General features: G+C 68.0%; 35 protein-coding genes and 4 pseudogenes. 22 read left to right on the forward strand and 17 right to left on the reverse strand.

Features of this window, described 5'->3' with window-relative positions; genetic code table 11:
- Positions 1-317: 317 nt before the first annotated feature.
- From G9Q41_RS20480 to G9Q41_RS20505, 6 genes and pseudogenes are all read right to left on the reverse strand, one after another.
- On the reverse strand, positions 318-1835 hold the full coding sequence (locus tag G9Q41_RS20480) for a long-chain fatty acid--CoA ligase (RefSeq protein WP_092520940.1): 1518 nt from the start codon (positions 1833-1835) through the stop codon (positions 318-320).
- Positions 1836-1922: 87 nt separating this feature from the next.
- Entirely contained in the window at positions 1923-2774 is an 852-nt protein-coding gene (locus tag G9Q41_RS20485; RefSeq protein WP_092520939.1) for a p-hydroxycinnamoyl CoA hydratase/lyase, read from the reverse strand.
- A gap of 190 nt (positions 2775-2964) precedes the next feature.
- Complete coding sequence (locus G9Q41_RS20490) at positions 2965-3483, reverse strand: MarR family transcriptional regulator (RefSeq protein WP_092520938.1); 519 nt, start codon at positions 3481-3483, stop codon at positions 2965-2967.
- Positions 3484-3606: 123 nt separating this feature from the next.
- Positions 3607-4071 carry a PPOX class F420-dependent oxidoreductase gene (locus tag G9Q41_RS20495; RefSeq protein ID WP_165633862.1) on the reverse strand — a complete coding sequence of 155 codons (465 nt, stop codon included), beginning with the start codon at positions 4069-4071 and terminating at the stop codon, positions 3607-3609.
- A 345-nt stretch (positions 4072-4416) separates the two neighbouring features.
- A pseudogene (locus G9Q41_RS22800) lies at positions 4417-4506 on the reverse strand (Imm1 family immunity protein); the annotation flags it as partial.
- A 175-nt stretch (positions 4507-4681) separates the two neighbouring features.
- Positions 4682-4837: a hypothetical protein gene (locus G9Q41_RS20505; protein ID WP_165633861.1), complete on the reverse strand. Its 156-nt coding sequence runs from the start codon at positions 4835-4837 to the stop codon at positions 4682-4684.
- A 255-nt stretch (positions 4838-5092) separates the two neighbouring features.
- Between G9Q41_RS20505 and G9Q41_RS20510 the strand changes: the two genes are divergently transcribed.
- From G9Q41_RS20510 to G9Q41_RS20520, 3 genes are read left to right on the forward strand one after another with little or no spacing between them, the layout of a single operon-like run.
- Entirely contained in the window at positions 5093-5704 is a 612-nt protein-coding gene (locus G9Q41_RS20510) for a M15 family metallopeptidase (RefSeq protein ID WP_092520936.1), read from the forward strand.
- Positions 5701-6849, forward strand: coding sequence for an alanine racemase (alr, locus tag G9Q41_RS20515; protein ID WP_165633860.1), 1149 nt, complete (start codon positions 5701-5703; stop codon positions 6847-6849). The genes G9Q41_RS20510 and alr overlap by 4 nt, the downstream gene beginning before the upstream one ends.
- The gene (locus G9Q41_RS20520; RefSeq protein ID WP_165633859.1) at positions 6846-7841 is read left to right on the forward strand and encodes a D-alanine--D-alanine ligase family protein; all 996 of its coding nucleotides are present in this window, start codon (positions 6846-6848) and stop codon (positions 7839-7841) included. Before alr ends, G9Q41_RS20520 begins: the two co-directional genes overlap by 4 nt.
- A gap of 200 nt (positions 7842-8041) precedes the next feature.
- Here the strand turns inward: G9Q41_RS20520 and G9Q41_RS22135 are convergent, their stop codons facing one another.
- Positions 8042-8242, reverse strand: a complete 201-nt coding sequence (locus G9Q41_RS22135) for a hypothetical protein (protein ID WP_242687715.1) — start codon at positions 8240-8242, stop codon at positions 8042-8044.
- Between the two features lie 74 nt (positions 8243-8316).
- On the opposite strand from G9Q41_RS22135, the gene G9Q41_RS22140 reads away from it, so the two are divergent.
- Positions 8317-8604, forward strand: coding sequence for a hypothetical protein (locus G9Q41_RS22140; protein WP_242687716.1), 288 nt, complete (start codon positions 8317-8319; stop codon positions 8602-8604).
- A gap of 78 nt (positions 8605-8682) precedes the next feature.
- Here G9Q41_RS22140 and G9Q41_RS20530 read toward each other — a convergent pair whose 3' ends face one another.
- The gene (locus G9Q41_RS20530; protein ID WP_165633857.1) at positions 8683-11472 is read right to left on the reverse strand and encodes a hypothetical protein; all 2790 of its coding nucleotides are present in this window, start codon (positions 11470-11472) and stop codon (positions 8683-8685) included.
- 248 nt (positions 11473-11720) lie between these two features.
- On the opposite strand from G9Q41_RS20530, the gene G9Q41_RS20535 reads away from it, so the two are divergent.
- Entirely contained in the window at positions 11721-11939 is a 219-nt protein-coding gene (locus G9Q41_RS20535) for a hypothetical protein (protein WP_165633856.1), read from the forward strand.
- Between the two features lie 729 nt (positions 11940-12668).
- Here the strand turns inward: G9Q41_RS20535 and G9Q41_RS20540 are convergent.
- Positions 12669-13908, reverse strand: a pseudogene (locus G9Q41_RS20540) (IS701 family transposase).
- A gap of 84 nt (positions 13909-13992) precedes the next feature.
- Between G9Q41_RS20540 and G9Q41_RS20545 the strand changes: the two are divergent.
- The 6 genes from G9Q41_RS20545 to G9Q41_RS20570 all read left to right on the forward strand — a co-directional run bounded on the left by G9Q41_RS20545 (position 13993) and on the right by G9Q41_RS20570 (position 20434).
- Entirely contained in the window at positions 13993-15345 is a 1353-nt protein-coding gene (locus tag G9Q41_RS20545) for a hypothetical protein (protein WP_207631616.1), read from the forward strand.
- Positions 15342-17108 carry a prenyltransferase/squalene oxidase repeat-containing protein gene (locus G9Q41_RS20550; RefSeq protein ID WP_165633855.1) on the forward strand — a complete coding sequence of 589 codons (1767 nt, stop codon included), beginning with the start codon at positions 15342-15344 and terminating at the stop codon, positions 17106-17108. The genes G9Q41_RS20545 and G9Q41_RS20550 overlap by 4 nt, the downstream gene beginning before the upstream one ends.
- A gap of 12 nt (positions 17109-17120) precedes the next feature.
- Positions 17121-17522, forward strand: a complete 402-nt coding sequence (locus tag G9Q41_RS20555; protein ID WP_165633854.1) for a hypothetical protein — start codon at positions 17121-17123, stop codon at positions 17520-17522.
- A gap of 71 nt (positions 17523-17593) precedes the next feature.
- Entirely contained in the window at positions 17594-17893 is a 300-nt protein-coding gene (locus G9Q41_RS20560; protein WP_165633853.1) for an acyl carrier protein, read from the forward strand.
- Positions 17890-18984, forward strand: a complete 1095-nt coding sequence (locus G9Q41_RS20565; protein WP_165633852.1) for an acyl-CoA synthetase — start codon at positions 17890-17892, stop codon at positions 18982-18984. The genes G9Q41_RS20560 and G9Q41_RS20565 overlap by 4 nt, the downstream gene beginning before the upstream one ends.
- Before the next feature lie 16 nt (positions 18985-19000).
- Positions 19001-20434, forward strand: a complete 1434-nt coding sequence (locus G9Q41_RS20570) for an amidase (RefSeq protein ID WP_165633851.1) — start codon at positions 19001-19003, stop codon at positions 20432-20434.
- A 24-nt stretch (positions 20435-20458) separates the two neighbouring features.
- Here the strand turns inward: G9Q41_RS20570 and G9Q41_RS20575 are convergent.
- Positions 20459-21264, reverse strand: a protein-coding gene (locus G9Q41_RS20575) for an IS5 family transposase (protein ID WP_092525283.1) whose coding sequence is annotated in 2 segments (ribosomal slippage) — positions 20459-20919 and positions 20919-21264 — 807 coding nt in all. Because the reading frame shifts where the segments join, the coding sequence is not laid out codon by codon here.
- Between the two features lie 128 nt (positions 21265-21392).
- Between G9Q41_RS20575 and G9Q41_RS20580 the strand changes: the two genes are divergently transcribed.
- The 5 genes from G9Q41_RS20580 (at position 21393) to asnB (ending at position 29558) form a co-directional block, all read left to right on the forward strand.
- Positions 21393-22799, forward strand: a complete 1407-nt coding sequence (locus G9Q41_RS20580; protein ID WP_165633850.1) for an FAD-binding oxidoreductase — start codon at positions 21393-21395, stop codon at positions 22797-22799.
- A gap of 540 nt (positions 22800-23339) precedes the next feature.
- The gene (locus G9Q41_RS20585) at positions 23340-24590 is read left to right on the forward strand and encodes a 3-deoxy-7-phosphoheptulonate synthase (RefSeq protein WP_165633849.1); all 1251 of its coding nucleotides are present in this window, start codon (positions 23340-23342) and stop codon (positions 24588-24590) included.
- A 16-nt stretch (positions 24591-24606) separates the two neighbouring features.
- A complete protein-coding gene (locus G9Q41_RS20590; protein WP_207631614.1) occupies positions 24607-26091 on the forward strand; it encodes an MFS transporter in 1485 nt (494 codons plus the stop codon).
- Positions 26091-27689: a tyrosine 2,3-aminomutase gene (gene cmdF, locus G9Q41_RS20595; protein WP_165633848.1), complete on the forward strand. Its 1599-nt coding sequence runs from the start codon at positions 26091-26093 to the stop codon at positions 27687-27689. Before G9Q41_RS20590 ends, cmdF begins: the two co-directional genes overlap by 1 nt.
- 54 nt (positions 27690-27743) lie before the next feature.
- Positions 27744-29558 carry an asparagine synthase (glutamine-hydrolyzing) gene (gene asnB / locus G9Q41_RS20600; protein WP_165633847.1) on the forward strand — a complete coding sequence of 605 codons (1815 nt, stop codon included), beginning with the start codon at positions 27744-27746 and terminating at the stop codon, positions 29556-29558.
- Between the two features lie 489 nt (positions 29559-30047).
- On the opposite strand, the pseudogene G9Q41_RS21630 reads toward asnB, so the two are convergent.
- A pseudogene (locus G9Q41_RS21630) lies at positions 30048-30967 on the reverse strand (MFS transporter); the annotation flags it as partial.
- Positions 30968-31277: 310 nt separating this feature from the next.
- Positions 31278-32003: an SDR family oxidoreductase gene (locus G9Q41_RS20610; RefSeq protein ID WP_165633846.1), complete on the reverse strand. Its 726-nt coding sequence runs from the start codon at positions 32001-32003 to the stop codon at positions 31278-31280.
- 330 nt (positions 32004-32333) lie between these two features.
- On the opposite strand from G9Q41_RS20610, the gene G9Q41_RS20615 reads away from it, so the two are divergent.
- On the forward strand, positions 32334-33536 hold the full coding sequence (locus G9Q41_RS20615; protein ID WP_165633845.1) for an IS110 family transposase: 1203 nt from the start codon (positions 32334-32336) through the stop codon (positions 33534-33536).
- 89 nt (positions 33537-33625) lie between these two features.
- Here G9Q41_RS20615 and G9Q41_RS20620 read toward each other — a convergent pair whose 3' ends face one another.
- Positions 33626-34426 (reverse strand): SDR family oxidoreductase, encoded by an 801-nt coding sequence (locus tag G9Q41_RS20620; protein ID WP_165633844.1) that lies wholly within the window; start codon positions 34424-34426, stop codon positions 33626-33628.
- Between the two features lie 92 nt (positions 34427-34518).
- Here G9Q41_RS20620 and G9Q41_RS20625 point away from each other — a divergent pair, with 92 nt between their 5' ends.
- Positions 34519-35106, forward strand: a complete 588-nt coding sequence (locus G9Q41_RS20625; protein WP_165633843.1) for a MarR family winged helix-turn-helix transcriptional regulator — start codon at positions 34519-34521, stop codon at positions 35104-35106.
- Between the two features lie 162 nt (positions 35107-35268).
- Here G9Q41_RS20625 and G9Q41_RS22805 read toward each other — a convergent pair.
- The 3 genes and pseudogenes from G9Q41_RS22805 to G9Q41_RS20640 all read right to left on the reverse strand — a co-directional run bounded on the left by G9Q41_RS22805 (position 35269) and on the right by G9Q41_RS20640 (position 38711).
- Positions 35269-37236: pseudogene (locus G9Q41_RS22805) on the reverse strand (FAD-dependent monooxygenase).
- A gap of 281 nt (positions 37237-37517) precedes the next feature.
- A complete protein-coding gene (locus G9Q41_RS20635) occupies positions 37518-37835 on the reverse strand; it encodes a hypothetical protein (RefSeq protein WP_165633842.1) in 318 nt (105 codons plus the stop codon).
- Positions 37836-38015: 180 nt separating this feature from the next.
- Positions 38016-38711: a YukJ family protein gene (locus G9Q41_RS20640; RefSeq protein ID WP_165633841.1), complete on the reverse strand. Its 696-nt coding sequence runs from the start codon at positions 38709-38711 to the stop codon at positions 38016-38018.
- Positions 38712-39395: 684 nt separating this feature from the next.
- Between G9Q41_RS20640 and G9Q41_RS20645 the strand changes: the two genes are divergently transcribed.
- From G9Q41_RS20645 to G9Q41_RS20660, 4 genes are all read left to right on the forward strand, one after another.
- Entirely contained in the window at positions 39396-40613 is a 1218-nt protein-coding gene (locus G9Q41_RS20645; protein WP_165633840.1) for a histidine kinase, read from the forward strand.
- Positions 40610-41293, forward strand: coding sequence for a response regulator transcription factor (locus tag G9Q41_RS22810; protein ID WP_165633839.1), 684 nt, complete (start codon positions 40610-40612; stop codon positions 41291-41293). The genes G9Q41_RS20645 and G9Q41_RS22810 overlap by 4 nt, the downstream gene beginning before the upstream one ends.
- 78 nt (positions 41294-41371) lie before the next feature.
- Positions 41372-42586, forward strand: a complete 1215-nt coding sequence (locus G9Q41_RS20655) for a DUF418 domain-containing protein (RefSeq protein WP_347567623.1) — start codon at positions 41372-41374, stop codon at positions 42584-42586.
- A 322-nt stretch (positions 42587-42908) separates the two neighbouring features.
- The gene (locus G9Q41_RS20660) at positions 42909-43280 is read left to right on the forward strand and encodes a hypothetical protein (RefSeq protein ID WP_092520927.1); all 372 of its coding nucleotides are present in this window, start codon (positions 42909-42911) and stop codon (positions 43278-43280) included.
- A 193-nt stretch (positions 43281-43473) separates the two neighbouring features.
- On the opposite strand, the gene G9Q41_RS20665 is transcribed toward G9Q41_RS20660, so the two are convergent.
- A partial coding sequence (locus tag G9Q41_RS20665; RefSeq protein WP_165633838.1) for an RNA-guided endonuclease TnpB family protein occupies positions 43474-44225 on the reverse strand: 752 nt, incomplete at its 5' end.

Genomic DNA, 44225 nt, shown 5'->3' on the forward strand with positions numbered 1-44225 from the left:
GCAGATCGTCCTGGCAGCATACCCGCACCCCGCGGACTCGCCCGCGGCGGGAGCCAACCACCAAGCCGCGATACCCCGGGACACGCACCGGTCCGCGGCGCACTCCCGGAACATCGCACGCGATGCGCTTCCCAGCCGCCGTCCAGATTTCACCCGACCGAGGGATCACCCCCCTGTGCCGTCGGGAACACGAGCGGAACCGACGCGAGCTGCCCGGGGCCGTGCGCTCCCCTGACCCCGGGACGAAACCATCGCCCCGGCCTGGGCCTCCAGCCTGCCCCCGACGTCGCGCTGACCGCCCCGCTCAGCGCCCGAGCTCAGCCGTGCTCGCGCCGAAGCGCGGCCTTGTCCACCTTGCCCGTGGCACCGCACGGCAGCTCGTCGACCAGGGCGATGCTCTTGGGCACCTTGTACTTGCCGAGCCGCTCGGCCGCGAACGCGGTGAGCTCGGCGGTCTCGACCCGCCCGCCCGGCTGGACGACGACCACCGCCTTGCCCACCTCGCCCCACGTGGGATCGGGCACGCCGACCACGGCCACGTCCGCGACCGCGGGGTGCTCGTGCAGCACCGCCTCCACCTCGGCCGGGTAAACGTTCTCCCCACCGGAGACGAACATGTCCTTGATCCGATCCACGATGCGGTGAAACCCGTCCCCGTCGACAGTGGCCACATCGCCGGAGCGGAACCAGCCGTCCGCGGTGAACGCCTCGGCCGTCTCCCCCGGCCGCCGCCAGTAGCCGTCCACGACGTTGGGGCCCGCGACCAGGACCTCACCGGGCTCGCCGACCGCGGGCACCGACCCGTCCGCCCGCTCCAGCCGGACGTCGCTGAAGAAGGCGGGCTTGCCCGCGCAACCGACCCGCTCCGTGCTGTCGGCCGCGCTCAGCAGCAGCACCCCGGGCGAGGCCTCGGTCATGCCGTAGCCCTGCATGAAGGTCAGCCCCCGTTCGCTGTAGCGCCGGATGAGCTCCTCGGGAACCGGCGCCCCGCCGCACAGCAGGAAGCGCAGGCTCGACAGATCGGCCGTCGACCAACGTGGACAACGGCTCAACGCGTCGAACATGGTCGGAACCCCGAAAACCAGCGTGATCCGCCGCTGCTCGATGAGGTCGAAGGTGGCCTCGACGTCGAAGGCCTCCTCCAGCACGACCGTGCCGCCCTTGAGCAGCGTGGGCAGGCAGGTCATCCCCAACGTGGCGCTGTGGAACAGCGGAGCGTTGAGCAGGGTGACCTCAGTGCTGGTGAGGTCGACGTCCACCACCACGTTGAGCGCGTTCCACACGGCGTTGCCGTGGCTGATCCGAGCCCCCTTCGGCCGCCCGGTGGTGCCGGAGGTGTACAGCACCAGCGCCGTGTCCTCGGCGGCGACGGGTTCGTCGCGCGGCTCGTCCGAAGCACCCGCGATCAGCGCCTCGAAACCGTCGGCCACCGCCGCGTCGTCGGCCACCACGACCAGCTCCAGCCCGGGGAAGCGCTCCCGCAGCGCGCGGGCGGTGCCTGCGTGCCGGCGGTCGTGGACGAGCACCCCGGCGCCGGAGTCGTCCAGCATGAACGCGAGCTCGTCCGTGGCCAGCCTGGTGTTCAGCGGGACGAAGACGGCCCCGAGCACCCCGGCGGCGAACAGCGTCTCCAGCAGCGCCGGGTGGTTCGGCCCGAGGTAGGCGATCCGGTCGCCGCGCCCGAGGCCGCGGCCGTGCAGCCCGTTGGCCAGCGCGTGGACGCGCCCGCACAGCTCACCGTAGGTCCGGGTGCGTCCCCGGTGGACCGTGGCGATGCCGTCCGGAGTGCTGCGAGCGCGCCGGGCAGGCCAGGAGCCCAGTCCCTGGTTGCGCATGCCTGTCTCACCTCTCCCGCCGCGGCGGGCGCCGTGCGCGCTCCCGCTGCGACGCGATCACGGGGGGCAGTTCCGCGGCACTCGCGGCTACGCCTCGTTCTCGTAGGCGCCGAGCCCCGGCCGATAGCTCTTCTCGTCCAGGAACTGGGTGAGCCCCTGCTGCTTGCCCTGCTCCGGGTCGTGGCCGGTGGCGGCGTCGAGCTTGGCGTAGAGGTAGTCCTCGGCCTGGTCCCAGGACAGCTGCTGCACCTTCTTGAAACCGACCTTCGCGGCGCGCAGCACGTGGGTGTTCATCCCCGCGAGCCGGGTGGCCACCTCCACGGTGCGCGCGCGCAACCGCTCGGTGGGCACGGCCTCGTTGACCAGGCGCATCCGCTCCGCGCGGCACCCGTCGAAGGTCTCGCCGGTCATGATGAACCACAGCGCGTCCCGCGAGGGCACGGTCTCGGCCAGTGCGCGGGAGACGAGCCCACCGGGTGGAATGCCCCAGTTGACCTCGGACAAGCCGAACGTCGCGTCCTCGTCGGCGATGGCCAGGTCACAGCACACCAGCGGTGTGAACGCGCCGCCGAAGCACCACCCGTTGACCATGGCGATGGTGGGCTTGGCGAAGTGGATCAGACGTCGCCACTGCCACTCGGCGCTCTCCCGGCGGGCCCGGTTCTCCACGTGCGGCGGGGCCTGCTCGACCTCGCGGAAGTACTCCTTGAGGTCCATACCGGCCGACCAGGCCTGGCCGTTGCCGGTCAGCACCACCACGCGGACCCGCTCGTCGGCTTCGAGCCGTTCCAGCGCCAGGATCATCTCGCGGTTCAACGTCGGGTTCATCGCGTTGCGCTTGGCCGGCCGGTCGAACGAGAGCCAGCCGATCCCGGAGTCGTCGACCTCGATCGCGACGGTCTCGTACCGGTCCGGGGCGGATTCGCGGGTGGTGGTCACCGAGTGGCTCCTTGCGCGGGGAACGGGGGCGGGACGGGATCGCGGAAGCGAGACCCGTCCCCACTGCGGCAGCAGCAAATTGATCAGGTTTCCTGATAATGCACACAGGACGAACTCGGCCGCAATACTCCGTTCGGGCGGCATCGCGAGGCAGCGGACGCGGGAACCGACCGCCCGGTCCGCGGCGACCTCAGGACTCCGCGGCCGCGGACTCGCCCGAGCCGGCCCCGCGGTCCACGAGCGGAGCCAGCGCGGCGTGACCACGCTCGAGGCACTCCCGGAACACCAGGCGCTCACCCGGGTTCATCGCGTCCAGCACGCGCCGCTCGAGAGCATCGATCAGGGGAGCGCAGGTGGCCACGACCTCGCGGCCACGCCGGGTCAGACCGATCAGCAGCACGCGGCGGTTGGTCTCGTCGCGCCTGCGGTGCACCAGTTCGTGCCGCTCCAGCCACCGCACCATCTCGTGCATGGTCTGCGGGGTCACGAACGAGCGCCGCGCGAGCTGGGCCGAGGACAGCTCCCCGCGCCGTTCCAGCACGGTCAGCGCGGTGTACTGCAGCGTGGTCAGGCCGTGCGGGCGCAGCGCGTCGTCCATGAGCGCCCGCATGACCATCTCGAGCCGCTTGACCAGGTACAGCGTCAACGGCGCGTCGACATCGGACGCGTCGGGGCCATCGTCCTCGGCGTGGTCGGTCACGCGGGTCATCGTGTCACCCGTCCCGGCCGCACCTCGCTGCGGCCGGGACGGGTGGCCCCGCTCATCATTAATCAGAAACCCTGATGGTCTACTGCGGGCAGTCGCACCCGAAGGCGGCCTCCGCTGCCCGAATCAGGAGTCCACGAGGTGCGGCGGGAACCCGCCGGTGGCGATCGGTCCCCAGTCCTCGATCTCGACGCGGATCAGGGACTTGCCCTGCCGGGCCATCGCCTCCCGGTACTCGGCCCAGTCCGGGTGCTCGCCGGAGATGCAGCGGAAGTAGTCGACGAGCCCGTCCAGCGCCTCCGGCATGTCCAGCACCCGGGCACGGCCGTCGACCTGCACGTACGGCCCGTCCCACTCCTCGGAGAGCACGCAGAGCGACACCCCCGGCTCGCGGCGGGCGTTGCGGGTCTTGGCCCGCTCCGGATAGGTGGAGACCACGATCCGCCCCTCGGGGTCGACCCCGCAGGTCACCGGCGACATCTGGGGACGTCCCCCGGAGCGGGTGGTCATCAGGATCCCGCGATGACGCGGGCGCAGGAACTCGAGCAGCGCGTCCCGATCGACGCGCTCGGCAGTGGCGACACGTGGCATGAACTCACTGATGCTTTCTGTGCGAATCGTCGTGCACGGTCTCCGGGACGCGGGCACCGCCCCGCCCCGGCCGGTGAGCACTACACCACGGAGATTCCGCAGCGGCACGTCACGACACCGAACATGCCACCGACCACCCGAACGCGGGAGGGACTGCTGATACCCGGGTCGGGCGGGACTCCCGCAGCCCCGCCCGCGAGCGCTGACCGGAACCACGTGGTCGACCAGCGCCTCGGTGGAGCTGCCGGGGTCTACCCCCGTGTGCGCGGGGCCTACACACTCGGTGACCTGCGATCTTAGCAGTGCTTTCCCGCTGCGGGAACCACTTCCGTTCCGCGGCGGAGGTCAGTACCACTGGCCGGGCTGCCACTGCACGCAGGTGGGGCGCTGTCCGGTGCGGCAGTACTCGGCGATGGCTGCGCGTGCCCGGTCCAGTTCACCACCAACCGGCAACAGCGGCAGGCCTTCCTCGACGCGGCGAAAACCGACCGCTTCGACTGAAGCGACCACGCGCAGGACGCCTCCGAGAAGACTCCGCGGAAGTGCCCTCCTTCCTCACCCCGAAAAACGGCCCCGCTGCGTTCGCGTAGCCGACAAGCACCGGGCACCATCACCATCCGGCTCCCTCGACGAGCAGACAGCACCCGGTGCACGACGCGATCGCCCCGTCGCCACGGGGCACGGCCACCACCTCCTCGGCCAGGAACACCCAGCTCGGCGCGCACACCGGCAGCACCGCCCGCAGCCTCCCGCGAGGTCGGCTCACCCACGCGGAGCCGACCACCACCTCATCCGTTCGGCCGAGAACGGCAACCGCACCGACCACAGCACAATTCCGCCCGGGCACCCCACATGCGTGCCACGCCGTGGATTCCGCGCGGAACCCGCTGCTCCGGCCGGGAACACCCCGACGAATGACCGATCGGACTATTCACACCAACGAAAACCCGGCCGTTCAGACGTAAGCACAGTACTTCTGACCGATGTGGCAGCATTCGAAACGCACATAGCGTCCTGCTATATGACAATTCTGTTAGCCGACCCGCGCGTCCGCGCGGTCCGGGTCCACGACAACGGTGACCCGCTGGTGCCTCTGGACTTCGCACCGGGTGTGCTGGTGCGCGCAGGCCTCGCCGCCCGGTTGGACGAAGCACGCGGCGCGCTTCCGTCCGGTGTGGAACTGCGGGTCGTGGAGGGGCACCGCAGCGCGAGCGACCAGCAAGCCATCATCACCGAGTACACCAACGAGCTGCGCCTGCTGCACCCCGAGGCCGATCAGACCAAGCTGGACCGGCTGTCCAGCCGGTTCGTCTCCCCGATCGCGGTCGCTCCGCACGTGGCCGGAGCGGCGGTCGACCTGACGCTGGTCGACGAGGCGGGAGAGGAACTGTGGATGGGAACGCCGATCGACGCCACCCCCGAGAGCAGCGACGGCGCGTGCTGGTTCGGCGCCGAGGTGGACCGGACGGCGCGGCGCAACCGGACAACGCTGGCGCGAGCCCTCGGTGACGCCGGTCTGGTCAACTACCCCACCGAGTGGTGGCACTGGTCCTACGGCGACCGGTACTGGGCGCTGCTGACCGGAACCGACCACGCCATCTACGGGCCGATCGACGCGGAGACGGCCGCATGAGCGCACCGGCGGCCCGCCCCCGGCACCCGCCGCGAACCACCACCGGGCCCCGCTCTCCCCTGCTGGAGATCGACCTGTCCGCCGTGGCCGCCAACACCCGCCACTTCACCCACACCACCGGCGGAGAAGTGATGGCCGTGGTCAAGGCCGACGGATTCGGGCACGGGCTGGACAGGATGGCCAGAACCGCCCTCGCGAACGGCGCGACCTGGCTCGGGGCCACGTCGATCGCCGAGGCCGTCCAGGCACGCGCGGCCGATGCGGACGCGCCGGTGCTGAGCTGGCTGAACCCGGTGGACGCCGACGTGACGACCGCCTGCGAGCACCGGATCGACCTGGCCGTGCCCAGCGGCCGACACCTCGCGGCCGTGGTCGAGTCCTGCGCCCGCTCCGGGCACCGGGCGCGGGTGCACCTCCAGCTCGACACGGGGATGGCCCGCGACGGCGCCGCCCCGCACGAGTGGCCCGAGCTGATGTCCGCAGCCCGGCACGCCGAACGCGCCGGGCACATCACGGTCGAGGGAGTGATGGGACACCTGCCCCGGGCAGGCGAACCGGGGCCTTCACCGAACACGACCGGGCGGCAGGAATTCCTCCGCGGGGTCGCGCTGGCCGAGCAGGCCGGGCTGCGCCCCTCGGTGCGCCACTTGGCCGCCACCGCCGCCACGTTGACCGACCCCGATACCCACCTGGACCTGATCCGGATCGGCGCCGGGCTGGCCGGCATCGACCCCTCCGGCAGCACGCGCCTGCACCCCGCGCTGCGCCTCACCGCGCCCGTCGTCCAAGTGCGCCGCGTGCCCGCGGGCACCGGGATCGGCTACGGGCACACCCACGTGACCGACCGCGCGACCAACCTGGCGCTGCTGCCGATCGGCTACGCCGACGGCGTGCCCCGCGCCGCCTCGAACCGGGCCCGGATCACGGTGGCGGGCCGAAGATGCCCGGTCGTGGGCATGATCTCGATGGACCAGCTCGTGGCCGACCTGGGGGACCAGCCGGTCGAGCCGGACACCGCGGCGGTGGTGTTCGGCCCCGGCGAGGAGGGCGAACCGACCGTCGACGACTGGGCGCGCTGGGCCGACACCATCCCCCACGAAATCGTGACCGGCATCGGTCACCGAGTCAGAAGGAGCATGCGATGAACGAACGACTGCGGGTGGCCGTGGTCGGCGGCGGGCAGAACAGCGAGCACGAGGTCTCTCTGGCCTCCGCGGCCTCGGCGCGTGCCGCGCTCGACCCGGGCACCTACGAGACGGTGGCGTTGACCATCCTCCGCGACGGCAGCTGGTTGGGCCCCGACGACCAGCCGCTCGGCTCCGCGGCGGGCGAGAGCCTGGCCGCCGCGCTGACGGTGCTGGCAAGCTGCGACGTGGTGCTGCCGCTGCTGCACGGGCCGCGCGGTGAGGACGGGACGCTTGCCGCGCTGTGCGAACTGGCCGGAGTGCCCTACGTCGGCGCACCGGTGCGGGCAGGCGCGCTCGCGATGGACAAGTGGGCGACCAAGCAGGTGGCCGAGGCCGTCGGCGTGCCCACCGTGGCGGGCGAGCTGGTCACCGCAGCCGACCTGCCCACCGTGGTCTTCGAGCGGCCCGTGGTGGTCAAACCCATCGCCGCGGGATCGAGCTTCGGGGTGCGCCTGGTCGAGACCGCCGAGCAACTTCAACCGGCCCTGCGGGCCGCGCTGGAACTGGACGAGCGGGTGCTGGTCGAGCACACCGCAGCCGGCCGGGAGATCGACCTCGCGGTGCTCGACGACCCGGAGCACGGGCGCCGGGTGGGGCCACCGCTGGAGATCCTGCTCGACGACGGCTTGTTCGACAACACCACCAAGTACGACGGCACCGCCGCCTTCACCGTCCCGGCCCAGCTGACCGACGCCGAGAGCACGGCGCTGACCGAGTCGGCCCTGCGGATGTACGAGGCGCTCGGCTGCCGCGGAATCGCCCGGGTCGACTTCTTCCTCACCCCCGAGGGGCCCGTGCTCAACGAGGTGAACACGATGCCCGGCATGACCGCCGAGTCCCAAGTGCCCAAGATGTTCGCCGCCGAGGGGATGACCTATCCGGACCTGCTGGACCGCCTCGTCCGCTCGTCCCTTCCCGCCGGGAACGCACAGGCGCAGGTCGTCCGGTGAGCCGCGGAGGGCAGATCGCCAGCCTCAACGTGCTGCGCGGGATCGCGGTCCTGCTCGTCATGCTGCGTCACGCGTTCCCCGACGTTCCCCGGCGCCGGTGTGGTCGGCATCGTCATGCTCTTCACGCTCAGCGGATACCTGATCACCGGGGTGCTGACCAAGGAACTGGCCACCAGGGGACGCATCGACTACCGGCGCTTCTACCTGCGCCGGGCCCGCAGACTGCTGCCCGCGCTGCTGGTGATGATCGTCGTGTTCGTCGTGGTGACAACGACCCTCGCCCCGCTGGACGACGGCGACAGCCAGCTGCCGGTCACCGTGGTGACGCTGCTGACGTTCACCGGCAACCTGCCGATCATCCACCTGAGCGGAGCCGTGTTCCACTGCTGGACACAGGCCACCGAGGAACAGTTCTACCTAATCTGGCCCGCGCTGCTGGCGCTGGCCTGGCCCCGCCAAGGTCACGGCCGCGCTCGTGGCCACCGCGGTGGTCGTGCTGGCCTGGTCCCGCTGGGAGGAGGTGCCCGACAAGGCGCCGCTGTCCCGAGAGCTGGCAGCGCTCGGGCTCGTGTCCTACGGCGCCTACCTGTGGAACTACCCGCTGACCATGTGGCTGCGGCCCGGTCTCAGGGACGTGGCCGGACCGCTCGGCCTGGTGCTGACCATCGTGGTGGCGGCGCTGAGCTGGCGATTCATCGAACAACCCGTCATGCGGCGCGGTCGGAGACCACACCGACAGCCCACCGGCACCACGACCGGATGAACACCGCGCGCGGCAACCACCACGCCGGGGAGAGGCCGCACCACCGTCCACACCGGAAAACACCGCCGCGTGGCGGTCTCACCCTCCCCGCGGGCACCCCGTCGCCGTGTCGGGGTGCCGCCCGCCGTAGACCGTCCCGATAAGATGGACGCAGGACGGCGTTCCCTCCGGGCCGGCGAGCTCGTTGATGTTGCGGATCCGCAGCACGGCGAGGCTGCGCTCGTCGGCGATCCGGGACCGGCCGAAATCGATCGTGCCCGTGGCCCCCTCGAACGTGAGCGCCCGGAGCTGCTGAGCCACCTCGGCCCGGTGCGGCGTGGCACCGTCCCCCGTCGGTCCCCGCTGGAGGCGGATGGCAAAGACCGCGTCGACGAACAACCCCGCGGCGTCGTACAGACCACCGACCCGCTCGCCCGGCCAGGGCATGTCCGGAACCTCCGAGTCCGGCAACTCGCTGCGGAGCTCCGCGCGCAGTCCGTGGTAGCCGGCGCAGAACGCGCTGAGCTGCGGTCCCGCTCCCGGCAGCGAATCGGCACGGCCGGCCACGCAGTCCCGCCCGGCCAGCACCACCGGGCTGCCCAGGCCGACGTAGGACACCGTCACCCCGTTGAAATCGGCGTGCTCGCGACTGCGGCTGTCCGCGACGAACCGGGACACCGCATCCGAGGCCACGATCCTGGGAAGTTCGGCGGAATCGGTGCAGTTGCGCCGGACGGCCCGCAGGAAGTCCCCGAAGGCGTTCTCCCGGCCCGCGTAGAACGCGATTTCCCGGCGACGGTCGGTGCGCTCGGCGCACAGTGGCTCCAACTCGCTGACCGAGCGCTTCCAACCACGCTTGTCCAGCGCGATGCCCGTGTCCCGGAGCCGTTGGGTGAGCGCTCGCAGGAGGGTCGCCGCATAGGTGTTCCGCCCGGTCGTCGGCGGATGGTAGACCGTGATCCTCGAGGCGTCGACGTGCGCCGCGTAGGAGCCGAGAAGCTCGGCCTGCCGCTCGTTGCCCGGGACGAGCTGGAAGTACAGCGGAGTCAACTCGGCCAGCCCAGTACTGGTCAGAGTCGACCCCAGCACGGGAACGCCGTGCTCGCCGAGAATGCGGATGGCCTGTTCGGTCTCGACCACGCTGCGGTCCATCCCGACGACACCGAGGATCGTGGGGTCGGACTCGACCAGCGGCACGAGCAGCTCCCGGGCCACCTCGGGCGCGCCCCGCATCCCCGTGCCGCCGTTCGCGACGACGATGCGCAGCAGCGGCTCCGAATCGGACCGCGTGTTCTGCTCCCGCTGACGCAGCAGCAGCCCCTCCAGCTCCTCCGCCACGGCGTGATCGGTCCTGGGACCGGAACTGCTGTTCGTCAGCCCCGCGAAGTAGACCAGGGTGACGTAGGGCCGGTCCGGATTCCCCTCGTGCAACCTCTTCGCCCGCTCGTTCTGCGCGTGCACCGCCGACTGCGCGTAACGCAGCCGCTCGTTGCTCCCGAACACCTGCGCGGCGCTGTCGCTGTAGCCGAGACACTGGGTACCGGCGGGACCGAGGTCGCTCACCCGAGTGGAGACGGTTCCCGACGACCACGGACCGACCACCGCGCAGTTCGCGCCCAAGGACTCGCTGACCGTGAGGGTGGGCTGAATCAGCCCCGCGGTCAGCAGGACCAGCACGAGCGCCTCGCAGAGGTAGCGCCGCGCCAGCAGCGGAGCACGCCTGGGATGCCAGCCCACCCGGTCCTGCCAGGCCTTGTGGTCCTCCTGGGAGAGCTCCGCAGCGGAGACATCGGGCGGCAGTTCGATGTGCAGGTAGCGCGCGTCGGGAGCGAGTTTCTGCCGCCGAGTGGGCAACCGTCGCCGCCACTCGGACAGCGCCTCGTTCGCGTGCACCGCCGAGTTGAACGAGGGGGCGGGTTCCTCCGGATGCCGAGGTGGATCGTCCGTGGCCGCCACGACCAGGAGCGGATCGAGCCTGCCCGTCTCGTTGCGCACCTCGTTGATCAACCGCAGCAGTTCCCAGCCGCCGTTGGCCTCGCCGATGTTGTCCAGCAGCACGGTGACGTAGGTGGTGCGGCGCCACCCCGGTCTGCGCGGGAAGATCCGCCACCGCCTGCGCCGGTAGGCGATGCGGAGGTCCTCCAGGAACGCGTGCAGCAGCAGCTTCTTGATCTGCTCCTCGCTCTCGGAGGCCCGCCTGTCGAGGGTCAGGCGCTCGGCGAACCCCTGGAAGCTGGTGGAGTGGCGCGGCACCATGAACCGCTGCCCCATGATCCAGCGGGCCTCGGCCCCCAACCCCGGAACCCGCCCCGCCAGCCACCGCATACCCAGCAGCTGCCCGATCCAGAGCACCACGCTCAGCACGAACCTGGTCAACGCGTGCGGCACCTCGGCCACGACCGAGCGCAACCCTCCACCCCCGGGGCGGCCACCGGTCCACTCCCGGAGCAGGTTGACCACCGGCCTGTCCCGTTTGCCCTGCTCCGGTGGCAGGTGCTGCCGAGTGAGCCACTCGACGAGCTTGTAGTTGTCGAACTCACCGAGGCCGCCCGAGGTGAGTTCGTCCTTGCCGAACTCCCGCTGGAGCGCGTGCAGCAGCGGCAGGAGGGGCTCCGCGGCATCATCCTCGGCCGTGTCGGCGACCTCGTCCACGTCGAGGAGGGTGTGCGGAACCTGCGGCAGCGTACTGTCCAGGGATTCCTTCAAAGCGGGCAGGAAGTTCGCCGTCGAGCGGTCGCGGTGCAGGCACACGAGCGGAAGCGGCTGGTCCCCGCGACGATCGTGCGACGACGGTGCGGTGAAGAACCGCGGCCGGTGGTACAGGCTCTGGATCAGCGTCAGCAGGGCGTGCAACCCCGCGAAGTGCGGGCGGGATCGATCCGACTCCACCGGGCCTCCTCGGATCCGGCTGCGCGAACGTGTCGGAGGATGCTACTCGCGGGCACCGACGAGTGCGCCCACTTCGCGAAAACGGACGTCCCGGAAGTTCGTCCCCAGTGGACAGTAAGGCCGTGCGATCCCCCGGTTCCGCACGTCAGCCGTCCAGGAGACAGCGCACTCTCCCGCGGGGATCACCCGCCTCCCGACCAGAGCGTGTTGCTGGGGGCTGCGCAGGGCGCGTGGGCGAGTCTTGGCCTGTGGCACGCGCTGAGATCTCCGGTGAAACGTGGGCAGTGATCGGCCCGTTGCTCCCGCCCCTGGGCGAGTTGGATCGGCCGGTCTCGATCGACTCGATGACCGTGCGCGTCCATCAGCACGGCGCACCCCTGGTCCGGGACGCAGAGGCCCGGTCGAACTGCAAGAAGCTCGGGCTGGAACAGTCTGATCATGCGATCGGGCGTTTCCCGACGGCTTGACGACCAAGAGTCACCTGGTCTGCGACGGCAGGCCGCGCCCCCGCGTTCGTGCTCATACAGGGGCAAACGGCAGACACGAGCATGCCCGCCGGACGGGGAACGGTGGTGGACCGGCCCCGATCAGCACTTCGCTGAGAAAACCGGTCAACTCACCGGGGACGTCGCCCCCGAGAGCGCCTGCGACCCGACGGCCTCCCCGCTGGAGCACTGCCGCGGACTGACAGTCGAAGCGGTGTTCCCGGCACGACGGGACGCGCTCGGCAACAGCGCACTCACGACGGTGAACGGCGGGGCACTCATCAGGCGGCGCAAAGCGACACGCCCCGCAGCTCTCCGCCCAAAATCTCCTTTTTCTCCCGCGAGAGACACCAGCACGCCGGACCCCCTGGTTCCCGAACACAACAACATCTATTGAAAAAATTTCTTCCCCGGCAAAAACGCAAACACGGAGGATTCTTGTTGGTCCATTTGGACGAAACTGACACCCCAATTGCTTCGCAATAACACAATTCGACAAAAAAGTCAACTCCGCAAGTAAATGCCACATTTTCCATAAGCATTATCAACCCCCTTGCGAAGGCTCTGTTTTAGACCTAAACTACAGCCGCCTGGGGTTGATCATCGCCACCAGCGCGGAAACAGGGACCGACCAAGGAGAGGTACTGCACGTGCTGATCAGCAATCCAGATCGCATGTCACTTCTAATACTGCAGCCGTAGTTTGTGTGGATCATGGTTCGCGGGTGGATTGTCGCTGGTAGTGGGCCTTGCGGGGCGCGGTGTTGGTGGCGTCGTCGCCAGGTTGACCAGGTCAGGATGTGGGTGAGCTGCTCGGGTGGGGCGTGCAGCAGGGCGTGGAACAGGTGGGCGATTTCGGGCAGGGTCAGCGGGATCAGTCCGGCTGGGGCGGGCCGTGTGCGGGCGGTGGCGGCGGTGATGGTCAGGAACGCGTGCGCCAGCAGCACCAGCGTGGTCCAGCGGTACCAGGAGTGCCAGCGGCGCACTTGATGCTGGTCGAGCCCGGTTTGTCCGTTCGCTGTCTGGAAGGACTCTTCGACAGTCCACCGCCGTCCGGCCACTCTGACTAGTGTGGACAGAGGAACGGACTCAGGGGCGTGGCAGCGGTAGTAGGCCAGCTCCCCGGTGCGACGGTTGCGCCGTGCCAGCAGCCACTGCCGGCCGACTGTGTCGGGCTCGGCCAGCTCGGTCAGGGCCCAGTCATAGAAGCGCTGCCCGTGCGCCCCGGATCCGGCCGAGACGCGCTGCCAGGCTCGCCTCGGCAGGCTCGCAACCACGGTGTCCGCGCGGGCGGCGCCCGCACCGGTGCGTACCCGGTGATCGCACGATATGGCCAGCACATAGCTCAGATTAAGCTGTTCCAGCTGGCTGCGCAGAGTCGTGTTGCCGCCATAGACCTCGTCGGCGGCCACCCAGCTGACAGGCACGCCGCCGTGCACGGCTCGGGTGATCATGCGGGCGGCCAGCTGCGGTTTGGTCGCGAACTCGACCTCGGCGGGCACCCCGGCCGTTTGACGCCGCTCGGGGTCGTCGGCCCAGCAGCGGGGCAGGTACAGCTCCCGATCGATCAACGTGTGCCCAACCTCGGTGGCGTAGGTGGCGAACACCGCAACCCGGGCATTCTCGATCCTGCCCGCGGTTCCCGTGTACTGCCGCTGCACCCCGACCGTGTGGATGCCCTTCTTGAGATCGCCGGTCTCATCCAGCACCAGCACCGCTTGGCGATCGCCCAAGTGCTCGACGGCGAGATCGCGCACGTCATCGCGGACCGCATCGGCATCCCACCGTGCCTTGCGCAGCAGGTGCTGCATCCCGTCCGGGCACGTATCACCGGCATGCTCGGCCAATGACCAACAGTTCTTTCGAGGAAGGTCCGCCACCAGGCCCTGCACCAGCGCCCGCGCCCGCCGCCGGGTCTCGACACGGGCGAACCGATCGGCCACCCGACTCATCAGCATGTCCAGTTCCGCCTACCAACCAGCAGGGTCTACGCTGTGGCCCGCGGCCACCACCGGGTTATGCGTCTTCACACACTCATGATCACGGGGTGGCCGCTCCCATGTGCACAGCCCCTCACCAGCACCGATACCCAAAGTCCGGCTGCAGTACTAAACAGGGCCAACGAGGAAATACGAAACAACCAGGACGGAGTTCCCGAAAAGCGATTCTATCAGGATAAGCTCCATGCCGCGTGGGATCACGCCAAGGCGTGTGTAGCCTACACCACACTGGGTGATTTTTCGTGGGAGGAGTTCGGCGATCTACCGATAACTCCCAAACAGCACCTCAAGGAAGCACCGCACGACTTCATGGCGGCCGCTGTCGGTCACTCCGCCAAGTATTACGAGACCACGGGAACCACCGGGCGACCAACTCCAACCCCACGAGCGGCGGAGGACGTCATCTGGAACACGGTCTCCGTCGCGGAGTCTTGGCGCGACCTCCTGGACGAGGACGAGCGTGTCCTGATCATGATGCCCTCGGACATCGTTCCCGTCGGCGACCTGATCGCCGGGGTCTGCGAGTACCTGGATCTGCCCCATGTTCGCTGCTACCCGTTCGCGACCGGCATATCGGACTGGGACAGAATCGTTTCCCTGTGGGAAACGCTGCGCCCGACCACGGTGTTTATCGCTCCTGGTGTGGCACTGCAATTCAGTCGACTCCTCAAACAACGAGGCCAGCTCGATCGTTATCACGAAACCGTGACGAAAATTATGCTTCTCGGCGAAGTGAGCACTCCACCGTTCCGAGCGCGGCTCGGACGGTGGTGGGACGCGAAGGTCTTCGACGCCAGTTACGGCAGCACCGAGACCGGGACCCTCGCCGTCAGTTGCCATGACGATCGTCTTCACCTGCTGACCGCCGCCAACTATTTCGAGTTGGCCACTGACGGCGAGACCACCCCTCTGTCGAACTCCGGAGCAGGGCGGCTGGTCGTGACTCCGCTCAACATGTACTCCCGGGCCTTGCTCCGATTGGACACCGGCGACGAGGTCACGGTGACCTCGGGATGTGACTGCGGCAATCGGGCCCCGGTGGTCCAAGTTGCCGGACGCAGCTCGGATGCCCTGCGCGTGCACGGTGCCACGCTCACTGTTCGCGGGGTCGAGGAGATCGTCTTCGGGGCCACCGAAGCCACCGGCTACTTGATGGAAGCCGACCGAACGGGTGAGTTCGCTCGGCTCATCCTCGAGCGTGACGTGCGCTGGGACCGCAGCGACGAGGGCGACATGACCACGCGGGTACAGCGCGTCTCGCGCGACACGCTCGGTCTGCAATGGGACGAGGTGGTTTTCGTGAACCAACTGCCCGCGACGACGAAGAGCGGTGCCTCGCAGAAAAACTGGAAACGTTCGAACTTCCGCACCCTGGAGACGGCGCGATGAGTATCTTGCCCGTTGCCACTGCGCCCAGCGGTACCGGCGTTTCCACCGGCACCCCGGATCTGTGGTGCACCTACGCGGCGATCCGAACATCGGCGTGGCTCGACCGCGTCGGTGACGTACCTCGACGGGAAGAGACGATCACCCAGCTCGCCAGCAGGCAGAACGGTGATGGAGGTTACGCGTGGTCCAGGGGGATGGCCTCGGACGCGTGGGCCACGTTCTACTGCACCCACGGACTGGCGGATGTCGGCGGCGAAATCCCTCGGCTGGACCGAACCGCGGACTGGCTGCGGAGCACCTGGTCCGGTGATGCCTACGCGATGATGCCGGGACAGAACCCGGATGTGTGGGCGACGCACTTCTCCACCCGCACCGTGATCGAGCTTTGCGGCGAGGACGTTCCGGACAGTCGGGCGCTCACCGAGTGGTTGCGCGGACTCCAATCCTGGGACGGCGGGTTGACATGGTCCCCGGAGCACGCCGAGGAGGCTCGCGAGGCGGAGCGTCGCGTCTCGGACGTCCGTGCCTGCTTTTACGGGGTGATGGCGTGGCGCGCCCTGGCCTCGATCCACAGTGACCTGTCACCACCGTGGGATGTCGCCGCGCTCGTGGCATGGCTGCGCGAACAGCAACCCTCGCGGCGCGGTTTCCGGTTCGCGGAAAGCGCGGACGTTCCCTGCATGTGGGCGACCTACCGAGCCGTTGCCACGTTGCGCGCTTTGGGCGCGCAACCCGCTGACCCGTCGGCGTGCATCGAATGGATCGACGCGTTGCGCGCGCCTTCGGGCGCGTTCGTGCGCTGGGAAGGTTACGACGTCGCTGACGTGTGGGCATCGTTCTGCGCCATCGGTTCGCTCAAGGTCCTGGGCACCGATCTTGCGCCATATGCCGATGCGGTCGTGTCCCGGATCCGGGAGTTGGCGTGTTCGACTGGTGGATTCACCTACCGCGAACCACTGCGTGCAGGTGACGCGCTGAGCACCGCCGCTGCGGCCCTGAGTGCTGCCCCCTCGGAGCAGCGACTTCCCCACTGGCGTCAGTGGCTGGCGGGGTGCCGGCTGCCGAACGAGGGCGGCGTGATGTACATGCCAGCCCGGGGGAGCGAGGTTCGCTGCACGCTGTGGGCCCTCACCGCGGGAGCGTGCCAGGACGACGCATCGGCTCACGCCGAGATCGCGCGCTGGCTGCGCGACCTCCAGAACCCGGACGGCGGGTTCGGCTACTGGGAAGGGCGCGGATCGGACCTCGTCTCCACGTCATCCGCAGTAGAGATTCTCCGGATCGTCGGCATCCCCGTGTCCGAGGTATTGGACAGCAACGCCCTGGCACGGTTTGTCACTGCGTGCGGCCACGACCGCGGGGGCACGGCGAGGTACGGCAACGTACCGGGGGCAGATCCGACGTTGCGTGCCGGACTCCAATCCCTCCGGGTTCTGCGGAGCCTGGGGCAGGGCTCGGTGGAGGCCGTGACCGGGCTGCTGGATCAGCACAGGGTGCGCGGCGGCGGTTTCGCCAACGAGGGGAACCGGATCCCGGATCTGTTGAGCAGCTACGAAGCGGTGGCCACGAGCGATCGCTACGGAACTACCGTCGATTTCGCGCACCTCCACAATTTCGTGGCGCGTGTCAGCACAGGCGATGGAACCGCCTGGACACCACTCGCCCCTGCAGGCGGAGATCCCCTGGCGGATTGCCTCGGAACGCTTCTGCTCCGACGCTGCACCAACCAGGTGACCCCACTTCCGGCGCTCACCCTTTCCTGAAGGAGCAGAACAGTGCCCACCGTCATCATCAACACTCCCCCCATGAGCACGACTCGACGACGGGAAATATCCGTACGGTTGACTCGCTGGCTGACTGTCCGGGGCAGTGAACGCCACCACGTGATCGTTCGGTTCGAGGACACGGTTCCGGACAGCGTATTCGTCGGAGGGATGCCCCTGGAAGCACTTCCTGGGGCGGCGGACTCCTTGCACTACGCGTCCGTCCTGTGCTGCGTCGCCGAGGAGCACGGCGAGGATTTCCGCGATGACCTGGCGAACGAAATCGCCGACTGCCTCGGAATGACGGAGCAAACCCCGTTGTTATACATCGAATTCCGTCCGACACCGCGCGAAAACGTGCGTTTCGCCACCCGGGGGCACATGAGCAGCGCCGCAGCCTCCGCGGAACAGTGAACGCGGACTCCGCCGCGAACACTTTCTCGCGCAGGAGTCCAACCAACCACCAAAATCTCGCGAGGTGAGCCATGACCGAAAATATCGATGACGACAAGAACACAGAAAACCGAATCAGGGAGGTTCTTCGCTCCCTGTTCGGTGCTGAAGCGACCGAGATCCTCGCGGACGCGCAACTGCGAGACAGCTTGAGCGGTGGTTACGACAGCCTGGGAGCGCTCGAGTGCATCACCGCAGTGGAGAAGGAATTCGGAATCGAGGTGGACTTCGTCGCCGACGACGTTCGACACGCTTTCTCGAGCATCGCCAACATGACGCGTTTCGTCCGCGACCGCATGGAGGACATGGCAGTGTTCAAGGGGCGGCTATGACGGAAGCGATCAGGGAAACCACGTTCGAGCACGTCCCCGCGGAACGAGGCGACCGGGAGATACGGTTCCACACCTCTGGAAGCACTTCTGATCCCGTCGTGTGGTGGCGCACCGAAAGCCAGCTGCGCGCGGAGGCCGATGTTCTCGCCCGAGAACTGCCCCACGGGATCGACCAGGTCGTGAACTTCGCACCCACCGAACACCTGTTCGGCCGCATAACCGGCGAGTTCCTCCCGGAGAAGCTGTCTGCCGAGGTGGTTCACCTCGACCACGAGCCCGCACGTCTACCGGATTCGGTGCGGGGGAAGCGCGTCCTGCTCGCTTGCCTTCCCTCCAGCTGGCTGATACTGCGCAGACTGCTCTCCCAGCTCCGCGACCTGCCCGCTGTGACGGCGTTGCACGGGACAGGTCCGACGGTCGGCGCCACCGACGAGGTCGTCTCCGCCCTGCAGGACACGGGATTCCGGGCGACAGAGGTGTTCGGCTCCACCGAAACCGGAGGTATCGCCTGCCGGCGAATATGTCCCGACCACTCGGACCGACAGGCCTGGACCTTGCTCCCGGACGTGGAGTTCCACGAGAGCACACCGGAAAGCGACGACGCCGCGGAGCGCGAATGGCTCGCGGTCCGAAGTCCTCGATTGGGCTACTGCTCGGGAATGTCCGCCCCACCGGACCACTGGGAACTATCCGATCTGGTCTATCGAAAAGGCCCACGATCCTTCGAGTTTGAGGGACGCGGGTCCGACCTCGTAAAAGTCAACGGACGTCGACTCGACCTGACCCTGGTCGCGGAAGCACTGCGCACAGCTCTCACAGGAATCGACGTCGTCTGCCTTCCCGTGCATGACTCGGTTCGTGGCGAGCACTACGAACTGTTTTACCAATTTCATCGGCACCTGGGCCGGGAGTGGATTCTCGACGAGTTGCGGGCCACGATCGACGACCCGGCCCTACCACGCGCCGTGCACAAGGTCCGACGAATCCCGAGAACGCCGACCGGCAAGGTCTCCACCGTCCAGCTGTACGCGCAGATCGAACCCGACACGGACACGAGGCCTCAGGGGCATGACATCCCCGTCCTCCCATGAAGGTGGGCACGAACCGATGGCGACACCACGACAAGAGCAGGACGAAAAGCACGCGTTCCCACCACCGGAACACGCCGTGACCGCGTACGCCGAGCGGGCGGGGCTCGGAAAGCGGGACGAGGAGCCCCAACCGCCACCGCTGCTGGGCCTGCCGCTGCTGGACCGCCTTCGGCGGATCGACACGGAGGAGCGGTACCGAGCCGACTGGTCCCGCCAATGCGAAGAGTGGACCGCCACCGCCGACTCCCGGTACCGGGCGATCGTGGCGAACCAACCTGCTCACACCCGAACACCGGCAGTGCGCATCGGGGTGAAGGACACCATCGACGTCGCTGGTTTCCCGACCGGGCTCGGTCTGCGCCACCATCGACACTACCCTGCCATCTCCGCCTCCGCGGTCGCGACGATCGAGCGCACCGGAGACCAGGCGGCGGTGACCAGCAAAGTGGTCAGCACAGAGCTCAACATCGGCGTCGGTTCCGGGTGCATCAACCCGTGCTTTCCGCACATCGACCCCGCCGGTTCCAGCACGGGGGCGGGCGTGGCCGTCGCGGCGAACCTGTGCGACCTGGGTGTGGGAACCGATGTCCTTGGTTCCGTGCGCTGGCCGGCGGGCCACTGCGGGACCGTCGGGCTGCGGCTGACGCACACCCCGGCCGCTCTCAACGGAGTGTTCCCCCTGTCCCCTCCCATGGACGCGATCGGGTTGGTGACCAGGACGGCGGCTGATCTGTCACTGCTGTGGGAGAGACTCGGTCTGCACCGGCTGGTCGCGAACCGCGAATCCGGTGACGTGGCACCGGCGCGGCATTACCGGGTGGGGGTCGTCGACAACGTTCGCGGTGATCATTGCGACCCCGAGGTGCTGGACACCCTGGAAGCGGTCTGCGGATGGTTGGCGGACGACGGCCACGCCGTGGACGAGGTGCGACTGGAGCAACTCTGGCGTTCTCGCGGTGATGCTTGGCAGCTCTGTGCCCGGCAAGCCTGGGACGGGTTCCAGCACTGGCGCCAGTGGATCACGGTCCCGTTGCTCGAGAGCACCTCCCGTGCGTTGGAGACCGGTGCGCGCGTGGGGGACCAGCAGTACGCGCGGATCCTGCAGGAGCTGGAGGCCTGCCGAGACGCCGCACCCACGATGTTCACCCGCCAGGATGTCTGGCTGCTGCCACTGGATCCGTCCCCACCACCCGAGACCCGCTCGCACGAACCGGCGAAGAGCACGATTCCCGCCCCCGGCGAACCGGACTACGAACGCAGGGTCGGCTACACACCGATCGCCAGTTTCGCCGGCTTCCCCGCCATCACCGTCCCCGTGCGATCCAGCCGGGTCAACGGAGCACCACTGAGTGTGCAGATCGTGGGCCCCCCGGGCGGAGAAGAACAGATCATCGATCTCGCGCATCGAATCCAGAATCACGCGGACGACTTCGAACAACAGCCCGCGTAGCCCCCGAAAGGCTAAGAGGTCGTCTCATTTGGCGAGGTGTTTGTAGCAGGTGATCGCGGCGGCCAGGGTCAGCATTCCTGCGAGGTTGCTGGCTGTGCGTTCCCACCGCACGGCCAGACGGCGGTAGGTGAACAACCAAGCAAAGGTGCGTTCAACGCGCCACCGATACCGGCCCAGGCAGGCGTGGGACTCGACGCCGACACGGGCGATCCGCGGGACGATGTTGCGGTCGCGCAGCCATGTGCGCAGGTGTTCGTAGTCGTAGCCTTTGTCGGCATGCAGCTTGGCCGGCCTGCGCCGTCGGGGGCCGCGGCGTGAGCGCACGGCCGGGATGGCGTGCACCAGGGGTTTCAACGCGTTCATGTCGTGGGTGTTGGCCCCGGATACCGCCACGGCCAGCGGGAGCCCGCCCGCCTCGGTCAGGATGTGCAGTTTCGAGCCGCTCTTGCCGCGGTCGACGGGGTTGGGTCCGGTTGCGGTTCCCCTTTTTTCGCGCGAACGCTGGCGCCGTCCACGATCGCTCGTTCCCAGTCGAGGTCCCCGGCCGAGCCGAGTTCGTCGAGCACGGCCCGGTGCAGCCGCCGCCATACCCCGGCCTGGGTCCACTCCTGAAAACGCCGGTGCGCGGTGGGCACACTGACCCCGAACGAGGGTGGCAGTTGCCGCCAGGAACACCCGCTGGTCAGCACGAACACGATGGCCGTGAATACGGAACGATCGCTGGCCCTGCGGCGCCCACCGCCCTGGTGACGCACCCCGTGCTCGGGAAGCAGTGGTGCTGCGATGTCCCACAACTCATCCGGCACCAACCGACGCGACAGATCATCCATCGATGATCACCATGCCAGCACCCTTGACCCGCCTATCAAGACACCCTGTTAGAACACTATGTTTGCTTTGCGGGTGTGCCTGCGCCCCCTCGATCAGTCGAACCTATGCTGTCGCTAGGCTCTCCGGTATGACCGCGACGACAGGCATCTTGCCGGAGGGGCTGACTCGATCGCGTGAACTGCGCGGATGGGGGCGAGCAAGCGGCACGGTCGCCGAGGTGCTCGCCACGCGGGACATCGACACCATCTCCCGCGCCGTCCGCCGAGCGGGCCCGCGCGGAGTGATCGCCCGAGGTCTGGGCCGTTCCTACGGCGATCCCGCGCAGAACGGCGGCGGGCTGGTCGTGGACATGACCGTGCTCGACCGGATCCACCACCTCGATCCCGATCAGGCACTGGTCGACGTCGACGCGGGAGTGAGTCTGGACCAGCTGATGCGGGCCGCCCTGCCCCACGGGCTGTGGGTGCCGGTGCTGCCCGGTACGCGCCAGGTCACGATCGGCGGCGCCATCGGCATGGACATCCACGGCAAGAACCACCACTCGGCCGGCAGTTTCGGCAACCACGTGCTGGCGCTGGAGCTGCTCACCGCCGATGGCGAGGTGCGCACGCTGACTCCCGACGGCGAGCGGGCGGAGCTGTTCTGGGCCACCGTGGGCGGTGCCGGGTTGACCGGGATCGTGCTGCGCGCACGTCTGCGGATGAAGCGCACCGAGACGGCCTACTTCCTCGCCGACTACGACCGCACCAGCAGCCTCGACGAAACCATGGAGCTGCTCACCGACGGATCCGACGAGCGCTACGACTACTCCGCGGCAGTGCCCGACACGATCTCCGGCGGGGCCGGTCTCGGCCGCGCGACGTTCTCCCGCGGCTGGCTGGCCCGGCGCGAGGACCTGCCGCCGAAACTGCGCCGGGACCCCCTCCGGTTGGACGCACCGCGGCTGGCCACACTGCCCGACCTCTTCCCGAACGGGATGGTCAACCAGCTGACCTCGCGGCTGGCCGGCACGGTCACCCACCACATGTTCCCCAAACACGCCCGCGGCAAAATCGCCAACATCGCCCAGTTCCTGCACCCGCTGGACGTGCTCGGCGAATGGAACCGCGTCTACGGCAGGGACGGTTTCCTGCAGTACCAGTTCTCGATCCCCACCGGCCGCGAGCAGCACATGGCCGAGCTGGTCCGCACGATCGCCCACTCCGGACACCTGTCGTTCCTCAACGTCTTCAAGCGGATGGGCGAATCCAACCCGGCACCGTTGTCCTGGCCGCACCCGGGCTACATGCTCAGCCTCGACTTCCCCATGAAACCCGGGCTGCACCGGCTCTGCGAACGACTCGACGAGCAGGTGCTCGCCGCAGGTGGGCGCCTGTACTTCGCGAAGGACTCCCGCACCACCCCCGAGAAGATCCAGCGGATGTATCCCCGGTTGAACGAGTGGCGCCGCGTCCGCGACACCGTCGACCCCGACGGCACCTTCGTCTCCGACCTGGCCCGCCGGCTCGGCATCACCACCCCCAGCGGCGCGTGAGCCCGCACGGGAGGTCTCTAAGACCGTGTCCTTGTGGTGGTATTCTGTTGCTTTTTGTGTGTTGATGGTCGGTGGAGTTGGATCCTCTCGGTGGCGTTGTTGTCGGGGGCTCGGATGGTGGCACCGTGAATATCGATGACGAGTCCGTCTTCGCAGCGATCGTCTATGTTCTGGCCAGCGACTGTTCGTAGCAGCATGTGCCCCTGTGCTTTGGTGCCTCGACGTCGTCGGTGCACCGCCGGTATCGGATCTGGACTTAGACGGGCGTGTGGGGCCGATTACACCGAGTCGTGTTATAGGACGCCTGGATGCCGAGGAGCTGGTAAAGGTCACCCGCCTGTTGCTTGGCTCGACGCAAGGACGAACGTACCGGCTCGATCTCTGTGGACCAGGACAAACCTGGCTCCAAGTTGCACGTGTTGTCCGATCCAGCCGGGTTGTCCCTCGTAGCTGGCTTTTCAGGCGCCAGCCAACACCCTACGACGGTGAGGGACTGAACTCCATGGTCTCCGGGCTTCTATCGAGACACGATCTAAGTGCATGTCTTCCACGGAAACCAACCACGTCGCGGCCCACTCCACCGGATCGGTGGCCGTCAAGGCCGCTCATCAGCCTGACTGGGCGGATCCGGAGTTGCTCGCCGAAGTGCTGGCTCAACTCGGCGAACGTCCGCCACTGGTCTCAGCGGAGTCCGTGCGGGCGCTATCGGGCGAATTGGAGTTCGTCGCGCGCGGAGAGGCCTTCGTGATCCAGGCCGGGGAGTGCGCCGAGCTGTTCGCTGATTCCGGGCATGCACGGATCCAGCACAAGTCCGCGCAGCTGCACCAGCTCGCCGATCGCATGGAGGAGGTCGGACTGCCCACGGTGCGCCTCGGCCGTTTCGCGGGCCAGTACGCCAAACCGAGGTCGTCCCGGACGGAGACCTCGCCGGACGGGACGGTCGTCCCGTCCTACTTCGGAGATGCGGTGAACGAGGTATCCCCCACCACCGCAGCCCGCCGGCTCGACCCCGCACGGTTACTGTCGGCTTACGACCACGCAGCCGGCGCGCTGGACGCACTTTTCATGCGCCAGCTGCTGCTCTCCGAAGGCGCCAGCGGAGTTTCCTCCATGCTCGCGCCGACCTACATCAGTCACGAGGCCCTGTTGCTCGACTTCGAGCACTCGCTGATCCGCACCGATCACGTCAAGGGCAGCAGCTACGCCTCCTCGGCACACCAGCTGTGGATCGGAGAGCGCACACGTCAGCTCGATCACGCACACATCAAATTCGCCGAGGCGATCAATAACCCGGTCGGAGTCAAACTCGGTCCAACCGCGGAACCACGCGAAGTAGCTGAGCTCGGGGAACGACTGGCCGCTGGACGGACCATCGGCAGACTCAGCTTGGTCGTGCGGATGGGCGCTCGGCAGCTCGCGGGGCGATTACCCGCGATCATCGACGCGCTGGGGCCCCGTGCTCGGGAAGTGGTGTGGCTGTGCGATCCGATGCACGGCAACACGGTTCACGCTGAGGACGGGACCAAGACGCGGGTGCTCTCCCACGTCCTCGCGGAGGTCGACCAGTTCTACGAGGTGCTGAGGGCACAGGGATGCTGGCCGGGTGGTTTGCACCTGGAGGCCACGCCTGACGACGTGACCGAGTGCGTCGACAGTCCCGACGAGTTGACCTCGACTCCCGCATGTCGTCGCTTCGAGTCCGCTTGTGATCCTCGCCTGAATCCCACCCAAGCTGAGCAGGTGGTCCGGCGTGCTACCGTCAACACGGTGTTTAGACCTAAACAAGATTAGGCGGTAATGAATGCCCGTGACCACTGACATGCCTGCCCGAGGAGCCAGCAAGCGGGATTGGGTGGGTATCGGAATAACGTTGCTGGCCACGTTCATGGGGCAGATCGACATGTTCATCGTGAACGTCGCCAGTCCACCGATCCAGGCGGACCTGGGCGCTTCGTTCGCACAGATGCAATTCGTGATCGATGGTTACATCATTCTCTACGCGGCCGGCATGGTGACCTGCGGAAAACTCGGCGACAGGTTTGGCCGCAAAAGAGTTTTCCAGTACGGCGTCGCGGCATTCACGGTCACTTCGCTGTTGTGCGCCCTGGCTCCGTCGGCGAACCTGCTCATCATCGCTCGCGTATCGCAGGGGGCTGCGACTGCCGTCCTCATGCCCCAGGTGCTGTCGATCATCCAGGGAACGTTCACCGACTCCCGGGACCGCCAGTGGGCCATCGGGCTGTACGGGGCGATGATCGGACTCGGCGTCGTCTGCGGTCTGATCGGCGGTGGCCTGTTGCTGCACTGGAACATTTTCGGCCTGGAGTGGCGAACCGTATTCCTGATCAATGTTCCTGTCGGCGTACTCATGCTGGCCGTGGCACCGACCACGGTGCGGGAGAGCCACAGCGCCACCAGCGCTCCGCTGGACATGGTGGGAACAGCGCTGACCGCGACAGTCCTGCCAGCTTTGTTGGTACCGATGTTCCTCGGCGCGGAGCACGGATGGCCGCTGTGGGTGTGGGTGTGCTTCGCCGCCGCCGGGGCACTCGTGGTCGTGCTGTTCCGACATCAGGATCGACTGGCAACCAGGGGAGGCGACCCGTTGCTCCCACCAAAGCTGCTGCGCCGTCCGGGATTCCCGGTCAGCATGGCGGCCATCACGGTGTTCTTCTGCGGTAATTCCGGCTGCTTTCTCGTGCTGACCTACCATTTGCAGTCCGGCCTGGGCCTGGGGCCGCTCGGCACCGGGTTCGTCTTCGTCCCGATGGGCGCGGGATTCGCGTTGGCTTCGATATTCGGGCGCGGCCTAGCCGAACGGCACGGGAGCCGGGTCCTGATCCTCGGAGCGCTGCTGATGGCCGCCAGCTACGCGCCGATCCCGCTCATCGTGCAACTCGGCCCGGATACCCAGTCCAGAACGCTCGCCGCGGTGATCGGACTCTCCGGCGTCGGGCAGGGGCTGGTGGTGTCCCCACTGATCAATCTGATCATGACGCAAGTTCCCGACGGATTGGCCGGAGCCGCATCCGGGGTCGTCAACACGATGACGCAGGCGGCCATGGCTCTCGGCGTCGCCGCGGTGGGCACCCTGTACCGCGGCCTGCTCGGTGCCAACCCGCAGCAGGTTTCCGGCGTCATTCCGAGGCACGACTACGCCACCGCGTTCGCGATCACGTGTGTCCTGCTCGGACTGCTCGCGCTGACGACCGCCGTTCTCAGCGGCGTTCTGGGACGCCGGATCAAAAGTCGGGCTCCGGCGGAGGATACCCCCCTCGTGGAGGTGGGATGATGGCCGACTCCTCGAACACCGCTACCGTCCACATCGACGGTGAAACGCTGCGTCTGGAAGACGTGCGGGCCGTAGCCGAGCAAGGCGCGAGTTGCGCGATCCCCGATCCCGTTCTCGACCGGGTGACGAGCAACCGCGAAACACTGGACCGGCTCGTAAGAAGCCGCACCCCGGTTTACGGGGTGACGACCGGGTTCGGCGAGATGGTCAACTTTCTGATATCCCCGGACCGGGAAACCGAACTGCAAACCAATCTCGTACGCAGTCACAGCTGCGGGGTCGGGGACCTTTTCAGCGCGACGGAGTCCAGAGCCATCCTGTGTTCCAGGCTGAACTCCCTGCTCCGGGGATATTCGGCTGTTCGGCCGGAGCTGGTCCGCCAGATGATGCTCTACCTCGACGAGGACATCGTCCCGGCGATTCCCGAGGTAGGATCACTCGGCGCGAGCGGGGACCTGCCCCCACTCGCGCATGCCGCCGTGACCCTCATCGGAGAAGGGTACGTGCTGGGCGCCGACGGTCCCGTCGAGACGAGCCGAGTTCTGCACGAGCGTGATATCGCACCGCTGCGGCTGCGGTTCAAGGAGGGTTTGGCGCTCATCAACGGGACTTCGGCCATGACCGGACTCGGTTCGCTGCTCGTCTGTCGGGCCCTGGACCAGGTCCGCCAGGCCGAGACCATCTCCGCACTGGTGCTGGAGGCGTTGCGGGCCTCGGCCACCCCGCTGGCTGCCGAGGGGCACGAGCTCGCTCGGCCGCACCGGGGACAGATCGATTCAGCGGCGCACATGCGCGCCCTCACCGCGGGCAGCGCGGCACTGCGCTCCGAGAGCGAACTGCGGGAAATGGCGCGGTGCGCCTCGACCGGGCACTCCGGGGACACCGGTGTGGAACGCACCGACGTCTTTCTGCAGCAGGCCTATTCACTGCGCGCCGTTCCACAGGTGCTGGGGGCTGTGCGGGATGCGTTGGCGCACGCCGAGCACGTGTTGCGGACCGAACTCAACTCCGCCAACGACAACCCGCTGCTCTTCGAGCATGGACAGGTCTTTCACGGCGCGAACTTCCACGGGCAGTCGGTGGCGCTGGTCATGGACCACGCGTGCCTCGCGCTGACCCAGCTCGGCGTACTCGCGGAGCGCACTGTCAACAGGTTGCTCAACCGGCATCTCAACGGAGGACTCCCCGGATTCCTGGTAGGCGGCGAGCCGGGCCTGTCCAGTGGGCTGGCCGGGAGTCAGTACTCGGCCACGGCACTGGTCGCGGAAAACCGCACCATCGGCCCGGCCAGCATCCAGAGCATCCCGGCCAACGGCGACAACCAGGATGTCGTGAGCATGGGGTTGACCGCCGCTCGCAACGCGCGGCGCGTATCGCGAAACAACGACCGCATCCTCGCGGTGGAGGCGGTGGCGGCCGCGCAGGCGGTGGACGCCGCAGAGCGCTACGACCAGCTCAGTCCCGCAGGTCGGAGAACGTACGACCGGATCCGCGGCCTCGTCTCGACGCTGTCAGCGGACCGTTTCATGTCCACCGATCTCGAGCACATGGCCAACGCTCTCGGCTCCGGGGCGCTCCTGGACCTTCCCGGGGACTAGGCCGCTCCGCGGCGAGTGATGAACGAACAAATCACAACGGAAGGGGAACTTTCCATGTGTGGCATCGCCGGTTGGGTCGATTTCCACCGCCCCAGGGCCCACGAACGCGCGGTCCTCGAGAAAATGACCACCACCATGGCCCCGCGGGGTCCTGATGCCGCTGGAACGTGGCTGGGAGAGTACGTCGGACTCGGACACCGCAGGCTGTCGATCATCGATGTGGCCGGCGGGACCCAACCGATGACCGCCGGGGACGCCTCGGCACCGCACGCCGTGCTGTCCTACAGCGGCGAGATCTACAATTTTCGGGAAATTCGGGACCACCTGCGCGCACGAGGTTACGTGTTCCGCAGTCGCAGCGACACCGAGGTCGTGCTCCTGTCCTACCTCGAATGGGGGACGAATCTGGTCGACCGGCTCAACGGAATGTTCGCCTTCGCGGTCTGGGACGCGCACGAACAACGCCTCGTCCTCGTGCGCGACCGGCTCGGGATCAAGCCACTCTACTACGCCGAGCACGAGGGCGGTGTGCTCTTCGGATCGGAGCCCAAGGCCGTCCTGGCGCATCCTGAGTTCACCAAGACTGCTGACCGGGAAGGTCTCGCTGACCTTCTCGCACTGGTCAAGACCCCCGGAAAGACGCCGCTGCGTGGTTTGCGGGAATTACCGCCCGGCCACGTCCTCACCGTCGACCGCACGGGCAGTCGGCTGCATCGCTACTGGAGCTTGCAGTCCCAACCGCACACCGAGGACACCCCAGCCACGAGCGCACGAGTGCGGGAACTGTTGACAGACATCGTACGCCGACAGCTGATCACGGACGTCCCTATGTGCACACTGCTGTCCGGTGGCCTCGATTCCAGCGCGCTGACCGGTATCGCCGCTCGAGAGCTCGCTTCGCACGGCGAGGGGCCGGTACGGTCGTTCTCGGTCGACTTCAGCGGCAACAACCGGGACTTCCGCAGCAGCGAGTTCCGACCTGAGCGGGACAACCCGTACGCGGTGCTCGCCGCGGAGCACATCGGAACCAACCATCGAACGATCGAGCTGCCTCCCGAGGTGTTGACCGACGACGCCGCACGGCGCGCCGTGCTCGAGGCCCACGATCTGCCGCTGACTTTCGGGGACGTGGACACCTCCCTGCACTGCCTGTTCTCCCGCATTCGCGACCACTCGACGGTCGCTTTGTCCGGCGAGTCGGCCGACGAAGTGTTCGGGGGATACGGATGGTTCCACGATCCGGCGGTCGTTGCCGGTTCCGAGTTCCCGTGGCTCAGCAGGATGCGGCTCATCGAACCCGATCTGTTGACACGGCAGTTCCGCGCAGAAACGCAGTTCGACGACTACGTGGCCGACGCTTATCGGACCGCGCTCGGCGAGGTCACCCCACTCGATTCCGAGGACGCCGCGGAGCGGCGGATGCGCGAATTGAGCTACCTGCATCTGACCAGGTGGTTGCAGATCCTGCTGGACCGTAAGGATCGACTCAGCATGGCCGCCGGACTGGAAGTTCGAGTTCCGTTCTGCGATCACCGGCTCGTCGAGTACGTCTACAACATCCCCTGGAAAATCAAGACTTTCGACGGCAAGGAGAAGAGCGTGCTGCGCGACGCCGTCTCCGACCTCGTTCCATCCGGGATCCTGCACCGCAAGAAGAGCCCCTACCCCACTACCGCAAACCTCGCCTACGAAAGAGACCTCCGTTCCAGGACGACCGCATTGTTGCGGGACAAGGACTCCCCGGCATGGGAGATCGTCGACCGCGACGGCATACGCCGTCTGCTGGACCGGCCGGTGGGGCACTTCGACTCGCAGCTGAGCCGGAATCCGTTCGAAACCACTCTGCTCCTCAACCAGTGGTTGCGGTGACGAACCGCGACAGGGCGATCCGAACTCCGACGAAGTAGTGCCGGTCGGTAGCGGAGGCCGAGCGGGGCCCGCAGCGGAGAAGACGGTCGTGCGAGAACCCGGTGCCACGCGCTCGCTTCCCCGGCGCTCCCCTCCGCTACTGCGGGGAAGCCCCGCCCGCCCACCAGGCCGACTCGACGACACCGAAAGCGGAGCTCCGTCCGGCGGTCGAACCGACGGGGCGGGGGTTCGCGGAAACCCCCGCCCCGGCAGCCCCGTCGGACGACGAGCACACTGCTCACGTGAAACGACACGGCAGCAGGGTCGCGACTGGTTCGCGCCACAGTGGTCGGTCTCACTGCAGGAGGCCCGGACGTTGGCGACGCGAGTCCAACGGCGCGTTGCTGGTGGCTGACCACCGACGGCGACGTGGGGGATCGAGCGGGTGCGGCACCCACCGCTCGACGAGGCGTCGCCGCCCCTCGACGTCCAGCGGAGCGTCGGCACGGGTCACCGGGCCGTGGCCTGCCCGTCGGCACGGGGCGTGATGCCCCGCAGGAGCGGTAGGGCGATGTTCAACGCGATCGCGAAGAGGAGGGTGCTGGCCCAGACTGGGCCAAGTTCTCCGAGACCGGTTTCGAGGGGGCTGCCGCGACAACGGGGCAGCCAGTCGCACCGAGGTTGAGGGCCGTGGTCGCATACGAGCCCCCATGGTGGGAGCGTCTGATGCCTCGTGTACCATCCGGGCGATCAGGATGCTGCCCAGGGCAGGAGAACACGCCCTGAACGAGCACCAGGACCGGCAATGCGAGCGGGTGGACGGCCAGGGCGGCGAGCTCGATCCAGCCGAGCAGCACCAGCGGGCCGCCGACCGCGACGAGTTGGCCGGGACGCCGGTCCGACAGACGCCCCGCGATCCTGACTCCCAGCAAGGCTACGAGCCCGAAGAGCACCAGCACGACCGAAACCCAGAGCTCGGCCAGCCTGGCGGTGTCGGTGACGATCGGAGCGAGGAAGGTGAAGGGGCCGAAGGTGGCGGCGTTGACCAGTGCCGCCAACACCATGACCAGGATCAACCGGGGCCGGGCGAGCTGGGCAAGCTCGGTAAGCAGGCCCGGGCTCGTCGCGTGCCCCTGCTCCGACGTGTTGGTGCGGGGGAATCCCTTGCAGGACACCGAGGGCCGCGGGAAGGTGCGGCGGGGGTGATCGCCCAGAAGACGGCTCGCCCGTCCAGCACGGTGCCCAGCACCGCCCCGCCGGCCCCCGGCGATGATGGCCACCGTCGTGCCCGACAGCAGCTCCGCCGGAGCGCGCCCCCTCTGATCGGGTGCCACGAGAGCGGACGCGGTCGCCAGGGCCACGGCCAGGAAACCCGCACTCGCCACAGCGGCGAGTACACGAATACCGAGCAACACCGGAAAGCTCGAGGTCAGCGACCGCCACGGCGAGCAGAGACAGCGCAAGAGGCATCAAAGGACTCCGAGATGAGGGGCACAACGAGAAGAAGAGATCTCGTCACCGCGGTCAGCACCCCGACGATGCGCGCAGCGGCCCCGACCGGGGAAAGCGGTCGAGACGCGAACGAGGAACCTGGTGGTTCAGGGGGCTGACGGCGTGACCGGCAGCCCCACCTTGCAACTCTCCGGATTCGACATGCACCGCACGCTACTCAACTGCCCCGATCGCAGCGCAACTGGGATCACCGTTGGTCAGCATCATGAACGTCCCGCCCCGCGACAACTAGCGGGTGGTGGACGCGCCCCCGTTGACATTGATCACTTGGCCGGTGACGAAGCGCGCGCCGGGAGACGCGAGGAAGGACACGGCCTCCGCGATCTCGGCGGGATCCCCGTGCCGCCCCAACGCGGTCAGCGACACCAGGTTGTCGTGGGCGTCCTGCGGGAGCCCGGAACCGAAGAACTCGGTGTCGGGGAAGTATCCGGGGGCCACCACGTTCGACGTGATGTCGCGGGGACCGAACTGCTTGGCCAAACCGACGTTGTAGGAAGCCAGCGCCGCCTTCGCGGCGCCGTAGGCCCCACCACCCTGATCGGCGCCGATCGATCCGATGTGGACCAGTGCCCCGCCGGTGTTGAGCTTGGCGTCGCACGCTTCCGTCATCAGGGCCGCGGAGATGAGGTTCGCGTCGATGTTGGCCCGCCAACGCCGCAGGCTGCCTTCGAGACCACCGTCGGCGGTCATGCCGAAGTCGGTGTTTCCCCCGGCGTTGTTGACCAGCACGTCCAGCGGGCCGTCGATGCTCGCCACGGCACGTTCGACCGCTTCCGGATCGGTCCCGTCGCAGGGCAGGGCGTGCACGTTGTCCCCGAGGGCGCGAACGGCCCTCTCGAGCACGTGCGCACGCCGCCCCGTAATGTACACGTGGTCCGAATCCTTGGCGAACCTGGCGGCGATGGCGTAACCAAAACCGGTCCCCCCACCGGTCACAAGCACCGTCCTGTTCACAGAGCACTTCCCTCCACTTGTTGTTTAGGCCTAAACAGGCTATATCAAAGCTTGTCGCCGAGCAAGAAACACCGGGTGCGCATTGGCGCACCCCCATTACCTTTTGGTTGTCCCCGCAACGGGGTTCCCGGCCTGTGGGCTCGGCAGGACTTGTCCCCCCTGTCATGCATGATCCGGGGGGTGGTGTCACCGGGTCTGCAGGCACCGCATGACCGCTGATAGAGGCACGAGCACTGCTCTGATCAGGGCGGAAGGTTCTGTGTAATGTGGATGCCGGCTTGAGCGGTGCCGCCTGGCAGGCCGGGAGGACCTGCAACGGACAGGAGTATCGTGGCCGAGTCAGACGAGATCGGCGCCTTCGTGGGTCTAGATGTCGGCAAGGGCGAACACCATGCCCGCGCCCTCACCCCGAACGGCAAGAAGGTACTGGACAAACGGCTGCCCAACAGTGAACCGAAACTGCGGGCCATCATCGACAAACTGCAGGCCAAACACGGCACCGTGCTCGTCGTGGTCGACCAGCCCGCCTCCATCGGGGCACTGCCGTTGGCACTCGCCCGTGACGCAGGATGTCGGGTGGCCTACTTGCCCGGACTGACCATGCGACGACTGGCCGATCTCTATCCCGGTGAGGCCAAAACCGATGCCCGCGACGCAGCCGTGATCGCTGATGCCGCCCGCACCATGCCCCACACCTTGCGAGATCTGGCTCCCGACGATGACACCGTGGCCGCCCTGTCGATGCTGTGCGGCCACGACGACGACCTGGCCACCGAGGCCACCCGCGTCCGTAACCGCCTGCGGGGATTGTTGACCCAGATCCATCCGGCTCTGGAACGCGTGCTCGGCCCACGCCTGGACCACCCCGCCGTGCTGAAGCTGCTGTCTGACCACGGCACCCCGGCCTCGCTACGACACACCGGTTACGACGGCCTGGTCGAACTGTTGCGGCCACACGCCCCACGCATGGCCGACCGCTTAGCCAGCGACATCCTCACCGCCCTGGAAGAACAGTCCGTCGTCGTGGCAGGCACCGAGGCAGCAGGAGTGGTCATTCCCAACCTCGCGGCCAGCCTGCGAACAGTGATCGAGCAACGCCGCACCCTGGAAACCGAGATCGAAACCTTGCTGGAGGCCCACCCTCTTTCCACAGTCCTGACCTCGATGCCCGGTATCGGTGTCAGGACCGCCTCCCGCATCCTCATCGACGTCGGCGACGCCAGCCAATTCCCCACCGCCGCCCACCTGGCCGCCTACGCCGGGCTCGCCCCCGCCACCCGCAGCTCGGGTAGCAGCATCCGCGGCGAACAACCAGCCCGACGCGGCAACAAACAGCTCAAACGCGCCTTCTTCCTCGCCGCGTTCGCCTCCCTGAACCACCCACCCTCACGCGCCTACTACCGCAAGAAAACCGCCCAAGGCAAGCACCACAACCAAGCCCTCCTCTGCCTCGCACGACGCCGCTGCGACGTCCTCTACTCCATGCTCAAAAACGGCACCCTCTACCAACACCCACCACCCACACCCCCTTGACCAAACCCATAGAGGCACCCCCCCGACAGGTCAAACCCCGACCGCGAAACAGGCGGACATAGAACATGACACGTACTCACAAAATTTGACTAGTAACCGAACGCCGTGGGAGCGTTCTGCGCCCGATCCGCCGGAATGTTCGCCCCGTTGATCCCACGGGCCTCCTCCGACAGCAGGAAGCGAGCCGTCGCAGCGACCTCGTCGACCTCCACGAGCTCCCGAGCAGGGAATTCCTGCTGGAACCCCGCGTAGGCCTCCGGGGCGGCCACGCGTAACCGATCCCACGTACCGCCCGGCACCAGCATCGACCCCGGCGAGAGAGCGTTGATCCGCACGCTGTACTGCCCCAACTCGCGCGCCCACGTCGCGGCAAGACTGAGCTGGGCCGCTTTGGCCGCCGCGTACTGGGCGGGAGGTGCGGGCTTCCAGCCGGAGATCGACGAGACCAGCACCACCGCCCCGCCCGAGACGCCGAAGTACGGCAGGCAGGACCGAAGGGCGCGGGACGGATGTCCCACGTTGAGCTCGTAAGTCCGCCGCCAGTCCTGCGGAGTCGAGGCAGTCAACCCGCCACCGCTCGCACCTCCCGCACACAGCACCAGGCCGTGGACACCCCCCAACGCGTCCGCGGAGCGCTCGATAAACCCCTCGATATCCCCATCCGCGACGTCGAGCGTCTCACCGTACACCTCGGCACCACACTCACCCCGCAGCTCGTCGGTAGCGCTACGCAGCTTCTCCACATCCCTGCCGCACAATGCCAACGCATCGCCCTGCTGAGCCAGACGCTTCGCAATGGCGAACCCCAACCCCCTGCTACCTCCCGTGACAATGACAGCGCGCCGCATTCCGGCATGCCCGTCACCGCCCTGAAGATGGACCGGTGCCATGGATAACTCCACTCGTCAACACGGGACACCTTTTTGTTTAGGCTTAAACATTACCGTATCCTGATCTCGGATAAAACAGGAGGCACACAACGATGGCGGAAAACGATTCCGACGACCGAAGCACGCGAGGTGAGGAGCAGACCCCTCCGGACGCGGCGGACGAGATAGCCGAAGCATGGAGACAAGAGCGCCCGGGTACACCCGTCGAATCGATCGGAGTGGTAACACGACTGTGGCGGCTGGCCAAGCTGTTCGGCGAAGACCGGCGGCGCGTGCTGTCCGATTCCGGAGTCGACTCCGCGACCCTAGATCTGCTGAGCGTGATTCGTCGCAGCTCGGCGCCTTATCGGCTGACCACACGTCAGCTGTCCGAGCTGACCCTGGTCAGTGCGGGGGCCATTTCCCAGCGGGTGGCCAAGGCCGAACGCGACGGTCTGGTGGTCCGCTGGCCGGACCCCGGTCCCGACCGCTGCATGTGGGTGGAGCTGACGCGAGACGGCCACGCACTCGTGGAACGGACGGTCGACAGGGTGCTCAGCCGTGAGCTCGAGCTGCTCCAGGGACTGGACCACGAGCAACGTCACCAGCTGGGCGATCTGCTGCGAACCCTGCTGCGCGATGTCCAAGAACGGCAGGGCGACCATGGCGTGTCCCACGTGGGCGAAACCGGCACCCCCTAGAACTCCTGAAGAGGTGCTCTCGGAGGGCAGTGGTCGGTGGACACGCGCCACCGGGCCAACGACCGCTCCGGACGCGCCGACGGCACGCCAGGTGCGGCGGCCCGGTCGGTCCGACCGAGGACGGGCCGGGCCGACCGGGTACGGCTCGAGGCAGCGCGCGGGTCACGCGCCGCGGAATGGGGCCGCCGCACCGGCACTGTCACGACCGGACGGAGTGGCGGGTGGACCGACCTCGACCAGCGCTCCGCCGAGGAAGTCGACCAGCTCGCGGTGGGCGTCGAACGAAAGCACGTTCGCCACGTACTGGTCCGGCCGCACGACCACAAGAGCCCCCTCCTGCCGGTCCAGGCCACGCAGTTCGAAGACGTCGGTGGCCGTATCGGGGCAGAAGACCTTCTCGTGGTCGACGAGCCCGAACGGGCCCTTGCGCGGCAGCAGGACCGGCGGCAGGTCCGCGACGGTAACGTCGCGATGCCCCTGCTGGAACACGGCCCGCACGTCGAGCACCGAATCGGGATCGGCACCGGGCGGGGTGAACCGGGCAATCGGCGAGCTCTCCGTCGCCAGGAAATCCGCCAGCTCCCGCAGTCGGGAATCGGGGTCATCCGGACGCGGCCGATCGGCGAACGCGTAGAGCCGCCAGGCGCCGTCGGCCCGGGCCGCGTGGCCGAGGTGCATCGGCTTGGCATCGGCCAGCCGCACCACCGGCGCGGAGCGGAATCGCATCCCGAGCCGGAAACCCTCCGCCAGGTGCTGGTGGCTCGGTTCCGCGGTGAGCACTGAGGGTCCGTAGCGGACCGCGACGCCCGCGGTGAACCGCCCCTGCTCGCGGAAGTAGCGCTGGAACCGCCCCGGGTCCGCGTCGCCGTCGTCGTCCGGCCGTTCGCTGAACAGCGCCGCGAACTCGCGGTCGAAGTCGATGAGCTCCCGGGCGACCTCCTGCCGTTCCGCGGAGTAGGTGCGCAGCACCTCGGGCCGCGCGGTCCCCCGCAGCACCGTGCCGAGCTTCCAGCCGAGGTTCCAGGCGTCGGCCATCGAGACGTTTCATGCCCTGCCCGGCCTTCGCACTGTGGGTGTGGCAGGCGTCGCCGGCGAGGAACACCCGGGGCGGACGGGGTCGGCCTCGGTGTCACCGACGTCGTCGAAGCGGTCGCACAGGCGCTGGCCGACCTCGTAGACCGACCACCAGCCGACGTGCTTCACATCGATGCTGTAGGGATGCAGGATCCGATTGGCCACCGCGGTGAGCTTGTCCGGGGTCACGCTGCGGTCGCGCAGCATCTCGGCGTCGCGGTCGTTGTCGAGCTCGATGTAGAGCCGGACCAGGTAACCGCCCTCACGCGGGATGATCAGGATGCTGCCCTGCTCGGAGTGGACGACGGACTTGAGCCGGATGTCGGGAAAGTCGGTGACGGCGAGCACGTCCAGCACACCCCAGGACTGGTTGGTCGCGTCACCCTCGAGACGACGACCGATGGCCTGCCGGGTGGTGCTGCGCGCACCGTCGCATCCGACCACGTACCGGGCGCGGACGGTCGAGGTCTCGCCGGTCGGCTCGGAGCTCTCCACATGCCACATCGTGACCGCGACCGGGTGTTCGGACTCGCCGTCGGCATCCACCCGCACATCGGTGGTGTGCAACCCGTGGAAAGGCTCGGCGCGGGTGGCCGAGCGGCGCATGTGATCCCGCAGGTAGGACAGCATCCGCGCCTGGTTGACGATCATGTGCGGCATCTCGGACAGATCGTCCTCGACGTCGTTGATGCGTCCGGTGCGCACGATCGAGGACCTGTCGCCGGGATCCGGCCGCCAGAAGGTCACCTCGTTGACCTGGTAACCCTCGTGGACGAGCTGGTCAGCCAGCCCGAAGGCCTCGAACATCTCCACCGTGCGGCACGCGACGCCGTCGGCCTGGCCGACCTCGAGCGGCCCGTCCCGCCGGTCGACGATCACGGTGTGGATGTCGGGGAACTCTGCGAGCTGGGCCGCCAGGAGCAAACCGGCCGGGCCGCATCCGATGATCACGATGTCGGCCTCCTCCGGCAGGCCGGCCGGACGCTCCGCCAGCGACGGGTGGGGCTCCGCGACGAAGGGGTCTCCAGGCTTGTAACCGTCGAGGTAGAACTGCACTGATCTGACTCCTCCGGGTGTCGAACTCCCCGGCCGTCGAAGCGAAGGCCGCCGAGCCCCGCAACCGAGCACCGGGTGGCACGTTCCACCCATCGTGCGGCGACTCATACCTCGCGGAACAGCTCGTTCTGCTGTGCAGAATCCCCCGGAACGGGGAACCAGTCGCGCCCCCGCGAAGACCCCGCGAAAAGCGCGGACTCGCTCACGAGCAATCGTGGAAAAGAAACACACCACCAGGGCCGCCAACAGCAGCCCGACCACAACTGCCCGGGATCGTCGCTTCAGGAGTGAGTGGACCGCTGCCGCGTCCGTCGACGCTGCCCCGCTGCGGCGAACAGCATCGCAGCCGCAGCCAGAAGTATGCCCAGGATTCCGGACGGATCGTTCTGCACCACAACGGTGATCACGGCACACACCAGCATCACCGCCACCGAGCTCCACACGACGGTTTCCCAGTTACCCACCGGCTTGACCACGTTCGGCTCCTTCCCGTGCTGGGTTTCCGAACGTAGCAGGGATCCGAGCACCGTGGTGGGCGAAATACGCTCGAACGCAGCGGAAGCAACCGGGCCAAACACCGCCGAGCCAGCCGCGGGCACCCTCCGGTACCCCGGCCGACAGCGGTCTGCCGACAGCGGTCTGTCGACCGGGGCCAGTCGGCGGTGAATTCCGCCGATATCGCCGAAAACCCGGCCAGCGCGATGAGGACGGCGACGAGGAACCGACCCGAACAGCGGAAGGATTCCCCGCCCCGCCCGTGGCCTGCGCGACGCCGCCGCTCACACCGCGGCCTTCTGCTCCGGCCGCGACACCTCGCTCTCGGGCGCGTGCCCGGTCTCGTCGTCGGTGTTCCACGACTGGCTCTGGAACGCCAGGAAGATGGCCACCCAGCGGTCCTCCTCGGCGAAGTGCAGCAGCAACCCACCGTCCTGCCACACGCCGTCGTCCTCGCGGTACTCCTCGCTGTTGCCCTGGTTCATGTGCACGCTGTGCACACCGTTGCCCGGCTCGAACCCGAACACCTTGTCCGGCTGTTCCTCCGGCCCCCACGGCTCGCCGAACACGTAGGCGTAGGCCGACGAATCCTGCTGCGCCCGGTTCACGTAGCGGTCCAGGAAATCGGCCAGATCGTTGTCGGCCCCGTCGACGTCCGGAGGCACGGGACGCATCTGCGAACGCTCCACCAGATCGGCACGGACGTAGTCCAGGCTCGCCCCACCCGATTCCGACGACAGGGCGTTCCACCCCGAGCCCGCCGCGGGCAGCTGCTCGATCAACGAATGCCGGAAGTCCTCGGCGGCGAAGTACAACAACTCCCACGGAGGCTGCGCGGACTTAACGTTGACCGCGGCGCGGTAGTGCGTTCCCCCGTCGTCGACGAGATGAATCTGGTAGTGCGGCGTGTCGTCGGAACTGCCCTCACGACGAGTGTCCACCACGCGAGCCGTCACAACACCGTACGAACGCAGCGGCATGACACCGCCCCCTTCCCCCGTCGCATACCCACCGTTTCGGGTATCGCCTCGATCAGTCTCACCGCACACGGTGGACGCGGTGATCACTCCGCGGCAATGACACCTGCCCCCATTTGACGACCTCGTCCACCAACGGTCATCCGTTCGCGCGATGACGTTCACGCGGGGTTCAGCACGCCTGCCGAACACCCGACCCAGAGAACCACCGCCACATCCGCGTGAACCAGGCTGACGAGCACAAGTGCTGTCGGCGATCCACAACCGACCGCTGCTCTCGGTCGAGATCACCGCTCCGCGGCGGAAAGAGCATCGCCCCGGCCGTGACGACCAGTTCGACCCAACCTAGAACCGCCAGCACCACACCGCCCCCGTCCGGAGCGACGACGGGCAGCCGCCCCTTCCGCGGTGAACGCCAGAACCAAACCGACGACCAGCAGGACCGCACCGACGAACAGCGATTCCACATTGGCGGACAGGAAACCGGGCCGCACGTTCGCCGGGGCGATGGTCCCCACCACGGACACCCCCGGCACCGCGATCACTACTACGATCGCACCCCCGAACCGGCGGCCTCCACAGGCGATCGCACAACGACGCCGGACGCCGAAGCGCTGGGGCACGGCGGGCCGGGCGAGCGCCGTGACGCCGACGTGCCACGGACGACCTCGACCCCGGGAGCAGCGCATGACCACCGACGCACGGTCTGCCCGCACGCCGCGTTTCATGGACCACTACTCCAGCACCTGGTGGATCGCCGAGCTGCTCAGCACCCTGCTGCTGGCCTGGCCCCTCTTCACCGTGCTGCGGCAGGGCCCGCCGCTGTGGATCTCGGCCGCGCTCGTCACGAGCATGGGGTGCTGGGTGGCGTTCCTGGGAGCGGAGCGGTACTCGCCACGCAGCGCCACGACCGCGCTGGCCGTGTGCTCGGTGCTGTCCTCGGCAACCGTCGGCACCGCGCAGGGCACGGCGATCATCATCGCCGCGGTCTCCGTCGGGATCCTCGCCTCGCACCCCACCCCCGGCGCCCGGCTCATCGCCGGCGTTTGCGCACTGGACATGACCCTGGTCAGCGCCTCCGTCCTGACCTCGGAGACCTCTCCGATCGTGCTGCTCAGCGCGATCCCCGTGATGCTCGTGCTCATCCTGCTCGGGCTCAGCAGGCGGCAGTACCAGATCCACGCGCAGCGCACGGCGCAGCTGCTCGAAGAGCTCCGCCAGGCACAGCAGGCCCGGACACGAGCCGCCGCTCTGGACGAACGCGCCAGGATCGCCAGGGAGATGCACGACGTGCTCGCGCACTCCCTCGGAGGCCTGGGCATGCAGCTGGAGGTCGCCGAAGCACTGCTGAACGAGCAGAAGGACCCCGAAACCGCGCTGCAGCACGTGCGGCGCTCCCGACGACTGGCCGCCGACGGACTCGCCGAAGCACGCAACGCGGTAGCGGCGCTGCGCCGCGACATCCCCTCGCTGCCCGCGGCGCTCGACGAACTGGCCGACAACCACCGACGCGATCAGCACACCGACGTATCGGTGCACACCACCGGAACCGGACGCTCCCTGCCGTCGGGGGTGACGGTGTCCCTGCTCGACACCGCCCGCGAGGCGCTGACCAACGCGGCCAAGCACGCCCCGACAGCCGCGATCGCCATCACCCTCGACTACGGTGAGTCCTCCATCCGGCTGCGGGTGCACAATGCCGGTGTGCCCGAAGCAGCGAACTCCCCGGCCCCGCTCGACGACGACCCCGACGACAACCGGAGCCACCGCGCCGAGGGCTTCGGGCTCACGGGGATGCGCGAACGCCTCGCGCTGGTCGATGGGCGCTTAACGGCAGGACCGGACGGGGCCGGAGGGTGGTCGGTGACCGCCGACGTCCCGGTGACCGAGGGGAGCCACCGGTGACCGCGAACCCGATCCGAGTGATCGTCGCCGACGACCAGCAGATCACCCGCGAAGGACTCGTCGCGCTGCTGGGCCTGATCGACGGTGTCGAGGTGGTCGGCAGCGCCGCCGACGGCAGCCGGGTACTGGAACTGATCACCACCGTCCCCTGCGACGTGGTGCTGATGGACCTGCGGATGCCGGTGCTGGACGGTGTTCAGGCGACGCAACGACTGCGCGCCGAGCACCCGGAGATCGCGGTCGTGGTGCTCACGACCTACTCGGACGACGGGTCGATCAGCGCGGCGCTGCGGGCGGGCGCGCTCGGCTACCTGACCAAGGACACCGGACGCGGGGAGATCGAGGCCGCGCTGCGCGCCGCCGTCACCGGACAGTCCACGTTCAACGCCCCCGTCTCGCAACGGCTCGTCGCGGCGCTGACCGACCCTGCCGGAGAGCCTTCCGCCGAAGCCCAGCACGCTGCCCGCGAGCACCACCCGCCCGACGGCCTCACGGCCCGGGAAGGCGAGGTGCTCGCGCTCATCGCCGCGGGACTGAGCAACGCCGAGATCGCGGGCGAGCTGTTCATCGGCGAAGCCACGGTCAAGTCCCACATCAACAACGCCTTCGCCAAGATCGGGGCACGCCACCGGGCCGAGGCCGTGCGCTACGCCTACGAGCATGGCCTGACGCGGGATTAGGCTCCCACCGGATCTCCACCCGCGACTCCACCCGCGGGTGCAGGACTGCGCGCGTCCGCATTCCTACGCTCGACGAGCGTGAAGCAGCAGCGACCCGCGCCCAGCACACGCCCCGCGCACACCCCGGATCAAGCCGCGACGACGAGCACGACGCAGCGCATCGAGGCACTCGACCTGGTGCGCGGCGCGGCGATCCTGGGCACGCTCGGCACCAACATCTGGATCTTCACCGACCCCGACGGGCCCGCCGGATGGCTGCGGGCGATGGGCAACCGCGACGGATCACTCGCCGACGTGGTCGAATCGCTGCTGCTGTTCCTCGTCAACGGCAAGTCCGTGGCGCTGCTGTCCATCATGTTCGGGGTCGGGCTCGAGCTGCAGTACCAGTCCGCGCGCCGCCGCGGACGAGCATGGCCCGGCAGATACCTGTGGCGGTGCGCGCTGCTGCTGCTCGAGGGAGCACTGCACTACCTGCTGATCTTCGAGTTCGACGTGCTCATGGGCTACGCGCTGGTGGCGATGTACGTGTCCGTGCTCGTCGGGGCCCGCAGGAAGGTGCGGCACTGGTGGATGGCCACCGCGGCGCTGCTGCACACCGGCATGATCACGGTGCTCACCCTCGGGATGCACACCGGACACGTCGCCCTGTCACCCCCGGGCTGGGCGGGCACCACGCTGTACAGCCACGGCGGTTGGCTCGAACAGCTCCAGGCCCGCATCACCGAGATCGGAACCTACCGGGCCGAGCTGGTCATCGTGATCCCGATGAGCACGGTCCTGTTCCTGGCCGGCATCGAGCTGATGCGCGCGGGCGCGTTCGCCGACGCACCGCACGGGACCGCGATCCGCACCCGGCTGATCCGCTGGGGACTTGGGCTCGGCGTCCCGGCGAACCTGGTGACCGCCTTCGCCGGGCAGGAGTGGTTCTTCGTGGACCGCTACGTCCTGCCGCCCGTCGTCGCGTTCGGCCTGCTCGGCCTGATCGTCGAACTCGCGCACCGCACCAGCGGTCGCCCGGGGCCACTGCGCAGCGGTCTGGCCTCGACCGGGCGGACGGCCATGTCCTGCTACGTGTTCCAGAACCTGCTCAGCAGCGCGCTGTGCTACGGCTGGGGGCTCGGGCTCGCGACGACCCTCGACCCCGCCCGCCCGTGGTGGGTCCTCGCCGCGTGGTGCGCGGTCGTGGGCACGTTCATGACGCTGGCCTCGTGGTGGCTGCGCCGCTTCCGGCGCGGCCCGCTCGAATCGGCGATGCACTGGGCCTACGAACCGCGCGGCCCAGCCCGCGCGTAGTCGCTCGGGCCACTCCTCCCCATATCGGGTCCGCGGAGCTGGCCCGAAGCGTGAACAGCCACGAGCACGACCCGTCCGCGGCGTCTCGGACACATCCCGGCGAACCGCACCGAAGCGTTCACGAGAACCGAGCGGCGACGAAACAGTGCCGCCCCTCCAGGGCCTTCCCGCAACACCACGACGCCGGTCCGCACCGAACCGACTTCCCGTTTTTCGCGATTTCCCCGCACGTACTCGTCGACGTCCTCTAAGCTCTGCCGCGTCGATCGACGAAGAATCGTCGACAGCAGAACGGATCTCATCGAGAACACCGGGAGCTCTCGTGAAAACACTCGGGAAAACCGTCCTGGCCACCGCCGGAGCCGCACTGCTCGCCCTCGCACCGGCGACACCCGCTTGGGCCGCCCCCTCCGAAGGGGCCGCGGGGAGCGAGAATCACGTAGCTGAGCAGCAGGTCTCCCCGATGAAGTGCGGCGACTTCCTCGGCACCAACATCCGGGTACGTCGTGCGCCCTTCCTCGACTCCGCGGTCAACGGGTACGCCAGCCAGGGACAGTACTGCGTGCTGTACGGCGACGAGGCCACCGGCGACTGGGCCTCGTGCGGCGACTACTCCTCCAACCAGTGGCGTTTCGTGGAGATGAGCAACGACCCCTTGCGCGGTTGGGTGCTCGACTGCTGGCTGAGCCACTGACAGCGCGCTGTCCCTCGACGCTGAATCGGGACGACGAGCGGCTGCTCGCCCGTTCCGGAGCGGACGAGCTCGCCGCGGCCACCCCGTGCTCCCCGGATCTCGTGCACCGAACTCCGTGATCACGGGATGGCAACACCGTCTTCACATTCACCGTTCAGGAAACGTGTGAAGGTGTTCCTGAGCCGTCGTATTGCTACGCGGCGTTGGCCCCGGCCCGTTGGGTCGGGGTCTTCCCGTGGCGGTACCCGCTGCCAGCGGGGCTGGTCTTACGTGGGTTTCCAGCGGGCTCGTTTTTCGTCGCCCCGCAACTCGGGGAGGACGCCAGGCCCGCGAGGTTGCGGGCCGCGTTCAGGTCGCGATCAGTGCGGTAGCCGCAGTGATCGCAGGTGAATGTCCGCTCGGACAGGCGCAGTTTGGCTGTCACCGCACCACAGTCGTTGCAGGTCTTCGAACTGGGATAGAACCGGTCGGCCACCACGAGCTGTCGGCCGGTCCAGGTGGTTTTGTAGTCGAGCTGACGCCGCAGCTCGCTCATGCCCACGTCGGAGACGGCTCGGGCCAACCGGCGGTTGCGCACCATCCCGGCCACGTGGAGGTCTTCGATCACCACGGTGTCGAACTCGGCCACCAACCGGGTGGACAGCTTGTGCAACCCGTCCCGACGCGCGTTCGCCACGGCGGTGTGCAGCTTGGCGATGCGGGCTTGGGTTGTGCGCCACCGGTTCGATGGTTTCTGCTTGGTGCGCTTGTCCGGGCCCTGCTGGCGGGCGGCTTGGCGCTGCAACCGGCGCAGCTCCCGCTGCGCGGCGTCGAGGTGTTTCGGGTTGGCAACGGTCTCTCCGGTGGACAGCACCGCCAAGTGCTTCACCCCGAGGTCCACACCGACCTGCCCGCCTGTGGTCGCGGGCTCGGGTTCGGTCTTGGTGATCTCCACGGAAAAGGACA

The sequence above is a fragment of the Actinopolyspora sp. BKK2 genome (assembly GCF_011291845.1).
Lineage (GTDB): Bacteria > Actinomycetota > Actinomycetes > Mycobacteriales > Pseudonocardiaceae > Actinopolyspora > Actinopolyspora saharensis.

Coding starts and splice junctions, on each gene's coding strand:
- G9Q41_RS20480 (WP_092520940.1), bottom strand. CDS start 1,835: ATGCGCAACCAGGGACTGGGCTCCTGGCCTGCCCGGCGCGCTCGCAGC.
- G9Q41_RS20490 (WP_092520938.1), bottom strand. CDS start 3,483: ATGACCCGCGTGACCGACCACGCCGAGGACGATGGCCCCGACGCGTCC.
- G9Q41_RS20495 (WP_165633862.1), bottom strand. CDS start 4,071: ATGCCACGTGTCGCCACTGCCGAGCGCGTCGATCGGGACGCGCTGCTC.
- G9Q41_RS20510 (WP_092520936.1), top strand. CDS start 5,093: ATGACAATTCTGTTAGCCGACCCGCGCGTCCGCGCGGTCCGGGTCCAC.
- alr (WP_165633860.1), top strand. CDS start 5,701: ATGAGCGCACCGGCGGCCCGCCCCCGGCACCCGCCGCGAACCACCACC.
- G9Q41_RS20520 (WP_165633859.1), top strand. CDS start 6,846: ATGAACGAACGACTGCGGGTGGCCGTGGTCGGCGGCGGGCAGAACAGC.
- G9Q41_RS20545 (WP_207631616.1), top strand. CDS start 13,993: ATGATCACGGGGTGGCCGCTCCCATGTGCACAGCCCCTCACCAGCACC.
- G9Q41_RS20550 (WP_165633855.1), top strand. CDS start 15,342: ATGAGTATCTTGCCCGTTGCCACTGCGCCCAGCGGTACCGGCGTTTCC.
- G9Q41_RS20560 (WP_165633853.1), top strand. CDS start 17,594: ATGACCGAAAATATCGATGACGACAAGAACACAGAAAACCGAATCAGG.
- G9Q41_RS20565 (WP_165633852.1), top strand. CDS start 17,890: ATGACGGAAGCGATCAGGGAAACCACGTTCGAGCACGTCCCCGCGGAA.
- G9Q41_RS20570 (WP_165633851.1), top strand. CDS start 19,001: ATGGCGACACCACGACAAGAGCAGGACGAAAAGCACGCGTTCCCACCA.
- G9Q41_RS20580 (WP_165633850.1), top strand. CDS start 21,393: ATGACCGCGACGACAGGCATCTTGCCGGAGGGGCTGACTCGATCGCGT.
- G9Q41_RS20585 (WP_165633849.1), top strand. CDS start 23,340: ATGTCTTCCACGGAAACCAACCACGTCGCGGCCCACTCCACCGGATCG.
- cmdF (WP_165633848.1), top strand. CDS start 26,091: ATGGCCGACTCCTCGAACACCGCTACCGTCCACATCGACGGTGAAACG.
- asnB (WP_165633847.1), top strand. CDS start 27,744: ATGTGTGGCATCGCCGGTTGGGTCGATTTCCACCGCCCCAGGGCCCAC.
- G9Q41_RS20620 (WP_165633844.1), bottom strand. CDS start 34,426: ATGGCACCGGTCCATCTTCAGGGCGGTGACGGGCATGCCGGAATGCGG.
- G9Q41_RS20625 (WP_165633843.1), top strand. CDS start 34,519: ATGGCGGAAAACGATTCCGACGACCGAAGCACGCGAGGTGAGGAGCAG.
- G9Q41_RS20640 (WP_165633841.1), bottom strand. CDS start 38,711: ATGCCGCTGCGTTCGTACGGTGTTGTGACGGCTCGCGTGGTGGACACT.
- G9Q41_RS20645 (WP_165633840.1), top strand. CDS start 39,396: ATGACCACCGACGCACGGTCTGCCCGCACGCCGCGTTTCATGGACCAC.